The sequence below is a fragment of the Acinetobacter sp. ANC 3781 genome (genome assembly GCF_004331285.1).
GTDB lineage: Bacteria > Pseudomonadota > Gammaproteobacteria > Pseudomonadales > Moraxellaceae > Acinetobacter.
The window spans coordinates 115,344-173,014 of sequence record NZ_SJOH01000004.1 but is presented as its reverse complement, the minus strand read 5'-3'; the positions used below and the strand labels follow the sequence as shown (position 1 = coordinate 173,014).

The following is a 57,671-nucleotide window of genomic DNA, read 5'->3' as shown; positions in this document are numbered from 1 at the left end:
CAGATGTTGAATCAACCGATCTGCGTGAATATCTGGCACAAAAAGTTGAGCAGCAGCAACTGAGTTCCAGCAGTTTGCAACGTCTTTTGTCTTCTATTCGTCAATTCATGAAATGGGCGGAGCAAGGGCAATATCTGGCTTTTAATCCTGCCGATGATTTTCAGTTGAAACGTTTGCCTAGGCCGCTACCCGGTATGCTGGATATTGAAACCATCAATCAAATTTTAGATCAATCCAAACCTGAAAAACTAGTCGAACAACAAATGTGGTTACGCGATAAAGCGATCTTGGAATTGCTTTATTCTAGTGGTTTGCGACTGGCGGAAGTACAAGGCTTGCGTATTAAAGATATCGATTTTAATCGGCAGCTTTTACGCATCACCGGTAAAGGCAATAAAACCCGGGTGGTGCCTTTTGGTTCTAAAGCCAAAGATGCGGTAATGTTGTGGTTGCAAATTTATCCTTTATGGAATGGTGACTTTGTCCCTGACGCCAATGTGTTTATTACTCAAAAGGGCAATCCGCTTGGCGCAAGACAAATTGAAAACCGGGTTAAATTACAAGCGCAACGTGCCGGAGTAAATGTCGATTTGCATCCACATTTATTGCGTCATTGTTTTGCCAGTCATATGTTGTCAAATAGTCGAGATTTGCGCGCGGTTCAAGAAATGTTAGGGCATAGCAATTTAACCACAACGCAAATCTATACGCATGTTGATTTTGACCATTTGGCGCAAGTCTATGATCAGGCACATCCGCGGGCGCAACTCAAGAAAATGTAATAGATATTTAAAGATAGCTAAATTTTGTCTCAACGTGATTTTAAATTTTTTAAGTCTTAGCATATAAATTAATGAAACTTAAATACATCTATAGCTAGTATTGCGGAATATTATGGACATTTTAAACTATTGTAGAATAATAAAAAGCCAATTTATCAGGTATAAAAATCAAGTATAAATATGAACTAGATGGCATGACTAATGCAAAGTTATGACTAATGCCAAGTCATGAAATTATTTATTGTTTTAGTGGGTATTACACCAAGTTTGGAAGTTAAAAATGATAGGGAAAAAAATGATTTCAAATATTCAAGAAAAGTATGATCGACTGAGTACCGAGCAAAAAGAGATTTTTGCAGGCTATGGTCTGCGTCAGGTGAAGCATTTTGTGGAAATAAGTTTGCCTACTATTGAGCCATCTTTACCTGAAAACACCCATGTCCAAGGCATCAATGTAGAAGGTAAGGTGCAGGCGTTCAATGCAGAAACGCAACAAGGCTATATCTGGATTTCAGACTTGCAGTGGCAAGAGCGGCCGGTGGCTACAGTGGGTGTGGATTTAAAACAGGACTTTTTAGAGGTGTGGGAAATATTTAATCTTCAGGAATACGATTTAATTGATTTGAGCCATATTCACCGTGATTTTTTACAACATTATCATGTTTAATTTGATGTTTTAGCCTGCCTGAATAAAATAGTATTTATTTGATAAAGCACAGGTCTTTGCAAGAGGTTACTGTTCTCTAAAGCAGGGTAAGTGAAGTGGTTTTTAAGTTGCATGCTTAAACCTTGCATGACAGCGTGGACTTTGATGTTTTGTACTGCAGTGAATACACAACCACTGGGTTGAGCTTGAGTGAATCAAAAGCAAATTTTAAACAAGCGGTCGCAGCTTCGGTCGTAAAACTATTACTCTCCCAATATTTCTGCTCAAGTCGCTAAATACTTTCGATGCAGGGCGAAAAGGTAAATTGACTGGGCTGAGCAGGTAATGCTGTGAAGTCAATAAAATCCCCTACCTTTTTAATTCGACCGCACAGAACTTCCCACCTTGAGTTTCGATAATCCTTTAAAATTTATGCACTAGCGCATTACTTGGTTCCCGATTTAAACAATCGGAAAATAACGCATCATTTCAGTGCTAGAGTTCAGTACATAAAACGACTTGAGATCAGAATCTTGCCATATTTTTAAAATTAAATACGATGTCTCAAGCTGTTTTAAAGATCATCCAGGGGAAGCTGGAAACTCTGTTTAATAATCTGACTGGGTAAATCCGTTTTAACACTGGTAATGCCATTTTTTTTAGTTAGATGTGTCGACTGGAATTTACGGTAACTTTCCAGATCAGGCACTACGACTTTTAGCATGGCATCACTTTCCCCCAAAATAATGTAGCACTCCATCACCTGGGGCAACTCTTTCATCGCCTCAATAAAAGTGTCAATGGTTTCGGCGTCCTGACCGACCAGCCAGATGCGCGAAAATAAGATCAGCTGAAAGCCAATTTTTTGTTGATCGACAATTGTGGTGTAATTCTGAATCACGCCTGCATCTTCCAGTAATTTTACCCGGCGCAAACAGGATGAAGGTGATAGCCCAATTTCACGCGCAAGATCATTATTCTGAATACGGCCATTGGCTTGCAGATAACGAATGATATTTTTATCAATTCGATCAAGTTTTACCCGCACAGACTTAGTGGATATTTTCATAAATTAGAATAATATTCGAAAAATAATTAGAATTATAGAATAATTTGAAATCCTATTTTGTAGTATTTATTCGATACTAATTTTCACTTTCAAGACATGGAAAGGGAAAAGGAAATGTCTTTATTTGCACTGTTCGCCTTAACGGTTATCCCACTTATTTTTACACCTGGACCAGATATGCTATTTATCCTGTCACAAGTGATGGGAAAAGATGCAAAAGCAGGCATGATGGCAACTGTAGGGATATGTCTGGGGTATTTGGTGCATTCTGTTTTGGTGGCGCTCGGTATTGCAGCCATCATTGTTTCCTTCCCGCTGTTATTTGAAACCATTCGCTGGATCGGGATTGCTTATCTATTATTTTTGGCCTTTGGTTTACTCAAGTCGGTTTTCAGCAATAAAAAATTGGCGATTGAAAACACAAGCACATCGAACCCGATTCAAAAAGGTTTTTTTACCGCTTTACTGAATCCAAAGGGTATATTGATTTATTTTGCGATTTTACCGCAGTTTATTAATAAAAGCGGTGATACGGTAACTCAAGGTTTGATTCTATCGTTTATTTTTATCGGATTAATCTTTGTGGTGTATTGTAGTTTAAGCTTAATTTTTGCCAAAATTACCCAAAAGACCCAGATTGATGAACGTAAACAAAAATGGATTGATGGCGGTTCGGGTAGTTTGCTCATGCTTGCTGCAACCTGGTTAATCATTCAATAACACGCTGATGAAAAGCATGCCACCGTGGCATGCTTTTTAAGTAGCAGCAAATTTGTAGATTAAAAGTAATTTATTACAAGTTTATTCTAAAAAATGATCGTTTTTGCTACAGATATAGCAGGAAAAAGCTTCCTATCTGTCTTAAATGACAGTTTAAAACCTGGTCAGGTAGGCATCAAGGCCAAGCTCCTGTAGCTATAAAACAATTGAAAACAAGAATTAAATCAGAACTTTTGATGATGTTAATCAAATAAAAACACAATAAGAATCAATAATTAAAAAATAAATAAATATTGAGAGAATTCATCTTAATAAAAATACTTCAAAAAAATATGAACGCTTAGTTCAAGTAATTTTACGCATTTTTACAGCTCTTTCGATAATTGTGACTTGACCGAAATGCCATACGCATTGCAAGATAGGGCACCTAAAAATTTTAAGTGAAGAGTTATTATAACTTTTCTCAATATTTACTTTTGCTGAAACAGCCGAGGATTACATGAAGGCTCTTGTTGCTGTAAAACGTGTGGTTGATGCCAACGTTAAAGTTCGCGTTAAACCGGACAATAGTGGGGTAGACCTGACTAACGTTAAAATGTCGATCAACCCATTCTGTGAAATCGCAGTGGAAGAAGCGGTTCGTTTAAAAGAAAAAGGAACAGTTTCAGAAATCGTTGTGGTTTCTATCGGTCCTAAAGAAGCGCAAGAACAAATCCGTTCTGCCATGGCGCTGGGTGCGGATCGCGGTATCCTGGTAGAAACTGCTGATGAGATTGGTGCACTTGAAGTGGCTAAAATCCTGAAAGGCATTGTAGAACAAGAAAAACCGGAACTGATCCTTCTGGGTAAGCAAGCCATTGATGACGACTCGAATCAGGTCGGTCAGATGCTGGGTGCTTTACTGGGCGCGGGTCAAGGTACATTTGCTTCTGTCGTGAATGTTGCTGGCGATAAAGTTCAGGTTACCCGTGAAGTGGACGGTGGTTTACAAACGGTTGAACTGAACCTGCCTGCCATTATTACCACGGACTTGCGTTTGAACGAGCCACGTTATGCGGCACTTCCAAACATTATGAAAGCGCGTAAAAAACCGCTTGATGTGAAGTCTCCTGCGGATTATGGCGTTTCAGCGACCACCAAACTTAAAACAGTGAAAGTTGAGCCACCAGCAGAACGTAAAGCTGGCGTACAAGTGAAATCTGTGGACGAGCTTGTTGAAAAACTTAAAAACGAAGCGAAAGTGATCTAATACAGAAGGATAATATCATGAGTATTTTAGTTATCGCTGAGCACGACAATAAAGCACTAAACGGTGCAACTTTAAACGTTGTTGCTGCAGCTCAAAAAATCGGTGGTGATATCACTGTATTGGTTGCGGGTTCTGGCGCTCAGGCCGTTGCAGATCAGGCAGCTCAAGTGGCAGGCGTAAGCAAGGTATTGCTTGCTGACAACGCGGCTTATGCACACCAGTTGGCTGAAAACGTAGCGAAACTTGTTGCCGAGTTAGGCAAAGGTTATTCACATATCCTGGCTGCATCTACCTCAAATGGTAAAAACGTATTGCCACGTGCGGCTGCACTTCTTGATGTCAGCATGATCACGGATATCATTGCTGTTGAAAGCCCAACGACTTTCAAACGTCCGATCTATGCCGGTAACGCCATTGCAACGGTTGAATCTTCGGAATCTGTTGTGGTTGCCACGGTTCGTGGGACTGCATTTGATCCTGTTGCGACCACAGGCGGTTCTGCAGCAGTCGAAGCGGTTGCTGACGTTCAGGATGCGGGCATCTCTACGTTTATTTCTGAAGAGATTGTGAAATCTGAACGCCCAGAATTAACCGCTGCGCGTATTGTGGTGTCGGGTGGTCGTGGTGTGGGTTCGGGTGAGAACTATCACAAGATCCTTGATCCACTGGCGGACAAGCTCGGTGCTGCTCAAGGGGCATCACGTGCCGCAGTGGATGCAGGTTTTGTACCTAACGACATGCAAGTCGGTCAAACTGGTAAAATCGTTGCACCTGACCTGTACATCGCGGTTGGTATTTCTGGTGCGATCCAGCATTTGGCCGGGATGAAAGACTCTAAAGTGATCGTTGCGATCAACAAGGATGAAGAAGCGCCAATTAATGCTGTTGCGGATTACTGGTTAGTCGGTGACTTGAACGCGGTAATTCCTGAATTGGTTTCTAAAATCTAATTCCTGAGTTACGTTCAAAAAAACGCTCTTGGCTTCCAAGGGCGTTTTTTATTATTAAAATTTTCAACAAAATCATGAGTGATTAAGTCGACTGGGGGCTTAAACTAAATCATGAATGATTAAGCAAAAATTATTATTTTCAAAACTACCGAGCTCTTTCTTCAACCCATTTAATTTCTCTCATTAAGATAAAAATAAAGAAAGTAAAATATTTACGAAATAAGTCTACCTTTAAACTTATGCTATTCCAATGTAATGAAAGGGATGTATTGATAGGTGACTCATCATTAATTTTCCATGAGGATAGATGAGTAGAAAGAACCCTAAAAGAGCACAAAATAAGGGACTAATGGACTGTCTTGATTTAAATTAAACAGTACGAAAAAATGAACTAATTCACATAAAAATCAGACAAATAAAAAAGATTAAAAAATAAACGATAAATTCAAGAAAATTAACAAGATTAAGAGGCTTGATAAGAGACAAAAACAACAGAATTTATGCTATAATTTACGGCTGTATTTAGACTTTAACTCAGCTTGTTTTGAGTTAATTTTTTGCTAGATTGATTATATAAAACGAGCAGTCCCAAATACTGTTTGTAATAAGGAGTATGCATGAGCCTATCGGAAATCCGACCGATTGCCATTGAGGATGAACTCAAAAGCTCATATCTCGACTATGCCATGAGTGTTATTGTTTCTCGTGCATTACCAGACGTGCGAGATGGCTTAAAACCGGTGCATCGTCGTGTGCTTTTCGCTATGCACGAGTTAGGCAATGACTACAACAAAGCGTATAAAAAGTCTGCCCGTGTGGTGGGTGACGTAATCGGTAAATATCACCCGCATGGTGACTCCGCTGTTTACGAAACCATTGTTCGTATGGCACAAGAATTTAGCTTGCGTTATCAATTGGTCGATGGTCAGGGTAACTTTGGTTCTGTGGATGGCGATAGCGCTGCGGCAATGCGTTATACCGAAGTACGTATGCGTAAGTTGACCCATGAACTTTTGGCTGACTTGGAAAAAGATACAGTCGAATGGGAAGACAACTACGACGGTTCTGAGCGTATTCCTCAAGTTATGCCGACCCGTGTACCCAACTTATTGATTAACGGTGTTACCGGTATTGCGGTGGGTATGGCGACCAATATGGCGCCGCACAACATGACTGAAGTTGTGAATGCCTGCCTAGCTTATGCCAATGATCCTAATATCAGCATCGAAGGTTTGATGCAGCATATTTCTGGTCCGGATTTCCCTACAGGCGGTATTATTTACGGCAAATCGGGTATTGTGGATGCTTACCGTACCGGTAAAGGCCGTTTGCATATTCGTGGTAAATATCACTTCGAAGAAGATCCGAAGAATGGTCGTACCACCATCGTATTTACTGAAATTCCTTACCAGGTCAATAAAGCAAAAACCATCGAACGTATTGCTGAACTGGTTAAAGAGAAAAAACTTGAGGGAATCTCGGAACTTCGTGACGAGTCTGATAAAGACGGCATGCGTATTGCAATTGACCTGAAGCGTGGCGAAAACGCTGAAGTGATTGTAAATAACCTGTTCCAGAACACTCAACTTGAAAACTCTTTTAGCATCAACATGGTCTGCCTGGACAACGGTCAGCCGAAATTGATGAACTTAAAAGATATCATTGCAGCGTTTATCCGTCACCGTCAAGAAGTGGTCACACGTCGTACCATGTACGAGTTACGCAAAGCGCGTGAACGTGGTCATATCTTGGAAGGTTTGACGGTTGCTCTGGCAAATATTGATACCATTATCGAAACCATCAAAACTTCTGCCAATCCGGCTGAGGCGCGTGAGCGTTTACAAGCGGGTGAGTGGTCTGCTGGTGGTGTGGTTGCATTGCTTGAAAAAGCCGGTTCAGTTTCTGTACGTCCTGAAATTATTGAAGGCGAAGACCTGTCTAAGCCGTATGGGTTTGATGGTGGTATTTACCGTCTTTCACCAACGCAAGTCAATGCGATTATGGAATTACGTCTACATCGCTTAACCGGTCTTGAACAAGACAAGTTGCATGCTGAATATTCTGAAATTTTAGCGCAACTTGCTGAATATACTGCCATTTTGAATGACTTTAATTTGTTGATGAATGTGATTCGTGAAGAGTTGGCACTTATTATTCAGCAATATGGTGATGGACGTAAAACATCTATTGTTGAATCACGTATCGATTTCTCTCGTGAAGATTTAATTCCTGAAGAGCAAATGGTACTGACTGTTTCTAAAACAGGTTATGCGAAAACTCAACCATTGTCTGATTATACTGCTCAGCGTCGTGGTGGTCGTGGTAAGTCTGCAACTTCAATGAAAACTGATGATTACATTCAGCACCTGATTGTGACATCGAACCATGCGACAGTTCTATGCTTTACCAATGTCGGTAAAGTTTATCGTCTGAAAGTATACGAAGTGCCACAAGCGTCTCGTGGTGCAAAAGGTCGCCCAATGGTGAACTTGTTGCCGCTAGATGCCAATGAAACCATTACAGCAATTCTGCCTGTAATTGATGCACCGAAGAAATTTAAAGACCGTCTGGTCGATTTCCAGGCATTTGTAAAAGCCAATGCTGCGAAACTTCAAGAAAATGAAGTCATCAATTCGCATTTTGCTGAACTTGAAGCGGCCTTAGCCGAGCTTGAAGATGGTGCAGATGACTTGTCTGATGCATTACGTATTCAATTGAAACAATTGGGTCTTGAGCTTTCTACGACTGATCTGGACGATGAAATCATTATTGATTTTGCACAGCAAGCTGAAGCAGTTCGTAAAAACTTCTATGTGTTTATGGCGACCGAGTACGGTACGATTAAACGGGTAGAGCTTGAACAGTTCTCGAATGTTCGTTCAAATGGTTTACGTGCGATTGAGCTGAATGGCGACGATACCTTAATTGGTGTTGCGATTACCGATGGCGAACAGCAAATCATGTTGTTCTCGAATGAAGGTAAAGCAATTCGTTTCGCAGAAACTGATGTTCGTTCAATGGGTCGTTCTGCCAAAGGTGTACGCGGTATGCGCGTGACCATCGGTGCAGCAGCGCTGCTTGAAGATGCAGAAGCTGAGGTGGATTCAGATGATGAAGATAGTTCAGATTCGGCATTAATCAGCCGTATCGTATCACTGGTGGTTGTACCGGAAACTGGCGAAGTGTTGTGTGCATGTGCCAACGGTTACGGTAAACGTACCCCGGTGGGCGAATTCCCAACCAAAAAACGTGGTGGTAAAGGTGTGATTGCAATTAAAACATCTGAACGTAACGGTGAATTGGTCGGTGCAGTATCCATTGATGAAAGCAAAGAACTGATGTTGATTTCTGATGGTGGTACGATGGTTCGTACACGTGCTTCAGAAGTTGCTACCACAGGTCGTAATGCACAAGGCGTTCGTCTAATCCGTTTAGGCAATGAAGAAGTCTTGGTTGGTGTTGTTTCAGTTGAAGCTGTTGAAGAAGAAGAGTTTATTGAAGAAGTTGAAGGCGAAGAAGTGATTGCCACTGAAGCTTTGATTGATTCTGAAACTTTGGTTGATGATGAAACGATTGCTGATGAAGCTGAAACTGAATCGGATTTAAGAGATTCTGACGAAGAATAAGTTTTTGCAGTAATAAAAAAGGACGCTTCGGCGTCCTTTTTTAATGGTTATTAAAATCAAGAAACAGTATTTCTTTTAAAATTATCATCGTTACTACAATAATCTAAACAATCTTTGAGGATACCTACAGCACGATAGATGTGTTCAGGTTTATCTAAATAAACTTGTCCATTCGCTTGTACCTCTAGCCCTGCACGAGATAATTCAAGTTTTCGTTGATCATCAATAGGAACAACAAATTGAATCGTTGGTCGTTTACGATTTACATCGTATCTAAATAACCAGCGATTATTTTTATTTTGAAAGAGAATGGAATAATAACTTTCGGTATCTTTAGCTGCTAATTCTGTTTCGGGGAATAGCTCATTAACAATACGGTAAAGATCTTGCTCATCTTTAGTCGTCACAATTTTTTCATTATCAGGATGAATAATATCAGCAGATTCATTACTAGTTATTGGTTCTTCAATCTTTATAGGTGCGGGTTCTATAGATTTTGCAGTAATAATGGTAGGCGAGGATAACCCTTTAACCACCGTATCACTGATGGCTTGTTCAACTGCTTGCTTTACAAAGGGTTGAATCATTTCAAGAAATTTAGTATTTAATTGACGCTGAATATTTGCTTGCTGGGCGACATAACGAACAAAATCTAGATCAACCTCATTAATACTTTTCTTTATCACTGTTTTAAATTGTTGGATATATTGATTTTCTTCAGCAAAAAAACGCAATTTTTCAACATGAAAATTATCATGTTTAAATTCTGCTAGCTGTACCAATTCTTCAGCTTTATGTTTGGTAAAATCAACAGTAAGAAATGGTTTTTCATCCATGACATTGGTATTGATTAAATCAGTAAAGAAACGCCATTCTTTACCATTGGTAATTGCGCCGATTGTAACGCCCAAACTACTGTTGAAATAACGAGATAATTGTGGGGCATGGTTAGTTAGATTTGCCACATAGGATTTTGCTTCAATGAACATAACAGGTTGTCCATTACAATATAAAGCATAATCAACTCTTTCTGTGGATTTGACGCCTGGAAAGTCAGCAGCAAATTCTGCCAATACTTTGGTTGGGTCATAAGGGCTAAAGCCCAGAATATCTAAGAGCGGTAAAATTAACGCTTGTTTTGTTGTTTCCTCAGTAGAGCAGTGTTCCCCAACACGTTTAACATGGTCTATATGGTTTTGAAGCTTATTTATAAAATTTTCCATATATATCCTTCTATGAATTGTTATTGATTATGATTTAACCAGTATTCACTTTTTTACTTTAATTTTCAATTATTAAAATCAAAGAAAAGATTGTGTAAAAAATAGGCTGATTTTAAGTTTAAGCAACCTCTTACTAATTTCAGCGCATAAAAAAAGGAAGCCTAAACTTCCTTTTTTGATTTTTATGAATTAGGCAGCCTGTTTCATTTCAATTTGATAATCTTTTTGTTTTTCAGCATCAAATTGACCTTCCCATTTACTGATTACAAGAACAGCCAACGAGTTACCAATTACATTTAATACTGTACGTGCCATATCTAAAATACGGTCAATACCGGCAATAAATGCCAAACCTTCAAGCGGAATACCTACACTGCCCAAGGTTGCCAACAGCACCACAAAAGATACACCTGGAACACCTGCAATTCCTTTAGAGGTAATCATTAAGGTCAGCACCAAAATAATTTGCTGAGTCATACTCAAGTCAATACCGTAAAGTTGCGCAATGAAAATAGCCGCAATACTTTGATATAAGGTCGAACCATCCAGGTTAAATGAATAACCGATTGGAATCACGAAACTGGTAATCGACTTAGGTGCACCGTACGCTTCCATTTTTTCCATGATACGTGGTAAGACCGTTTCAGAACTGGCAGTGGAATAGGACAGAATCAGTTCATCTTTCAGAATTTTAATAATTTCCCAAATGCTGAAACCACAGAATTTAGCAACAAGTCCTAAAATGACAAAGATGAAGAAGAAAATAGCACCATAAACTAAAACAGCCAACTTCACTAATGGAAGAAGGGAGCTAAAACCAAAGTTCGCAACGGTTACCGCAATCAAGCCAAATACACCAAAAGGTGCAAACAGCATAATCATATGCGTCACTTTGAACATGGTTTCGGAAACTGCATGCAACACATCAATCAGTGGTTTTCTGGTCTCTTTAGCCAACGACCCCAAGCCAATACCGAAGATCACAGAGAAGAAAATGATTGGCAGCATATGCCCATCAGTCAGTGATCCAAAAATATTAGAAGGAATTAGAGACAAAATGGTATTAACCAGACCATGAGAATGGCTACTCACTTCTTGTGTGGTTTGCTGATATTGAGAAATGTCAGTTTGTGTCAAACTCGACATATCAATCCCGGCACCCGGCTGGAACACATTTGCTGCAACGAGACCAACAATAATTGCAACTGTGGTAATAATTTCAAAATAAACAATGGTTTTGAAACCGAGCTTACCTACATTTTGACCATGACTTGCATTGGCAATACCTAAAATCAGCATTGAAACTACAAGTGGAATGACAATCATTTTAATCAAATTAATAAAGATTGAACCCAAAGGACTCAGCAGATTATTAACCAGAGTTTCACGATATTCGGGAGAATAGTGTAGAAAAGAGCCTACAAGCGCACCTAAAATGAGCGCAATAACGATTTGCCAAGCAAGACTAATCTTAATCTTCTTCATGCTAAGCCCTTAAAATTAAATATTTAAAGAAAAAAATGCTGTAATAACGCTGTCAACATCCTAAAGACATGTTAGTAGAAGCATGGGAATGAATCATATAAAAAATATTCATGGAATATGAATAAAGGGCTATTTTGCATTGATTACCGTATGCAATCTAACATTTTTTCTTCACAATTCGCTCAATAGGCTAAAAAACTTTCAGTTTTAGTTGGAAATTCGATCTATTTGTTAAGTTTTATTTACTAATCTTATGCAATATAGCGCTAGATCATGATTTTTTATGGGCATAAGTCAGTCGGAAATATCCCCAAGCCAATAATATGGCTGCAACGGTCGCCAGATAAATCAGTTTAGGGATCACGATATTTAAAGGCACACCCATTTGGTTCAACTGAATAAACATTTGAATACCTTGGGTCGAGGGTAAAATGTTTCCGAGCCATTGCATCCACTCGGGCATGGCTGAATGTGGCCATGCTGTCCCTGAGAGTAAAAACAGCGGAATAGATGTAAATACAATCACATGGCCTGCGCGTTCAGGCATATCAAAATATGATGCAATCAGCATGGTTAGACCAATCACGCAACTGATAAAAATGGGTACGCCAATCAGCATACCGAAGAAATTTCCACCATGTGGATAATCATAAAACCAAAAAGTAAAACCAAATAAATAGAAGCAACCTAAGCAGCCAATGGTTAAAATGGCACTAAAGATCGCAAAAAATTCAGTCTTGCTGGGTCGCCAGTTTTGCAGTCGATAGCCTGCAATCAGCATACTTAAACCTAAAACAATGGTCTGATGAATAATTAAGGGGGCAATGGCGGGGAAAATATAACTGCCATAACCGGATATAGTGTTGAATAAAGGAATTTGATGTACGGAAAGCGCAGGGGTGAAATGCGAAATATTACCAAATTTTTGCATCTGTTCCGCAATCGCATTTTCAATGGAGGTCGCAAGCCCTAAACCAATCTGTTTGGTTCTTAAAAAATAGGCTGCGCTTAAATATAAACCAACGCCTCCGACTTCTCCACGACGAACACTGTTGGATAAATTTTCTGGCAAAAGCAAAATACCATCTGCTTGCTGGGTCTTCACCATCATTTCCGCTTCAGCAAAATTACCTGTGACGGCCTTGATTTTCACATTCGGGTTTTTCGAAACTTCGCCAATGATTTTTGATGTGATCAGACTTTGTTCCTCATCCACAATCACAATTGGTAAGGACTCGGCATGTTCGGCTTTATAGGCGGTGGGATAGAAGAAGCTATACAAAATGACCGATAAAACCAAGGTGGTAAAGATCGAGCTATTACGCACAATATCTTTAAAGGTTTTGAAATAAAAGTATAGAAAGTCTTTGGTGCTATTTTTCATGCTTTAACTCCCTTTAAATATTTACTGAGGAAGAAATAGGCAGTACCAAAATAGAACAGACAATAAATAGCTAATACCGCAAGCGGTAATAAAGAAATAGATACAGGACTGCTAATCACCCATTGTTGCGTTTGTAATTTTGCATAAGGAGTGTAAGGAATAATATTGGCCCAGAATTGAGTAAACAGTGGTGCATTGTTTAAAGGTAAAGTAACTCCGGCAAAACTTAGGGAAGAGCCACCATATACTGCAATGAAACCGAAAGATTTGGCTAAGTCACGCGTGGCTAAAACCACTGTACTACTCATAAATGCATAAGCACTATAAAAGAGAAACTGTCCGAGTAGAATGAGCCATAACTGACCTGCAACAAACCAGCCACGGATTTCAATCAGCCAGAACATCCATACCCATGTCCATGCGGTAAAAATCAGCACATAGGTTAAATTTTTGGATAACAATGCCTTGAAAATACTGGACTGGTTGAGCCATTGTCCGGTGGTGTTTAATTTCAGCTCTTGTCCAACTGCAAAAGCCACACAGCAACACAGCAATAAATGCAAAATTGCAGGAATCATAAATGGTTCAAGGTAAAACTCGTAACTTAACCCCGGATTATATAAAGGGGATATCTTGACATGGGGTGTTGGGGCAGCCAGATAAGGAATTTTATTTTCCAGATAATTGTGTCCGGTAAAATCGGTCATTGCCTGTACGGTACTAACCAGCATCGCAGAGGAAATTGAATTCCCAACACTAAAATAGCTTTGATTGAAGGCAATACTGATTTCGGCATCTTTGGCTTGAACCAGTCGTTGTTCAGCCCCAGCCGGAATAGAAATATAGCCCCAAATTTTAGTTTGATTGAGTAGCTTTTCGATGTCATCGGGGCTTTGCGAAACGACTGCAACTTCTAAAGCGGTATTATGACTGACATATTTTTCAATATTTCGGCTGAGTTCACTTTGATCTTGGTCAATGATTGCAATCGGTAAATGTTCTGGCTTTCCTTGAGAAAACATACTGCTAAACAACACGATCATACATAAAGGGGCCAGTGTGGCTAAGCACAAGTCCCATCTATTGTTCAGTAAATAGCGCAGTTCACGCAGCATGCCAGACCACATTATTTTGACTCTTTAATTTTAAACAGCACACTCATGCCCACTTTTAAATCTGCAATTGGTTGTACCGGAGTTAAATGAACTTTAAAGCTGCGAATGTCATATCCACCGGTTTGGCGCGTGGTTTTAATGGTGGCAAATTCACCTTCCGCATCTATGTTTTTAATTTTAAAAGTGGCAGTTTGATTTAAGGCCGGAATAAAACCGTCTATGGTTTTGCTTTTATAAATTTGGGCATATAGGTCTTCACGGACATTCACACTGATCCATAAATCATCATCCTGAATAATGCTGACGACAGGCACACCCATCGCCACCAATTCAGAGGCTTTGCCGTAGGTTTTAGATACGGTGCCATTAATTGGGGAAAGCAATTGGGTTTCAGCTTCCAAGGCATTGGCCTCGTTAACTGCCGCTTTGGCAATATCGACCTGGGCATTGGCTGAAGATTTTTGTTCAGGTGTGCTGCCACGTTTTGCACGTATGTATTGTTGATAGGCTGCTTCAGTCATTTGACTGGCTGAAACCGCTGCGGCCTGCATTTCATCACGACGCTGCCGGGAAATCACACCTTCTTTAAACAAAGTTGCTCCACGTTGATATGTGGTTTGAGCCAACGCCTGTTGCGCTTTCAGGCTTTGCCAGTTGGCATGCAATGTGTCAATATTTTCCTGTTGTGAACCACGGTCGGCTGTTGATTGCAGCGCTAAAGCAGATTGCAAAGAAGCCAGAGCTTGCTGTTTTTTTGCTTCAATTTCAGGGCTGAATAAACGTACCAGTTGCTGGCCCTTTTTAACTTTATCGCCATCATGCACATAAACCTCTTCAATACGGCTCGGCACTTTGGTACTGACATGAATGGTTTCCGCTTCAACCCGACCTTGCAGTTCAACTTGTTGCGGTTGATAGCTTTTCCATAAACCGAAAGCAATTAAGCCGAATAGTAGAATCAGAATGGTGATGCCGACAACTTTAATCACCGCTGACTTTTTTGTATTTAAGGTAGGATCTTCACTGGTCGGAGCTTGTTCTGAATAACTGAAAAATTCATGATCTACATGGCTTTGCTGTTCGACAGTTTTTTGCGTATCTGCGTTACTGCTTTGAGCTGAGGTATCTGTAGAGCTTCCGTCCGATGAGGTGTTTTCTACATCTTGATCAGACTTTTTTTGATCTTGATTCATATTTTTCCCCGGCAAAAATTAACGGATATAGTAAGTTTGAGCTTGATTGACATAGCTTTGGAATTGATTAATTGAGCCATGACTTTGTAATAAAGTTGCAAGTGACATCACATACTTATAAGCATTTAGCGCCATTTCACTTTTTAAACCGCTCAAAGTATTTTGTGCATCAATGACTTGGGTAGCCGTGCCCATATCTTCTTTAAAAGACAGGGTTTGAATACGCAGGCTTTCTTGAGCAGCTTTCATGTTTTGCTGTAGCAACTGATGACTTTGCTGTGCGGTAGTCACTTCGCTATACGATTTATAAATAATATTTTCAATTTCCTGCTTGCTGCGTTCCGTCATCAATTCAGAAGCATAGCGCTGTAATTCGGCAGCCTGAATATTTTTATTTTTATCGACCCCTGAAAACAGGTTGTAGCGTGCGACTACACCGACAATCCAGTTTTGCTTTTCATCCAGGCTGTATTCCCCAAAGGCAAAAAGATTGGGCTTTTTCGCTGCATTTTGGGCTTTGACATTGGCATTGGCCAGTTGGGTATCCATTTGCATTTTACGAATTAATGAAGATTGATCCTGATAAGTTTTCAGCAAGGTACTTAATGATTGGCTTTTTATAGAATTTACAAAGAGAGGGGTGCTGAGCTCCGTAATCTGGCTGCTTTGCAACAAATTATTCAGTTGAAAAAGACTCGATCTGAGACTGGCTTCTGCATTTTGATAGCTGCGTTCAGCATTGTTTTTTGCCACTTCAAACTGCATGCGCTGACCTTTGCTAATAAAACCTTGATTTTCCAGTTTTAGCGCATTGTTATAGTGGGTTTGCATGGCATCAAAATTGAAACGGCTTGAATCGAGTAATTGTTTTTGCAGTTGTGCATTGAAGTAAGCCTGAATCAGTTCAAAGCGTTGTATGTCTTGTTGTTGCTGAGTATTAAGCTGGCTGCGCTGTGCTTTAATACTGGCCACTTCCTTAGCGCTGGAAGTCATTCCACCGGTATAAAGCGGCATCAATACTGAAACTGTAGGGCGGATCACCTGATCTTCCAAAATCACATTGGCTGAATCGGGAAATAGACCCACGCCGCTATGAATGGTTTGATTAAGACCTTGTTTTAAAGGATCAGCTATTCCTGAAGGAAGGTTTTCTTGATTAATACGATCATTGATGCCTTGAGAGAGCGTTTGTTCCAGATTGTTTTTAAATGAATCGAGCGGAATATCCACTTCATTATGAAATGCATAAGCCCGTACATTTAAATCGACCCGTGGCAGCCCTAAACCTTTTACTGCTTCTGCTTCAAGTTTTGAAGCCTGTTGTAAGGCTAGATTGGCTTGAGTGCTATATGAATCCGTTAAAACCGATTGTTCAGCTTGTGCATAACTAATATTTTGAGCCAATACTGTTGTTGTATAAAAAGTCGAACTAGACAATAAAGTAATTTTAATCAGTATTTTGATGGTCTGGTCTATATTTTTTTGTGCCCATGTCAAATTCAGTAACATCGATTCAGCTCTCAACATTGTTGTAACAAATTATACATCGCTTGAAAATAAGATGTCTTTATCGTTAGTAACTGTATTGTTTAATATGCATTTGTATATTAAGCACTATTTATTTTTCAGATCAGAATGGTTTTTCACAATACTGCGATAAAAAATATAGTTATCGCATAAAAAGAAATCTAAATATAGACAAAATAGAGCGCTTTGAATTGATTTCTCGTCTTAGTGCTTTTAGTAAAGTCCTTCAAGTCCTCTATACATTATCAGTATCTTGAAATCTTAATAAAACATGCAAATCGACTTGGATTAATCAAGCATTTGTAAACTGGTCATGGGCAGCAGGTTGGATGAGCCAATTTGAAGATGATGCAATTGGGTTACATGCTCGACTGGTTAAGTGGTGACGCGTAAAGTTATCCTTTAGAAATCTTTAAATTGCCAAGAAGATTAATTTAATTTTTAGCTACATTTATTTATGTCGTGATTCTGAGTCCAGCTTTAATTGTTCCTAGAGTCAGGCATTTAATCGTGGGTGAAGTATTTATTAAGATCATTAAAACGAAAAGAACAACAGCTCTTTATTGAACTTTTGACTTTAAATGTCCGATAGCATTGAAATATTTTCAGGATAATTTACTGCAAGCACAGGCTATCTGTGGTTAAATGCCGTTATTTTATTGTGTTTCACTTTGAAAGGAAAAATCATGCGCGCGTACAATTTCTGTGCTGGTCCTGCTGCATTACCGACTGCCGTTTTAGAAAAAGCCCAAGCTGAAATGCTCGATTGGCATGGCAAAGGTCTTTCGATCATGGAAATGAGTCACCGTAGTAGCGACTATGTGGCTGTGGCAGAAAAAGCAGAAGCTGATTTACGCAAATTGATGAACATTCCGGAGAACTATAAAGTATTGTTCTTGCAGGGCGGTGCTTCACTTCAATTTTCTGCAATTCCTTTAAACCTTTTAGGCAAAAATAATAAAGCAGATTATATCCATACCGGAATCTGGTCTGAAAAAGCACTTAAAGAAGCACAACGCTATGGCGAGATCAATGTCGTTGAAGCGGGCACAACTATTAATGGTAAATTAGCGATTACGGATCAAAGCCAGTGGAACTTATCTGACGATGCGGCTTATGTGCATTATGCAGATAACGAAACCATCGGCGGTCTTCAGTTTTCAGGTATTCCTGAAGTAAAGGCACCATTGGTATCTGATTTATCTTCAAGCATTCTTTCTGCTCCGATTGATGTGTCTAAATTTGGTTTAATCTATGCAGGCGCGCAAAAGAATATTGGTCCTGCTGGCTTAACTCTAGTGATTATTCGTGAAGACTTGCTTGATCAAGCGAAAGCTGAAACCCCAAGTATCTTGAAGTATTCAGCGCAAGCGAAGAATGATTCTATGGTCAACACGCCATCAACCTATGCTTGGTATTTGTCTGGTTTGGTATTTGAATGGTTACTTGAAAATGGCGGAGTAGATGCCATGCATAAAGTAAATCTGGAGAAAGCTAAATTGCTTTATGGCTATATTGATTCAAGCGATTTTTATGCAAACCCTATTGCAGAACAAAACCGTTCCATCATGAATGTGCCATTCACTTTGGCAAATGCTGATCTAGATAAATTGTTTTTGAAAGAGGCTGAACAAAATCATCTTCTTAATTTGGCAGGTCACCGTTCAGTTGGGGGGATGCGGGCAAGTATTTATAACGCCGTACCTTTAGAAGGTGTACAAGCTTTAGTGAACTTTATGGATGACTTTGCAAAACGCAATGCTTAAGCCCTAAAGTTAAAAAAGCCCGTCACATGATGGGCTTTTTATTGATTAATTTTTTGTTGTTGAAACACGTCTGTTGAAAGTCAGATATTAAAATAAGCTTAAAGAATAAAGTGATGCAAAATATAGGCAGACATAAACATGCCTAACATAAAAAATAGACATGAAGTAGAGTCTAACTGGAAACGTTTTTCAAGTTGATGTTCAACTTGTTGTATATTTTCTTCTTGCACGATTTTCATGGAAAGCTCTATTCCGATTTATTTATCGTTAATTCCTATTTGTAATTTGCATTTTTAGCATAAAAATTTGATTAAATAAAGTACTAAATAAAAATATGTAATTAAAATATTTATTTTATCGACATAAATATCTCATTTATTTCTCACTTCTTATCAACCAAGACAAGAGGGGGATAAAAGTCTAGGAATTAATCACTAAAATATAATCGGGAGCGTATTTTTTCAAATATAAAAATTTGAATTTAAATTGTAGATAAGTATGCTTTAAATTGAATTCAAAAAGGTTAAATATAATATTGGACTGTGGGTAAACCTAAAATTAATTTGCAATGAAATAATAAGAAACTCATATAAAAACAGCAGCTAAATCGTAAGGGTAATCATCACAATATTAAGCTGCTGTTTAGAACTAATTATTTTTTAGAATAAATATTCACTTGAATCCACAGATTGCCTCGAATAAATTGACCAATCTGAAAATCTTTATCGGCCGCGTTCTTGGTTGCAATACGGATTAAAGTGGCTTCCTGATTTTCATCATGAATTAAGGCCACATCATAAAGAGTGTAGTCCTGATCCATAAAGGACATTGAGGTTTTACCGACAATATTACCTTGGAACCATGCTTCATCTTCCTGTCCCATATTTTCGCCATAAAGATAGGCGACCATTTTGGAAAAATCGACCGTCACAGGTTCTTTGTCATCTTCCGATTTAGGTTCCCAAGCATCAATCTGTTCTTGTAAATTTGGTGGTGCAATGCCGTCATTGGCTGCTAAAATATCGTTTAAAGCACGGTGATGCTTGATTGAAGCAGGATCATCGACTACCAATTGTTCATGGTCCGAAACCGCTTCCAGTTCATAAGCCCAAGCATTTAACTGGGCAAGATAAGTTTGACCTTTTTCATAGTGTGCATGGTTAACGCTATAGAGCGTATCAAAAGCATAAACAATGGTATTGTCACCCAAGTTTAAGCGTAAAACAGCCTGTGTATTTGATTTACAGCTAATGATTCGTTCAATTATGGCATCAACTTTATAGGGGCCTTCGAAACTTGGAAATGCAGTTTTCACAGCTTGTGGCTTGTTATTTTCAACTGCAATAACTTGATTTAATTGCACTGCTGCTTTTTTGGGTCCTTGAATTAGCCATACTGTTTCGTCCATGTCACATTCTTCGGCACATAAACCCATAGGCATAATTGGTGCATTTAACGCCAAACCAAGCCACTTCGGCACATCTGTAGTTGGATGGTCTGTCAGTAAATTCCAGTGTTCGACATGGCTGCCAAAGTTTTGATCTTCAATGGTGATAATTTCTGGTCTATTTTGATTTTTCATATTCACAATTGATGTTGGGTTATATTTGTATATTAAATCGAGGGTTATTTTGAAATTTCAAGTCATTTGACTAAATTTAACCATCAAATGATGAGAAATGGGTTAAATATCCAGTGAAAGAAAGCTCTGGAAATAGAAAAGAAGCTTAAAAATGAGTTTATCTTATTCAGCTTCACAGTGAGCAATTCACTAAATGGATTTATCCATCATTTTGTCACACGAATTTGTTAAACAATTTGTTAAACTAGATTTTAATATTTTTTTGCTATGGATGCTTTGTGCTGCCATTTAAACTTTGGGTCGATGCCGATGCATTACCTAAAATTCTACGTGAAGTCATTATTCGTGCTTCAGACCGTTATCAGTTAGAAGTCACTTTTGTCGCCAATCAAAATGTAGGCATCACGCCTTCAGTTCGAATCAATTCTATTCAGGTAATGAGTGGGGCAGATGCCGCTGATAAAGAAATCATAGATCGCATGAAAGAGCATGATATTGTGATGACTCAAGACATTCCACTTGCAGCGCTAGTGATTGAAAAGGGTGGTATTGCGATTCATCCACGCGGTGAGGTATATACCACGGCGAATGTCAAAGCGCGTCTGCATTTGCGCGATTTTATGGATTCATTACGCGGAGCAGGAGTCAACACAGGTGGGCCACCGCCAATTTCTGAACGTGATAAACGTGAATTTTCTAGCTCACTCGATCAAACCATCCAAAAACAAAAACGTAAAACTGCCCAATAAGCCGAGCTTGATATGCATTCTAAAGCCAATATTGTTTCAACCTATATTTTATTGGTGCTTATTTGGGCCACGACGCCATTAGCGATTGTCTGGAGTGTTTCAGATTTAAATAATCTGTGGGCATTAGCATTGAGGTTCCTGATTGCGTTACCCTTAGCATTCAGCTTGTTGCTATTACTCAAGGTGAAATTACCAACAGACAAAATTTCAGTCCACAGTTATATCGCCGGTGCCTGTAGTTTTATTGGATCGCAATTTTTTACCTATTTGGCAGCCGCATATTTAAGTTCAGGCATTATTGCTTTAATGTTCGGTTTGGCTCCCATCATGGCGGGCTTAATTGGACATTTTGGCTTTCAAATTCATTTGAACCGTTTGCAATGGGGAGGCATGTTCATTGCAGTAGCGGGATTAGCGATTATTTGCTTGGGTGGGAGTGATCATCATATCCAGCCGATAGGAATCGGGCTAATGTTGATCAGTGTATTTGTCTATTGCTCTTCAATTTATTGGGTCAAAAAAGTTAATGCACCGCTAGAACCTATGGCTCAAGCTACCGGTTCAATTTTGGTTTCTGCACTGTTTGCTCTGGGAATGTTGCCTTTTATCTGGCAGCATGCGCCTACACATATTCCAGATACCAAAGCCTTGGTGGGCCTGTTTTATGCAGTAATCATGGCCTCGGTAGTCGCCATGATCTGTTATTTTAAACTCATACAGAATATTAAGGCGACGACATTATCGCTGACGACTGTATTGACTCCAATGTTGGCACTGTTATTTGGTGCTTTATTAAATGATGAAAAATTATCAGTGATGATTTTTGTTGGGGCATTTGTCTTAATCTTTGGTTTATTTATCTACTTTTACCGTGACATTAAGGCGAGTCGAAACCTCGCCCATAAAATTAAATCTGATTCTTAAGTTATTAATCTTTATTTTTCAACGATACGCATTCAGACAGCTTCACCCGATCTTGTGGATGCAAGGTAATAAAATAGGCACCGGTACGGAATTTACCATTGTCTTCAGCTCGGCTGTAGGCAACTTGTGCTGTTGCCGCAATATGAAAGAAATTTTCAGGGTGGCTTAATGTCACATGAACATAGGTTCCTTCCTGAATAGGTTGCTCATTAAAGAAACTGAAACCGGTTTCTGAAAAATTGACATTTTCCGGAATGGGTAACATGGATTGTACAATTGCATCGTACAAAGAACCGGTAATAAGGTTTAATTTTTGATTGAATAAGGATAAGATTCGAGCAATTTGTTGATCTCTTTCATTTAATTGTTCTAATTCGTAGTTTATTGCGTGATCAAATTGATCTAATTCTGCGAGTAGTAGAAAATAGCGTGGCAAAACAAAGTTAGGATCGTAAGGGTCATTAAGTGCGACATCATCAGAAATAATCTGATAATTAATTCGCAAGGCAGCATCTATACGCGACATAACGCGACGTTCAATGTTGCCGCTTTGATGCTGTGAATTTTCCATAATTATTCCTCGGACTAAATGGTATGTTTAAACCAATCTCGCTGTACATAGGGTTGAGATATACTCGCGCACGGCGTAGTAACCACTTTATTTCTTTTATTGCTCTGGTTTCTATGATCGGCCTCACATTAGGTGTAGCTGTACTCATTACGGTGTTATCCGTGATGAATGGTTTTGACCGAGAACTAAAAAACCGCGTCTTAGGAATGATACCTCAAGCTACTGTTTCTTCAACGCAAATTTTAACAAATTGGCCTGAACTTGCAAAAAAAGTTGAACAACACGAGCATGTCAAAGGCGTAGCCCCCTTCACCCAATTACAAGGGATGCTGACAGCACAAGGGCAAGTAGCTGGCATCATGGTCACAGGGATCGAACCTGAGTATGAAAAGAAAGTTTCGATCATTCAGGATCACATGATTGCAGGCAGTATTGATAGCCTGAAAAAAGGTGAATTTGGCATTGTGTTAGGTAAACAAATGACGGATTCGCTCGGTCTAGGCTTAAATGACAATATCACCTTGGTATTGCCTGAAGCAACGCCTTCCCCTGCCGGCGTAGTGCCACGTTTCAAGCGTTTTAAAATTGTCGGGATTTTTAGTATTGGGGCAGAAGTTGATTCAATGATGGGCTATATTGCCCTCAATGATGCTTCAACCTTGTTACGCTTACCCGATGGTGCGCAAGGTGTTCGTCTAAAACTGGATGATATCTTCCTTGCGCCAGAAGTTGCGGATGATATTGTCAAAGACTTGCCAAGCAATTTCTATGCATCGAACTGGACATTTACCCACGGTAATCTGTTTAGTGCCATTCAGATGGAAAAAGCCATGGTGAGCTTGCTTTTATTCCTGATTGTTTTGGTTGCTGCATTTAACATCGTGTCGTCACTGGTCATGGTAGTCACAGATAAGAAATCTGATATCGCGATTCTGCGTACCTTAGGTGCTTCACCTGCTACCATCACTCGAATTTTTATGGTGCAAGGAACCATCATTGGGGTAATTGGTACCGTATCTGGTGCCATTCTCGGAATTATCTTTGCCTCAAGTATTAGTAATGTGATTGGCTGGCTGAATACCACATTTGGTTTGAACTTGTTTGATGCCTATTTCATTAATTACTTGCCGTCTTATTTACGTTGGCAAGATGTGGTGGTGATTGTGTGTCTATCCTTGCTTTTAAGCTTCCTTGCAACGATTTATCCAGCTTTCCGTGCTGCGAAAACACAACCTGCAGAGGCCTTACGTTATGAGTAATATTGTCCTCGAAGCGAAAAATATATCGAAAAGTTTTACTGATGGAAAAACTACGGTTGAAGTGATTAAAGACTTGTCTTTACAAGTTAAAGCGGGTGAATTTGTTTCGATTGTGGGTTCGAGCGGGTCAGGTAAAAGTACATTGTTACATGTGTTAGGTGGCCTAGACTGCCCAACACAAGGACAGGTGTTTTTAAATGACAAGCGCTTTGATACTTTAGGCGAAGCTGAACGTGGTTATTTACGTAATCAGCATTTGGGCTTTGTTTATCAATTCCATCACCTATTGCCTGAATTTACCGCATTGGAAAATGTTGCAATGCCGCTGATGCTGCGCGCAGGAACGACCTACAAACAATCTAAAGAGCAGGCAGAATACTTGCTGAATCGTGTAGGATTGTCGCATCGGATGACGCATAAACCGGGCGAGTTGTCTGGTGGTGAACGTCAACGTGTGGCTTTGGCGCGTGCTTTGGTGGCGAAGCCTGAACTGATGTTGGCCGATGAACCAACCGGTAACTTGGACCGTAAAACCGCAGTGAAAATTTTTGAACTGCTCAGTGAATTACGTAGCGAGTTTAATATGGCAATGCTGATTGTGACCCATGATGAACAACTGGCTCAAGCCGGTGATTCCATTTTGCATATGCAAGATGGAGTGTGGATTGATGGCTAGACGCTGATCGAGAAGTTTAAAAAATGATTGAAGCTCACTGCGGTGGGCTTTATTATTGCGCAAAATAAAAAATATTATAAAAATAATGATTCAACTAATCTGTTTGGGATGGGTAATCGGTATTGCGATAATGGGAAAAACTTTCCCGATTTTACAGTCGTTGCTGAGTCCATGTATTGCACTTTTTATTCTATCTTGGTTTTTAAAACTGAATGTTTTAAAGCAGGTTTATTCTTTGTGGTTCAAATTTTTACAGCTCTGTATAGGCTTCAGCCTAGGTATTACAATGGGCTATAACTATGCTGATTATCAATTGACTGACAGGTTACAGTTTCGAGAAAAGCGGCCTGAACAAATTGAAGTGGTTGTTCATGTTAAAAAACTGAATGAATGGGGGGCACAATCCATTCAGCAAAAAATACAGGTACTGAATCGACATGCTGAAGTGGTGCAGTGGCAGGGGTTTTTAAAAAATGAAATAAATTCTGATCCGCGATCTGGACTTGAACTGGGTCAATATTATCGCTTGCAAGGAAAAATTCTGCCCGCGCATAGTTATGCAGCTCACGGTGTCTTTGATCAAGAACAATGGTATCTCCAGCAAAATATTATGTCTGGTTTTAAAGTCACATCGATACACAAACTGACAGAACAAGACATTTCTGCTTTGGGTTATGGCCGATATGTAAGGCAACAACATTCTTTTTCAAATCAAATCCAGCTGTCGATGGAACAGCAACGTTTAGCGCTACGTAATTTTATTCAGAAACAACCGCTGCAACATAAAGGGCTACTTCTAGCATTGTTAACAGGGGATAAAAGTTTGCTCCTGCCGGAAACTGAACACTTATTTCAGCGTTTTGGCATGAGTCATTTACTGGCCATATCAGGGCCGCATGTGTTGATTTTTGCTTTACTCTTCTGCTGGACTTTACATCAACTCATTTGTCGCTATGGTCCGCAAGTTTATTTAAAGTGGCCGAAACAATACTTCTTGATTATGCCGTTTTGTATTTGCGTCCTGCTGTATTGCGCTTTTGTCGGTTTTGAAATTCCTGCATTAAGAACCTTGCTCACCTGTTTATTGATGAGTGGATTTATCCTTTTAAAACAAAAAATTCAACCCTTAAGTATTTTGCTGTTTAGTGCCTCTATTTTATTAATCTTTGATCCCTTTAGTATTTTATCTGCTGCTTTCTGGTTGTCCTATGGCGCATGTTTTGTGCTTTTACGTATTTATCAAACCGTGCAGCAGAAAAGTCATGTAGAGGAAGTCAAAACCAAGACTGAAATAATCAAAATCCAACTTAAAATTCTAATTGAATCACAATGGAAAATATTTTTGGCATTATTTCCATTAATGCTGATTTTCTTTAAACAGGTGGCATGGATTACTCCACTCAGTAATTTATTGGCCATTCCCTGGATTGGTATTGTGATTGTTCCCTTAGATGTGATCGCGGCGTTGTGTTATTTCATTTTTGAGCCTTTGGGAAGTCTGATTTTTCAAATCAATAATGGGTGTCTCTCAGTTTTGCTTATCTTTATGCAAGGACTAGATCAAATTTTTTCACCTGTATTACAACCGATTGCCATGAGTTTTTGGATGTTGCTGAGCTTATGTCTGGGTTTGTTGATTCTGTTTTTACCCCGCGGGACGGTGCCAAAAACTTGGTTAGTATTATGCTTTGTGCCTTTAATAATGATCGATTCCAATAAGAATGAATTTGAATTAACGGTATTGGATGTTGGTCAAGGTCAAGCGATTTTTGTCCGCGATCAGGATCAGACAATGATGGTAGATATGGGGGGAAGTTTTGATGAGGAGAAATTCAGTGTGGGTAAGCAAATCATTTTGCCATTTTTATCGGTCAATGGAGTTAGTGAGTTGAATCAACTGATTTTGACCCATTTAGATCAGGATCATAAAGGTGGTTATGAATCGGTCAAATATGATTTGCCTATCAACCAGGTCTATTCAAATGAACAGGTTGAAGTCGCAGATTCCAGTCAGTTTGATTATTGTCATCAAGGTCAAAAGTGGCAATGGAGTGATCGAGTGAAAATAACCATTTTGTCACCCAAAACAGAGCAGTTGAACAATGCCAAAGATGAAAGAAATGAGATGTCCTGTGTCGTTTATTTACAGGTAGCAAATGCACAACCTTATCAAAATTTTCTACTAATGGGAGATGCCGGTTGGCCAACGGAATATCAGATTTTACAGCAGTATCCTGATTTAAAAGTCGATGTCTTGGTTTTGGGACACCATGGTAGCCGGCATAGTTCAGCCTATCACTTTTTAAAGCAATTAAATCCAAAATTGGTGATTGCATCGGCAGGTTTTAATAACCGGTATGGACATCCCAGTTCAGTGGTTGAGTCGCGTTTAAAAGAATTAAAAATTCCGTTATTAACTACTGTAGACCAAGGCAGTATTCGATTTTCAACACATAAAAATATTATGGCTACTGAGGTTGAACGTGATTCACGGCGATGGTTAAAGCGTTAAACTATTTCAGCTTGAATTGCTTTCGCTCGAACTTCAGCAACCACTTCTAATGCTTCATCTGTTTTCAAATGATAAACCTTGTCTAGTTCTGGGTTGGCTTTAAAGCGCTTATAACTCCAATGATAATGTTCTGGGTAACGACGAATTAAATTTTCGATGGCTTCGAAAATAACACCGGTACCCTCATTGGCATTGCCTTGATAAATACGTTCATCGATAGGCTCAATATGCATATCAAAACCGAGATCGTTATTACGAAGGGCATAGAGAAATAAAGTTTTAGCTTTGGTTTTTTGAATCAGTTTGGCACTTAAATTACTGGTCGTCAGAGGAATCCCAAAATAAGGAATCATATCTCCACCCACATTCGGAGTGTGATCTGGCAGAATCACCGTAGTACCGCCTTGTTTTAACGCTTTAAAAATTTGTCTTACCCCCGATTCATCGGTAGGCACCAAATTGGCTTGTTCACGACTGCGGGCTTCACGGACAAACTGGTCGGCAGATTCATTTTTGACCGGTTTATACAGAATGGTCATTTGTGTGAATTGAGCCAAGTAGGCATTCATGATTTCCCATGTGCCAAAATGCGGAACAATCAGTACCAGGCCTTCAGGTGCTTTAAGCGCCTCTTGAAGTATCTGCTCACCGTTAATTGAATGAATACGTGCAATATTTTTATGGTTGTCTGCACCCCAAATACTAAAAAATTCGAAATATGAAGTCAGTTCATTATGAATTGCTTTTGGAATGATTTCTTCATGTTGCGCGGCGGTCAATTCCGGTAAAGCAATTTGAAGATTAAGACGAATCGTATCTGAGGTTTTTGACATTTTTAAAAAATTGACGAGCCCAGCTAACATTCGAGCGATAAATCTAGAAATTTGAATCGGTTGTCGACTGAGGAATTTCAGTAGGCGGTATGTTGTATCCGTTGGAGTATGATCAGTCATTGCCTATCGTCAATGTATATAAAGAGTCAAAAAGAGCAAATATTATAGGCGAAAATGGATGGTTTAGGCAGATTTCTCTGATGCAGTGTATATAATGAGTTTAATTTAACTGATCCTTGGATTATTTTGTATGTCCGATTGGCCACCAAAACCAGAAAATGAAATTCAGAATACGCCACATAATTTTCAAAACATAACTGGCAAAGAATGGCATATTTTAGAAAAAGCCGTTTTAGCTTCTGTAGAAGAGCAGCGCCGTGCACGTCGCTGGAGCATCTTTTTTAAATTGTTAACTTTCGCTTATATCCTTTTTGTTTTAGTGGTCATGGCAAAAAGTTGTAGTACCTCATCTAGCGATCCAACTGCAACGACAAGTTCGCATATTGCGGTAGTGGATATTATCGGCACCATTGCTGCAGACAAGCAGAGTGTCAATAGCACAGATACGGTTAAAGCACTAAAGAAAGCCTTTGAAAACAAACAAAGTAAAGCTGTGGTTTTAAATATTAACTCGCCTGGCGGATCCCCGGTTCAGTCCGATGAAATCTGGCAAGAAATCCAGTATTTGAAAAAATCGCATGCTGATAAAAAGCTCTATGCCGTAATTGGTGATACGGGTGCTTCAGGTGCATATTACATCGCCTCAGCTGCTGATGAAATTATTGTCAATCCCTCTAGTCTGGTCGGGTCTATTGGCGTGATTATGCCAAACTATGGTGTAAATGGCTTAATGCAGAAGCTGGGTGTAGAAGACCGCACCATGACTTCAGGTGAAAACAAAGCTTTGCTTTCTATGACTCAGCCGGTTGATGCTGCACAAAAAGCACATGTGCAAGGTGTACTTGATAATGTCCATGATCATTTTATCAATGCAGTGAAACAGGGGCGCGGTAAGAAACTGAAATCTCAAGATCCGGCAATATTCTCTGGTTTATTCTGGACTGGTGAACAAGCGGTAAAATTGGGGATTGCAGACCGTATCGGCAGTCTTAATACGCTGAAGCGCGAATTGAAACTGGAAAAAGCCGTGAATTACACCATTGAATATAGTCCTTTTGATTCTGTACTTGGACGGATGGGAAGTTCTATTGGGCAGGGATTCGCAAGCTCACTTTCACAACAAGTGCAATCTGAACAAGCGACGAAGTTACAATGAAACCATTGATCCATTTTGCGCACGCCAATGGCGTGCCATCAAAAGTTTATCAAAAGCTGTTTGATTTGCTGAAAGATGAATACGAGGTTATTTATGTACCTTTGCTGGGGCCAGACAAGCGTTATCCAATTGATAACCATTGGAAAAGTCTGACTCAGCAAGTGATTGACAGTATTGTCCGTCAAGCTAAAGGCCGTCCCGTAATCGGTTTGGGACATTCTTTGGGTTCTGTACTGACCTTTCAGGCAGCATTAAAACGCCCTGAGCTGTTTAGTCAGGTGATTATGCTTGATCCACCAATGATCATGGGCAAAGAGGCTTTTGCATTACATATTGCGAAGCTGTTTAAGCTCAAAGCATTGGACAAAATGTCTCCTGCAGGTTTGTCCAAGCGCCGTCGCGATCATTGGCCATCTCGTGAACAGGCCGCAGAACTATTAAGGCCAAAAGGGTTTTATCAGGACTTTGAAGCAGCCTGTTTTCAGGCTTATATTGATCATGCCTTGCAGGATGATCCATTGCGTGGTGGTGTAGAGCTGACTATTCCGAAAATGGATGAGGTAGAGATTTTTAGAACCAATCCCTCTCTTTGGTGGTTGCCACAAGTTAAGCCACAGGTGCCTGTGCATTTAGTGGTAGCTGAGGAAGGGCCTTTTTTAGCACGTAAGTTCCCACAACAAGTTCAGAAGAAATTCGATATTCCTTTTGAAGTATTTAAAGGTGGACATATGTTCCCGTTGGAGCATCCGGTTGAAGTGGTTAAATCGGTTAAAGAGCTCATTAAGTCACAACAGGCTAATTAAAAGACTTTTAGTTGAGTTACCAGTGCCTTAAATTTCTTCCTAGGAAGGAATGAGTAAGTAGCAATCACAGTTTTGCAGGAAATAAAAAACGCATCCGAGGATGCGTTTTTTATTGCATAAAATTCAGTTTAAAATTTACAAAACTGAACAGGTTCCTGCATTACTTGACCACGGTACAACACACCTTGTTCAGTATGTTGAATTGTATCTGTGCAAATCCATTCCACCACTTGGGGGTAGATTAAATGTTCAAGCACATGAATGCGATGCGCTAAAGAATTTACATCATCATGCAAATTGACTTTAAGCACAGCTTGAGCCAAAGCCTGACCAGCATCCAATTCAGCAGTAACATAATGTACGGTACAACCATGCAAAACATCACCTGTGTTTAAAACACGTTGATGGGTATGCATGCCTTTGTAATTCGGCAAGAGAGAAGGGTGAATGTTGAGCATTTTCCCTTCCCATGCTTTGACAAACTTGGTACTCAAGATGCGCATAAAGCCTGCAAGAACAACCAAATCAACATTCCAATCGAGTAATTGCTGATGCATGACATCATCGAAAGCTTCACGATTCGGATATTGCTTGTGTTCAATCACAGCAGTTTGAATTCCTGCTTTTTCAGCACGCTGTAAAGCATATGCTTCAGGTTTATTGGAAATGACCCCAACAATTTGACCTGACAGATTGGCATCTATCAGGGCTTGTAAGTTACTTCCACTGCCTGAAACGAGGACAGCAATTTTGATCATGTGCTGTTCTTTATGCAAAAATTACGCGAACTTTTTCATCAGCGCCGGCAACAGATTCAGCATTTTCAACAATGTGACCCATGTTCCAAGCTTTTTCGCCCAGGCTTGTAAGCAATTCTAAAGTTTTATCAGCATCTGCTGCATCAACAACAATGACCATACCTACGCCACAGTTGAATGTGCGGTACATCTCGAACTGTTCCACACCACCTTCACGTTGAAGAAGTTTGAACAATTCTGGCCATTCCCAAGAAGACTCATTCACCACTGCTTGAGCACCATTTGGCAATACGCGAGGTAAGTTACCAGGTAAGCCACCACCAGTGATATGTGCCATTGCATGAACATCAACTTGTTTGCAAAGTTCAAGCAATGGTTTTACGTAAATGCGTGTAGGTTCCATTGCAACATCTGCAAGTGGGCGACCGTCTACGATTTGGGTAAGATCGACATTTTTCACGTCTAAAATTTTACGAAGCAAAGAGTAACCGTTTGAGTGTGCACCTGAAGACGCCACACCAATCAATACGTCACCAGCTTTAACTTTGGTTCCATCAATAATTTTGCTTTGCTCAACTACACCTACACAGAAACCTGCAAGGTCGTAATCTTCACCTTCATACATGCCAGGCATCTCAGCAGTTTCACCGCCTACCAATGCACAGCCTGCAAGCTCACACCCTGCACCAATACCGGTTACGACATTTGCAGCGACGTCCACATTTAAGTGTCCAGTTGCATAATAATCGAGGAAGAATAATGGTTCAGCACCACATACAAGAAGATCGTTTACACACATTGCAACCAAGTCTTGACCAATCGTGTCATGACGGTTCAAATTGAGTGCTAAACGTAATTTTGTACCAACACCATCTGTGCCAGATACGAGAACAGGTTCTTCATAACCTTTAGGGATTTTACAAAGAGCGCCGAAGCCGCCTAATCCGCCCATAACTTCAGGACGTGAGGTACGCTTAGCCACAGATTTGATTCGATCGACAAGTGCGTCGCCCGCTTCAATGTCGACACCCGCATCTTTATAGCTTAAACCAGTGTTTGGGGAAGTTGAGTTGCTCATAATGAAGTCTCCGCATTCGCGCCGCGATTATACCCGAATATACGAAACTCTTATGTTATTTATGCACTAAAATGCTATCTTTATTAAAATATTTTACTTTCTATAACGAATAAACCAAGAAAAGGCGAATTTGCATGGTGGATCGTACCTTACGTCGCATTTTTATACTCTCAGGAATTGCATTAATCCTTTGGGTTTTGTATTTGCTTAAACCTGTGGTATTGCCTTTTATAGCAGCATTTTTGGTGGCTTATTTATTTAGCCCGTTGGTAGAGAAGCTTCATAAGATCGGCTTGCCGCGTTGGTTGGCTATTAGTCTTGTGTTTATTGGTATTGGTGTGGTTCTCACCTTGGCGATGTGGTATTTGGTTCCCCTGGTTTGGCAACAGCTGATGTATGCGCGAGACAGTATTCCAGCAGGAATTCATTGGCTAAATTACACCTTTTTACCTTGGGTGTCGCAAACTTTTAGCGTCGAGCAGATGGAAATCGATACGCAGCAAATGTCGACTGTGGTCATGGAGTATATTCAGACCAATTATAGTGCCGATAGTATTCAGGCAATGGTATTGAAAGTCGCGCAATCGGGTTTGAATTTCATACAAATTGGCGGAACGGTGGTTCTGATTCCAATTATTGCATTCTATTTCCTGTTGGATTGGGATCGTATGCTCGACAGTTTCCGCCGTTTAATCCCTCGTCCTTATGAGAAAAGTACTTTACACATTGTCGGTGAATGTCACCAAGTCTTAGGTGCCTTTGTTAAAGGTCAGTTTTTGGTGATGTTCTTGCTGGGTACGGTCTATGCAGTCGGCTTACAAGTCATTGGTCTTGAGGTCGGTCTGATTATTGGAATGGTTGCGGGTCTGGCCAGTATTATTCCCTATTTGGGCTTTGCAGTGGGAATTATTGCAGCTGTGATTGCAACACTATTCCAGTTTGGTATTGATTGGATGCATTTAGCATTGGTGCTGGTTGTATTTATGATTGGCCAAGCCGTTGAGGGTTATATTCTTCAACCTTTCTTGCTCGGAGATAAAATTGGCTTATCTCCTGTAGCCGTGGTATTTGCTGTATTGGCCGGCGCTCAACTTGCCGGTTTTCTGGGAATGCTGATTGCTTTACCGGTTGCGGCAGTTATTGTAGTGCTGCTACGGCATGCGCGAGATTGTTACGAGAAGAGCCGTATATATAGGCACTCCTCTGTAATCATACAAGAGCCGGGAGCAGGATCAATTTCAATTGAATCGGATCAAGTAGATGTAGATATCGAATTGAGAAATACAGAATCAAAAATTCTGCAAGATGCTGAAAAATCGAGTAAGATTGAATTGATAGACAATAAAGAACCCTAAGGGCAAAACACATATATGCGTCAACTGCAATTAGATATAGAACCTCAACTGGATGCCCGAATTAGTGATTTTTCGGGTCCAAGTTGGGGGCATGTCATTGATGCAGTGCGGCAGCTTCATGCTGGTTTAATAAATCGCTTTTATATATATGGTGGAGCTGGTTCAGGTAAAAGCCATTTACTTTCTGCTATTTGCGATTCTTATTTAGAAGTCGGTAAATCTGCAATTCAAGTTTCATTACTGGAGTTGCTCGATGCACCAACTGAAGCGATTACATCATTAGATCAATATGACCTTGTGGCATTAGATGATATCGAAGCCATTAGCGGTGTTCCACATTGGCAAAAAGCAGTATTTCATTTAATTAATTATAATAATGAAGGTGGAGGACAGTTAGTTTTCTCTTCTCGTGTTGCCCCCATTGAATTGAAACTTGAACTTCCCGATTTACAGTCACGTTTGACTCAGGCGGTGAGCGTTAAAGTGCCGACAGGAAGTTTATATGCGGATCGTTATGCGCTAGTAACATCGGTATTAACACGTCGGGGAATTCATATGGATCAGCAAATCATAGATTATTTGTTGCTGCATGGACCGCATCAAACCTCTATTTTATTACAAACTTTAGAACAGTTGATTCAGCTGTTAAAAGGTGAAAAAACAAAAATCAGTCATGCCAATTTAAGACAAATTTATGCATTAATTGATGAATATCGGTAAATAATAAAAAATCTTGAGAAATTATTAAAGCTGTGACAAAGTACAGCAAAATAGTTCAATGTTGCAGGGAATGTGCAACGATAGAATAAAAATATTAGAAGAATACAAGGAGAAAGGTATGCTCAAACGGAGCATAGGTATAGGGGTGTTATGCTTTGCAGGACATGCTTATAGTGCGGATATTATCGTAAATACGACTGAAGATGCTAAAAAAGATGACAAGGAATGCTCATTACGTGAAGCAATAGAATACGTTAATTTAGGATTGCCTGAAGAAGGGCATTTGGGCTGTGGAGGTAAAGGTTCAAGTTCAATCATTACGCTTGAAAAAAAAACCACCTATAAGTTAGATAGCCAAATTAAAATCACGGCAGCGCTTACTTTAAAAACGGTCTACGATAACAGCTTTTCAAATGACCTTAAGCCTGGTTTAAATAATGCCATTATTAAAATGATGGGTAAGGATAATATCTTTTATATTGATGATGCAAAAAAAGCCCTAGTTCAAGTTAATATCAGTGAAGTGAATTTGCAGGGATGTGGTCAAAGTGTTTGTGCTACTCAAGGCGGTTTAATTTTCAACAATGAATATTTAGTTTTAGATCATGTGAAATTGACAGATGGTATCGCGACGCAAGGGGGTGCCATTTACAATGTAGGTGTACCGACTGAACCAGAATCAATATTACGTAGTCTGGTGGAAATTAAATATAGCCTAATTGAAAACAATAAAGCTGATGAAGGCGCCATTATTTACAGTCAGGTTCCACAATTTAGAGTATCAAACTCAGTTTTTCGAGAAAATGAGACAAATTTAGCAAACGCTGCAAATATTTATTCGTCTGCCGATTTAGACAGTACATTATTAGCCGCCTTTCCCTATATGTCCTATAAAATTGCCAATAGTACCTTTTACAAAAATAAAGGCTGGGTAATTAATGTCCGAGACGGTATAGGCTTAAATAATCTGACAGTTATAGGTAATACTTCTGGAATTAAATTTAATGCGCCTGCCCAAAAAGCTTATCTTGCCAATAGTATTATTATGAGCAATCCCTATCCTATCACTCAGGATGATAACTGTTCCTTTGTAAATACTGATAAGACTTATAACCAAAACAATATTGTAGCAAGTAGTTGTACGACAGGTGACAGTTTATATCCGAATGATATCTGGCCAGGCCAGCAGCTTATTGCAGGTGATACATTAGATGGAAAATGTAAAACCTTGAGTGAAGATTCGAATTCGCTCTTGTGCCCATATTTCCAGTCAGAGAAGGATTTTTTAGGATATTTTCGGCCGCGTATTTTGATGAGCTATAAAAAACTGGCTGAATCATTAATTGTAAACAAAGGCAAGTTTCAGGTAGATTCAGCATCAAAAGTAATGGGATGTGAACGTATAGATCAACGTGACAATGTACGTGATGATGATAATGATTTATGTGATCGTGGTGCAGTTGAGATTGTTGTGCCAAGCACAACTGGACTTGTTGGGGAAGATTTGCTTATAGGTCAAACTGCTCAAATTTCTGTAGTTGAGCATCTAAGTGATAGTGATTTAGTGCCAAAAGAGGAATGCGAGGCCATACTGGGTAAAAAGCCTGCAAGTGAAGCATGGCAGGCAGGTTGTTTGCAAGTGGTTCAGACCCAAACACCTTCCAAAGGTAAGCTGACTATTAATGAAGATGGAACCTTGATTTATACACCTCAAGGAGACTGGCATGGTGCAGATATTTTTAAAATTCGTTTAGTCACGTCATCTACGCGTTTTAACAAAACCCAGCCCTATATGGAAGTGAATGTAAACGTTGTACAGGCACCTCAAAATACTATGGAAAGTAAGAGCGTGAACACTTCCGGTGGCTCTGTTGGATTCTTCAGTCTATTTGGCATATTGGGTCTTGTTGGATTACGCCGATATAAAAAATAATTAAGGACGATCTATGAAAAATTATAAAAAGGGATTGCTCACGGCCATGGTATTGTCTGCCATGTCACTCATGGCAGCAGAACACAAAACAATTTATGTTAATACCTTCGATGATGAAGATAATTCCAATAATAAATGTTCATTGCGTGAAGCAATTAAAGCAGCCAGTTTAAATAAGGCTTATGGTGGTTGTGCTGCAGGTAATCCTGAGAGGGGGCAGAAAGATTATATTCAGCTTGAGGAAGGGGAATATATCCTTAATAGTGAATTAACGCCTGAATCGGAAATTTATATTTATGGGAAATTGCCAGTTGATTATTCAACCAAGGATGTCTTAACCAATGAATATCCGGCACGCCAAAACTTAAAGACTAAAATTACCACAAAAGGTGCATCACGAATTTTTAATACCGTTGACCAATCGCCGACACTGTCTTTATACAATGTTACCTTAGATGGCGGGGCTTCAAGCGAAGTGGGTGGAGCATTGTTGATTGGCGGTTCTTTAAATATGGTCAACAGTGCTATTTTAAACTCAGTCTCAGCTAAAGATGGTGGGGCAATTTATTTCGTAGCACACAAGTCAGAAAATCAAATTACTTTAAGCAATACCCTAATACAAGGCAATAACGCAAATGAAGGTAGTGTTATTGCGATGGACTGTATGGTAAATCTGGGTAAAACAAATGCGCTTATTAGTATTAATAACAGCAGTATTGTGGAAAATGGTTCAGCAACTAGCCAGAGTGCAATAGATTTATGTGGTAGCTCAAAGGTACAGATCACTGCAAGCACAATTGCAAAAAATACAGCGAATAGCAGTAATGGCAGCATTTTCCGGATGATAAATACTGGCGATCATCGTTTAAGTCCAGGTTCCGAATTGTCTCTGCTCAGTAATACTATTGTTGAAAATAATGCGCATAGTACTTTGTATTATGATGATACTGGAAGTATTTCTTTAAATTTCAATGTATTGGCTTATAACAGCGGTAAGTCTTGCCGTTATGCTTTAAAAAATGGCGATTTGACAGACACTAAACGTGTTATTGGTGCCTATCAAAATGCTTTACAGCTTAATTCTGGAATAGGGCAGTGTGATTTACCAGCAACGTCTACGGCTGGGAATACTACTTTAAATACCAATATCAATTTAAGTTCAACCGATATGTTGACCGTTTTGTCACCCTATCAACCTCCATCTAAATATAATTTATTTTTACCAATGTATTATCCAATCGATAATCAGAATGCTACTGACTTGGTAAATGCGGGTGAGTCGGAATGTAGTCGCACCGATCAACGTAATCTGGCGCGCATTACAGATACCACCCATATATTAGATCCAGATCTGAACAACACCTGTGATATTGGCTCGATTGAACGTATGCGTTTAACTGCAGCGGATACAACGACATTAACAAATCGTTCTTACACTACTCTTATTGCCGAGTATCAAGCGCAAATTGACAAATTTAAAGGATATCTTGCAGATCCTGAAGCAGATAAAGAGCTTAAAACAAAAGATCAAGAAGATTTAAAAAAATATGAAGCCTTAAAACAATTTACTGAACAATATGTGCAGTATCGTGCCATATATTTTGATCCTTTCTTAAATACTTTACCAAGCGAAGAGCCTGCTTCGGATGTGAGTGGTGCAATTCAACTTAAAGCGCTAAATACCGATAACTATACGATAACGACCTATAACTATGGTATAGGTAATTTTGTTGAAAAAAATGGGGGGTACGAGTTTGTAGGAGCTGCTGATCCTAACTTTAAGTGTGAATGGAAGGAAGATCTAAAACAAATCATCATTTATCGTACAGATGGTAAAGTGGTAGATGGTCAATCTTACTGTTCATATAGTATTGCTTCTAAACTAGGCAGTTCAATCACATCTACTGGACTTATAACCGCAAATTTTATCAATATTGCTCCTATTGCAAAAGATGATACCTATTCCATTACTCCAAGCTCAAATTCGGCGCTAAGTGTTAATCCGTTAGTTAATGATAGTGATGATGGGGATGGACCGACAACACATTTAACAACTAATAAAAGTGTATTTTACAAGGATGCACAGGGGGTGGAGCTGCCGATAAGGATAGAAACCATTCCTGCTGGTTTAATTATAAATGCGGATCGGAAAGGCCCATGTCCAGGTAACGATATCAAAGATACCTGTTATGGCGGGCAGCTTTATTTTGAAGTGAAAAATAATTTTAGTCAGTTTGACTATGAGCTTAAATATAAGATTTATGATGCAGAGGGTATACCATCAAATAATGCGGAAATTAACTTACTCAATACTGAGAAAAATACAAATAATCAAGCATCAGGCGGTGGTGGAAGTCTTGGAATATATAGTGTTATAGGCTTACTAGGACTTGGCTTGTATAGAGGTCGTAGAAAGAAATAGTGAACTTGAAATTTAAAAAATGCCTTATTTAGTAAGGCATTTTTTATAAGGCATTCAAAATCTTATGAACATAAAAATATTATTTATTTAATTTGATTAAGCATGAACCCTCATAAATCATCTTTTGCTCAGTTCCAAGTTATGGATTCCAGCAATTAAATTGAATCTCAAACCAAGTCTTTTGCCTCTATTTCAATAATGTTGTGCAAAGGATTTTGAAGGTTTTTAAACTACCAAATAATTGCTCAATCTGTATTCTTGTTTTATTGATGTTCTGATTATAGTGTTTTAGTACAGGATTCAATATACAACGTTTCTTGGCTTTGAACGGCAACTGGTTATTGGAATAAAAATTATAAATTTCCTGATAGCCTTTATCTGCAAGAATAAAATCTCCGAAAAGAATCTGCTGTAAATTACGTTTGAATAGCTCGAAATCATGCACCACACCACAACTGCTACATAAACTCAGTATTTGCTGAGTTTTATACTGAATTATTGTCTGCCCTTAAAAGATACCTGTCTTTTTTACCGCTATAGCTTTTTTTCTATTTTTTAGGCTGTTAGATATGAATTTCTATGGCATCCACGATCACAATATTCCAAGCAACACCTTAGCACTCATTTTCTAGTTGAAAGTGTATAACAGACAAACTCTTCGGTAAATTAAAAGAGATTCAAATGAATCAAATTATCTTCTACATGACGTAAAAGTCTTAAGGCGGTTGGCTCTGAAATCCCCTAACTCATAACCTCATGAAAAAATTCTTTCCCCCCCCACTAGCGCGGACAAAGCAGAACTTGATCTTATAAACTTAAGTTAGGTGATCTGTCTTTGGCAGGGGTATGCATTTTCAGTTGCTCAAGTATTAAATAGAAGTTATCCATGAGATGTGAGTGTATTGCTTGAACTGGGTTTCAAAAAGTTTTTTTGAATTAATGTATTTTGTCCAGAGATTATGCAGGATAGTGCTGAAATGTAGGATGTAAATATCAATCAAAAAAGATCATTTTTTGATTTATGAAAGAATTCTAATATTGTTATTCGTACAAAGTTTATCGTAATGATCAAAGTGGGGGATGTCGCTATTAAGCAAAACTCAAAATAATGACTATCTTTTTGGATAGCCACTATTATTAATTTAGTGACTTGCAGATTGAGGTTGTAAATATTTACTGATGTATTCATCTCGAATAGCAGGTCTTTCTTCAGGGGTTGCCTTTTGCATGCGTGTGCCTAAATCTCTACGCTCTTGGCTACTCATTTTTTGCCAGGTTTCTCGCATTTTTTGCTTTTCTTGCTCTGGCAGCTGGGTAAACCAATCCATACGTTGGTGTAAAGCGGTGCCTTGTGAGTCAGGTAGTTCTTTCAGCGATTGATAGCGCTGGATAAGTGCACGCTGTTCAGCATCTGACAGGGTTTCCCAGGTTTCTGCCAATTGAGTGTCTGCATCTTTAGAAAAAATCCAAAAACGTTCAAAACCAGCGAAACTGGTTTGTAGAAATCCGAGTGCACAAAAAGCAAATGCTAATCTTTTAGCTGCCATGGGGAACTTTATCCTCGCCTAAAACCATTAACATCTCTAAATCTTCAACCATTTGTGGTGATAATTTTGGAGTAACTACAACTTGATTCTGAGGCTTTTCAGCTATATCAATAGAATTTGGAAATACTACAAAACCTGCAATTGCAGCAGCAAGTGCAAATCCTGACATTTTCCAAAGTCCGTAACGGGAGGTTTCCCGTTCTTGAATTTCTTCAATAACATGGTTCATCACAACAGCTTTATCTTTATGGTGTTGTGCGAGTCCATCGAGTTTGGAAGTAACTTTTTTTAAGTAATCATCTTGTTTCATTCGGATGACCCTCCAGAGTATGGATTCAAATGTGCCAACGAGTTCCGAAGACCTTGAATAGCACGGTGATAATGCGTTTTTACACTGCCTTCACTGCATTCCATGATTTGCGCAGTAGTGTGTGTATCAAAGCCCTCCCAAGCACGCAGCATAAAAGCCTGTTGCTGTCGAACGGGAAGCTGAGAAATAGCTTGCTGTATTTCTTCGGCCGTTACGGCTTGATCAAGAAAATCGAATGGGCTGGGAGTATTTTCATCAACAATATCATTCAGTTCAATATCATCGTCATCGAGACTCACCTTTTTAAAAAATGAAAAAGGTTGTGCTCGCCGAACTTCTTTTCTACGCCAGTCTTGTAATTTATGGTTCAAAATGGTGTAAAACAGGGGATACCATTCATCAGTCGGCTTTTCGGCATATGCTTTGTGCAAGGAAATAAAAGCTTCTTGCACCAAATCCATCGCAATACCTTGTTGACCTTGAGTCGCACTTTCCATCATCACCAAGGCACGCCCTGTCACATCCTGCATAAAAATTTTTAGGCGCTGTTCAGCCGTACTCTTCAGAATACTCAAATTTTCCGCTTGAGACTGTTTTGGTGCTGAATCCATAGAGATGGAAAATCCTGTCATTGGACACCCACCATTATTCCTATTTTCATACATATATAACGTTAGGAATAATGGTTTGGTTGACAACAAATTTATTATTTTTCTAGTGTAGTCTATTTTTAAACATTAACAGGTGATGTTTAAAATAAAGTAACGAAACGACAGGCTTATAAACGTTGGCGAACCATCTCAAAGAAACAAATCGAACCTGCAACAGCAACATTCAATGATTCTTGTCCACCCGGCTGTGGAATAGAAACAGCTTCAGCATGCTTAAGTGCATAATCAGAGACACCTTGACCTTCATTACCCAGAATCCAAACGCACTGTTTTCTTAAGTTCTTTGAGTAAAGGCTTTCAGATTGGTGCGAGCTGGTAACATAGACTGGTATGGTAAATTTCTCTAAAAGATCTTCTAAAGCAATATTTTCATAGGTTTGTAGAGAAAAATGTGCACCCATACCTGCACGTAAAACGCGCGGTGACCAGATCGAGGCTGAACCTTTGGTGCATACAACTTGCTCAATGCCGGCAGCGGCAGCTGAACGTAGCAAAGTTCCCACATTACCCGGATCCTGGATATTATCTAGGATTAGAGTGTCTTCTTTAAAATTTAAGGCTTGATTTGAACTCGGTAAATCAACAATTGCCAAACATGCCAAAGAAGTGCCTAAGGTACTTAGGTCGTTGTATAAAGCTTCACTGAGTATAAAAACATTACCGTCGTACAAGGATACAATTTTTTCTAAATCAGGATGACTATAGGCAGCTTCAGTGGTGAATATAGAATTAATGCTTCGATTCTGTTCTAACCAGGCAAGGCTTAAATGGGTACCTTCAAGTACCGTTTGACGATTCTTTTTACGGAATGAACTTTGCTCAATCAATCCACGTAGGTGTTTGATTTTTGGATTGTCTTTTGATTCAAGAAAAAAAGCTGGCATGGGAGAGTTATCCGTGGAAGTAAGCGACAAATACGCTTACTTCCATTTTTTAAATTAATGGTGGTAGTGAGTAACTAAGTCAACTTCATTTTTAGAGCCAATCACAACAGGAACACGCTGATGCAATTCGGTCGGTTGAATTTCTAAAATACGAACACGGCCAGTGGTAGATGCGCCACCCGCTTGTTCCATCAACATACTCATTGGGTTTGCTTCATACATTAAGCGAAGACGACCGGCTTTTTGAGGATCTTTCGTGTCGTATGGATATAAGAAAATACCGCTACGGCAAAGAATACGGTGAATATCACCCACCATACAAGCCACCCAGCGCATGTTGAAGTCTTTACCACGCACTGACGTTTGACCGTCTTGAAGTTCACCAATATAGCGTTTTACCGGTTCTTCCCAATGACGTTGATTGGATGCATTGATAGCATATTCTTTGGTATCGGCAGCGACCTGAATATTTTCAGAAGTTAATAAAAATTCTTGAGTTTCAGGATCGAAAGTGAAGAATGCAACACCTGCACCTACGGTAAGCGCCATCATAGTAGAAGGGCCATATAATACATAACCCGCAGCAGCCTGATTTGTACCGGGTTGCATGAAATCCTCAGCTTTCGTCACGGCATTTTTAGCCGGCAAAATAGAGAAAATTGTGCCGACACACATATTGATGTCGATGTTGCTTGAACCATCAAGTGGATCGAACAATACCAGGAACTCACCATTTTCTTGAGCCGGAGTGAAATCATCGAGCTCTTCTGAAGCCAACCCGCCTACATGTGGATGAACTTTTAAAGCGTCGATCAAGTAATCATTCGAAATAACGTCAAGTTTCTTTTGTTCTTCACCTTGTACGTTTTCGTGTTGTGCGCTACCCAAGACACCTGCCAAAGCTCCTTTTTGTAATAACTGATCGATGGCTTTACATGTATTACCAATTGTTTCAATTACTTGAGCAAGTTCAGGTGTTAAGTTCCCTGATTTTTGTTCTAGAAATTGGGAAAGGGTGAGGTATGACATGTCAGGAAAACTCCAATTAGAAAATGATAAAAAATTATCAAAAGAATATAGGCAGTCATTTTAGATGAGAACGCGGCAAAAGAACAATTAAACTCGACTATTTGTCGTGATTTTACTCTTGTAAGTTCTGTGGAAAATGCTATGTTGAGGAACAACGGGTATTAAAAATCGTGATAGGAGCCCAGTTATGACAACGCAAAAGTTTGATGCGACTCCAACGCCAAATGAAGCTATGAATTTAGATGATATTTCTGACGAAAAAGTGAAAGAAGCCTGGAAGGCTTATGAAGCAAAACCAGAATATAAAAAATTCAATAAGCATGATCTAATCGAATCCATGCAAAGCTCAAATGATGAAGTTGAAAATTCTGAACAAGCTTAAAATACAAAAAAAGCGCTTAATCAAAAGATTAAGCGCTTTTTTATTCATGCCATTATTTTAATAAAGGTGGAACAGCTTCGTAGTTCAGTTCTACACGGCGGTTTTCTTTCCATGCATTTTCATCATGGCCAGCATTAATTGGCATTTCTTTACCATAGCTTACGGCTTCTAATTGTGTAGCAGCAACGCCATTGGTAATGAGGAAGCTTTCTACTGCTTTCGCACGACGCTCACCCAAAGCCATGTTGTATTCACGTGTACCACGTTCATCGGTATGACCAGTTAAAGCCACTTTTGAATTTGCATTGGCAACAAGAAATTGTGCATGGGCCTGAAGGGTTTGATAGTCTTCGTTAGAAAGATCACTACTGTCATAGTTAAAGTGAACTACACGTTTTGCCAAGAATGCTTTATTTGCTGCAGTCACACCTTTAGAAGAAGCACCTGCCAGGTTTTGCGCACTTAGGGCAGCATCTTCACTTAAGCCTTCAGTGCTTACTGTGCCTGCTCCAGATGGATTTTGTCCTGCTTGAATTTCAGCTGCAGGTTTACGGCTGGCACAACCGGTCATCACTAACGCTGTTGCAAGAACAGGAAGGACTAATAATTTAACTGCTTTCATCTTTATCTCCATGATCATCATTGCTTTAAATTAAATTGTTATTTAGGGGCCCAAGCAGGTTCACGAACCTCACCTTGTTCACTTGGTAAATTCATGCGGAAACGGCCATCAAGCGACATAATGGACAATAAACCGCGATTCCCTTCACGCGTTGCATAGACCACCATTTGTCCATTCGGTGAAAAGCTTGGTGATTCATCCAAACTGGTTGGGGTTAGAATGTTGGTAATGCCGGTATTAATATCCTGAATAGCAACTTTGTAATTGCTGCCACTTGGACGATGGACTAAAGCAACTTTTTTACCATCCGCACTTAATGTGCCGCGTGCATTAAATGCACCACGGAAAGTCAGGCGCTTAGTTGAAGCATCGGCAAAGTTATAGGTATAAATTTGTGGTGAACCGCCTCTGTCAGAGGTAAAAATAAATGATTTACCATCTGGGGCATAACGTGCTTCTGTATCAATGGCACTGTCATTGGTCATACGTTGTAACTGACGTGTTTCCAAGTTCATTTGATAAACTTCAGGGTTGCCATGTAACGATGCAGTAAACAGCATGCTTTTACCATCTGGCGAGAAACTTGGTGCACCATTTAAACCACGGAAACTCGCCAGTTTTTCACGCTGACCTGTGGCTAAGTCTTGTACATAAATCGCAGGACGTTTAGTTTCAAATGAAACGTAGGCAATTTTTTTCGCATCGGGTGTCCAGGCCGGTGACAAAATTGGATCACGAGAGTTCAGAATAGTTTTTGGCTGTTCGCCATCTGTATCTGCAATTTGTAGAGTGTAGCGCTGTTCAGGAGTAGCCGGGTTACGTAGCACATAAGCAATACGTCCACTAAAGTCACCTGCAATACCGGTCAATGCCTGATAAATTGCGTCACTAATCATGTGGCCGGCTTGGCGAATACGTGAAGCAGGAACAGTCAGCAATTCATTTAATAAATACTGCTGTTTTTCGATATCGTAGAGTTGATAATGAACCTCAAAACTACCATTTTCTGTTGTTTTTACTGTACCGGTGACCACATAAGGAACACCTGCAGATTTCCACGCCTCTGTATTTGGGGTGTTCATACTCGCTGTTGCAGGCAGGTTTTTTGAAGCACTTGAAAATTTGCCTGAACGGTTTAAGTCATTTTCCACAATAGGATAAATGCTTTGATCATTATTAAATGGAATAATGGCAATTTTCGGTGCTTCTTCTGGTGTCTTAGTAATTTCTAAATGCAGTTGTGCATAAGAGTGGGTTGCTAAAACAGGACTTAAAGCTGTCAAAATGGTTAGGCAAAGTAGATGTTTACGTGTCATTTCCATCATCCGCTACGTACTCTAAAAAATGTAAATTATTGTGAATTCGGCTGTGTCACATAATGGCATGATTTCGAATGATTGAAAGCCCATCATAATGACTAAACTGTTATAAGACTGTGAAAAATGAATAAAATTTTACCATTTTTAGCAACAGTTAAGTTCAACTGTCAAAAAGCCACATCAATCAAGTTTGATGTGGCTTTTTATTTTATTTCGCAGTAAAGCTTGAAGTAAAGGTTCTTGCTTCACGTCGTGCATCTGGATCGGAAGGCATCGGGTAAGGAGCGGCTGCACGTACAGCGGCTTCTACACTGGCTTTCATGTCCGGATCACTTGAGTTCACAATCACCGATTGAACAGCACCACTATCACTTAAAGTCACACGAGCAGTGGCTTTTTGACCAGATGAGCCGCTTGGAATATCCCAAGCACGTCTAACTTTATTTTCAAAGTCACGTTTTGCAGTTGAGGCAATTTTCTTTGCTTCAGCTTTTTTGGTCGCGGCTTCTTCAGCGGCTTGTTTGGCAGCGGATGCTTTCGCTTCTTCAGCTGCATGTTCACGCGCTTCTGCATCCGCTTTAGCTTTATTGGCTGCATCCGCTTTGGCTTTGTTAGCCGCATCCGCTTTAGCTTTTTCAGCAGCTTCAGCTTTGGCTTTATTCGCAGCATCTGCTTTAGCTTTATTGGCTGCATCCGCTTTGGCTTTTGCAGCTGCGTCCGCTTTGGCCTTATTTGAAGCATCGGCTTTGGCTTTATTTGCAGCATCAGCTTTAGCTTTATTGGCTGCATCCGCTTTGGCTTTTGCAGCTGCGTCCGCTTTGGCCTTATTTGAAGCATCGGCTTTGGCTTTATTTGCAGCATCCGCTTTGGCTTTTGCAGCTGCGTCCGCTTTGTCCTTATTTGAAGCATCGGCTTTAGCTTTATTTGCAGCATCAGCTTTAGCTTTGTTAGTCGCATCAGCTTTGGCTTTTTCAGCGGCATCTGCCTTGGCTTTTGCAGCGGCATCTGCCTTGGCTTTTGCAGCGGCATCTGCCTTGGCTTTTGCAGCGGCATCTGCCTTGGCTTTTGCAGCTGCGTCCGCTTTAGCTTTTTCAGCAGCGTCCGCTTGGGCTTTATTGGCTGCATCTGCCTTAGCTTTGTTACCCGCATCCGCTTGAGCTTTTAATTTATTGGCTTCAGCTGCTTTTGCCTGTTCAGCAGCTTTCTGTTGCGCTTTTTTCAGAGCCTCAGCTGCAGCCTTGGTTTCCTGTGCAGCTTTATTTACATCAGGCTTTGCTGGTGGTGTAGGAGGAGTAGGTTGCGTAACGGGAATAACAGGGGCATCTTCAACACTTGGTTTTGCAGTTTGTTGTATCTGTTCTGCCACCTTTTCATGTGCTGTTTCAGCAGAGTCGGTCTGTTCTAAAGGCATAGGTTCGGGTGGTAATAAATCTTCGGGTGTGACCAAAACCATTTTAATCTGTTTAGGTGGCTCGACCGGTTTACTCATGCCCAAAAAAAGTAAGCCAGTCATTGCCACTACATGGACTCCAAGGGTAAATCCAAGCGCAATTGTTTTTTCTTTAGATTGTGGCTTTTTGAAATCTTTCATACTTTATTCTAGAGGCTTGGTTAGTAAACTAACTTGTGTTAAACCAGCATCTTGAAGACCTGACATTAAAGCCATGACCTCTCCATAAGGACGTGTGGTAGCACCATTAATAACAACATTCATTTCCTTGTTATCATTTTTGGCTTGGGTTTGTGCCTCAATTAAAACACTTGTTAACTGAGCCAAATCAACAGGACCGTTTTTCTGGTTTTTATATTCCAGATAATACAGACCGTCTTTATCCAGGGTCACGATTGTTGGTGCATCTTTAGATTCGATGGGATTGCCATTGGCTTGAGGTAAATCGACTTTAATCCCACTGGTGATCATGGGTGCAGTGACCATAAAAATCACCAAAAGTACTAGCATGACGTCGATATAAGGGACGACATTCATCTCACTTTTTAAAGGCTTTTTGACACGCTCAAAGCGTCCAGAACGCTGAATTGCCATTAGTCATTTTCCTGTGTAGAACTCACAGTTTGACGTTGTAATAGCGCCACCATTTCTTCAGCAAATAATGCGCGGTCAGAATAGACAGTTTCACCTTTAGCAGTGTAATGGTTAAAGGCCAATACAGCAGGAATTGCAGCAAAAAGACCAATCGCTGTTGCAATGAGGGCTTCGGCAATACCGGGAGCTACCGTTGCCAAAGTAACTTGATCAACATCTGCCAGACCAATAAAGGCATTCATGATGCCCCAAACCGTACCGAACAGACCGATATAAGGTGCAACAGAACCAATACTGGCAAGTGCGCCCAAGCCTTGTTCAAGCAAACCTTGGTCACGGCTTAAACCGACACGTAAAATACGTTCTGTACCTTCAATCGTTTGTGTAGCAGGAGCTCGGAATTTTTTAAGTTTAAAAAACTCGCCAATGCCTTGATAGAAGATATCTTCCAGACCGGTACGTTTGGAATTGAGTTGGGCGTTGTTGTATAGGGTATTAAGTTCAGCGCCAGACCAGAAGATTTTTTGAAAATGCTCATCTTCAGCCTGGGCCTTTTTATAACTCATATGTAACTTGGCAATCAGATACCAACTGTATAAAGATGCTAGCAGGAGCACCAACATGACCAGTTGAACGATGGGACTTGCTTGTAAAATAAGATCTGATATGTGTAAAGATGATTCTAGTTGTGTTGCCATAGTTACAATGTGCCAATAAATTTTTTAGTCTTGTCCTAACTCTTTTAGAATTAGATTACGGATTTCCTCAGGAAGCCGTGTTGGACGCATGCCGTCTACACTAATACATGCCAATTCGACTTCTCCAGATGCAAGCATGATTTCACCACGATAAATATTTTGTTGCAATACAAAAGATGTTGCTTTACATGAAACAACACTCGCAGTCACCGTAATCAGATCATCCATGAGGATTGGACGTGAATATTTCACATTTATTTTATGTACCACAAAGTGATAATCTTTTTGATGCCAGTAATGCTCAACGCCTGCCGCACGTAACCATTCGGTGCGGGTGCGTTCCATAAAACGAATATGGTTTGCATGATAGACAATGCCACCTGCGTCAGTGTCTTCAATATATACACGAATGTTAAATTCGAATTTATTCGTCATGATTGGGTCCCATTTTTCAATTCAGTTTTATGGATTTAGCTGCACTTTTAGCGGATTGAAAAAACTGTGGAAATGACGGTTTTTGCGCTAAGAGTCAAGCTATGTAACGCATTGCAGTTTATCATCATGAGAGTTGAGTCCAATGGCACAAGGTTTCAAATGAGATCTATTCTGTATTGAATTAGCAAAACCTTTAGAGCTAAAAAAGTGAGCAAAGGATGCTCACTTTTTTGAAAAAATGTATTTTATTTTTTTGCAGCGTGCATCTTTTTCCAGTCTGCCTGTACCTGTTCGGCAACTTTTGGATAATCCAGGACGAAGCGCACATGGCTTTCTACTCCGGTTTTTAAAGTTGCATTATCGACGATAAATAACGGGTTATGGTTAGGTGCAGCTTTCGCCATGTCTTGATCGGCAGGGGTTGCGCCGACAAAGACGAACAAAGATGGCATCAGCTGACCATAATAAGCAAAATCTTCACTGGCACTGGCATTGTTGTCCAGCACATGCAGTTTATCTTCGCCATTCACTTGCGCAAGTGTAGGTTGCATCAGCTTGGTTAAGGTTTTGTCATTGGTCGTCACAGGCGCGTATGGGGCAATTTCTACTTTTGCAGTCACATTATTGGCTGCGGCATTATGTTCAACCATTTTTGGTAAGTCTTTTAAAATACCTTGGCGAACATTTTCACTGTTGGAACGAATAGTGCCGACCATATTCACCTGATCGGGGATGACATTACCGGTTGTACCGCCGTGAATACTGCCAATACTGACTACGCCCATGCCTTGGGTCAAATCAGCATTACGACTGATTAAACTTTGCATGTTGCTGATCATTTGTGAAGACGCATAGATTGGGTCACGTCCGAGCCAAGGCATAGAGCCATGTACCTGTTTACCATTGACTTGAATACGTAAATGGTCGGCACTGTTCAGAATCGCGCCATCTTTATACAGGATATTGCCGCTTGGCATGCCTGCCATTACATGCATACCGAAAATGACTTCCGGTTTAGGATTATTCAATGCACCATCGGCAATCATTTTACGTGAACCAATTAAATGACCTTGAGTAAAGTTATCAATATCGGCACCGCCTTCTTCAGCCGGCTGGAATACAAAGACTACAGTACCTGCAATTTTATCTTTATTGGCTGCTAAAGCTTTGGCTGCGCCCAATAACATTGCGGTATGCGCATCATGACCACAGCCGTGCATGACATGAGTTTCTGCACCTTGATAAATGGCTTTGGCTTTACTGGCATAAGGAAGACCAGTTTTTTCTTCAATCGGCAGGGCATCCATATCCGCACGTAATGCCATCACTGGACCCGGTTTCGCCCCTTTAAGTACACCAATCACACCTGTTTTGGCATAGCCTTTACGCACTTCAATGCCATAAGATTTTAACTCTTTTTGTACCAGCTCAGAAGTTTTGAATTCCATATTTCCAAGTTCAGGATGTTGATGAATGTGTTGGCGAAGCTTAATAGTATGTGCTTCAACATTTTTAACGGAATCATCAATCCAGTCTGCAAAGCTCAGTTGGCTGCAAAGGATAAGGGGAAGACAAAGGGAGATCTGCTTGTACATGTTCATATCTTGGGAGAACCTTAAGAGTTTGAAATAGTTAAAGTGACTCTATAGAATTGCATATTGTTTTAAATTTAACCAAAACCCTGTAGGTATCTTAAATATACCTTTAAGGTATGCTTTATTTTAGTGATTGGAATAAAAGGTTTTTATTTATACTTTTACTTTGTAAATTTATGTATTTTACTTTGAAATTAGCATCTAATGAGTTGCGGTTGTTGCAAGAGTTAGTTTTTGGATCTGTGTCCCAGAGATTTAATTCGATTCAATTTATTAAGTTGTTACAGCCTAGCTAAACATTCGAGATTTAAATGAGTCGCTTTTTTAAATATATAGTTATTTTCGCATTGGGGTTCGCACTGTGGAATTATTGGCTGAAACCGGATAAAGGCATTTCAGATGCGGCTGATTATCAAAGCATAGAGGGAGTGCAGCAGTTCAACGGTTACAGCATGACGAGTTTACAGCCTTATACGGGAGAGTTTCGGGTTTTATCGAGAGAAAATTATAACTTTGGACGTGAATCGGAAATTAGCCCGGTCGATTTTGCTTTGGGATGGGGAGCCATGGCAAATCCTGCCGTTTATAAGCAGTTGTCTATCCGGCAAAGTAATCGTTGGTATTACTGGCGTTATGAAAATGCTCCACCTATTCCAGTCAATGAAATTTCAACCCATAGTGCCAATACGCATTTAATTCCTGCAACAAAAGCAATCGCCAAACAACTGGCTCAAATTGATCAAGACAATTTGATTTATTTGAAAGGGCATTTGGTGGAAGTAAAAGCACAAGATGGATGGACATGGCGGAGCTCTTTAAGTCGTGAAGATACAGGCGGCGGTTCATGTGAGTTAATGTTGGTGGAAGAAGTACGCGTTATTTCTAAGTTATAAGTATCCAATTGCTTAAAATAAATAGAAAAAATTTAAGATGATTTCAATAGAAATTTTAAATATTAAGGTAGGGGAAAGTGGTAGAACAAGAAAATAGTCAGGCTTTAATTTTACAGCAGCCGAATGGGCAGAAAGTGTACTTGGATTTAAATCATTCTACAGATACAACTGCAATTTGGTCTTTTGTTATTGCGATGATGATCGCTTTTATATTGGGAATATCAGCCACGATTATTGCGATTTGGTATGGAAGGAAAAGTTTTGATTTAACAAAACAATCTTTTGAGGCTGTCATAAAACAAATTAGAAGCTCAGAGGATTTAATGGCTTCATCAAATCGTGAACTTATTGAAAGCCAAGAAAACTTAAAAAGAATAGATATAGCTAACGAAAGATGTAATTCAATTCGTTCGGTAGCTGCTGAATTTATTTCGTTATGCGAACACTTAATGTATGAAGCTAAAAATTTACAGAATAATCTAATTGGAACATTACCAATTGACTATTTAGCAGAGCTAACCCAAAAAAGAGATCTAATGGAAATCAATGGGACAAGATTGGAATTGTACTTAGGGAAATCAGATTTAAGCGCTAGTATTCTTATACTTAAGCGAGGATTGATTAGAGAAATTACTCCTGGTTTAAAGAGAGAAAAACACGATGTTGAGGTAAGTTATTGGCAGGATGAAATTAGAAATTTCAAACTAAATCTTACAGACTACTTTGAATAAGAATTGCCTAATAAAAGAAAGGGAGAATAAATCTCCCTTATATATCACTTCTCTTTCGGTTCAGGCGGTGTCATCCCAAACTGTAAATACGCCATATTGGTGGCAATACGGCCTCGTGCAGTACGCATTGCATAACCTTGCTGAATCAAATATGGTTCAATCACATCTTCCAAAGTACCTGAATCTTCCGCCATTGCTGCGGCCAAAGCTTCCACACCGGCAGGCCCACCATCAAAACGTTCTAACAACATGCTTAAATAACGACGGTCTAAAGTGTCCAAACCATCTTTATCGACTTTCAACATATCCAGTGCACGTTGCGCCATATCCTGATTAACTTCACCAGTGCCTTTGACTTGTGCATAGTCACGAACACGACGCAGCAAACGGTTGGCAATACGCGGCGTACCACGCGCACGACGGGCAATTTCTTTTGCACCATCACCGGTCATTGGAACTTCCATTAACAATGCTGAACGCGACACAATATGGGTTAAATCTTCAACCGAATAAAATTCTAAACGCTGCACAATACCAAAACGGTCACGTAGTGGAGAGGTGAGTAGACCTGCACGTGTCGTTGCTGCAACTAAAGTAAATGGTGGTAAATCCAGTTTAATCGAACGTGCGCCCGGGCCTTCACCAATCATGATGTCGAGTTGGTAATCTTCCATGGCTGGGTACAGGATTTCTTCAATAACGGGAGAAAGACGGTGGATTTCATCAATAAATAAAACATCACCTTCCTCTAAATTGGTCAACATAGCGGCCAAATCACCAGCACGTTCAAGTACAGGACCAGAAGTCGATTTTAAATTACCGCCCATTTCTCGCGCGATAATGTTGGCCAGCGTGGTTTTGCCTAAACCTGGCGGACCAAAAATGAGGGTATGGTCGAGTGCTTCACCACGACCACGAGCTGCGCCAATAAAAATCTCCATTTGCTCACGTACCACCGGCTGACCAATATAGTCATCGAGGGAAGTGGGACGGATGGCACGATCAAAATGATCTTCGGGTTTTTCAGAACCACTGATAAGACGGTCTTGCATAATGATTTAGATTTACCTTTAGGGGCATCAATTGAGTCCGTAAGGATTCATACAGCCTCAAATATTTATCTGAGTTTAGATGCAATTGCGTAGGCATAACTTTACTTTTGCCAGATGAGCAGTATACCGCGCAAGGTAACAAAACCCTTTATAGAAATAATGGCATGTCCATATTCCATATTTCTGCGGCAGCATTCAGGCTGCTTTTCATTGCATCTATTTACATCTATAACATTAAATAATGAATTATTTATTCATCGACTTTAATGCTGCACGAATAATATCACCCGCTTCGATATAATCACCTTTCACGGCATTAATCAGTTTTTGTGCTTCAGCAGGTTTGTAGCCTAAAGATTGTAAAGCCGCTTCCGCTTCTGCCACAGCAGAATTGCCGGTAAACTGAATTTGTGGCGCTGTTGAGTTGGTTGGGACATTGCCTGCAGACATGGCTTTAAAACGGTCACGAAGTTCGATCATCAAACGTTCAGCAGTTTTCTTACCCACACCCGGAACTTTTACCAAGGTATTCAGATCTTCATTTTCAACGGTATGAATCAATAAATCGATACTTAAAGTTGATAAAATACCAAGCGCCATTTTTGGACCAACGCCGTTTACTTTAAGTAAGGTACGGAAAATGGTTTTCTCTTGCGCATCTAAAAAGCCGTAAAGCAATTGTGCATCTTCACGAACCGTTAAATGTGTCCATAAAGTCACTTTTTGCCCTTTGTGTAATTGGCAAAATGTAGAAAGTGGGGTATCCACTTCATAGCCCACGCCATTTACATTTAAAAGTACTGTCGGTGCTTCTAAAGCAAACACTTCACCAATGAGACATCCAATCATTTTAATTTGTCACTTATCTGTCGTGGGTTGCATAGTAGTGAGCATTCGCAGGAAAGGCAAAATGCTCACGCATAATTTATTAAAAATAATTCGTTAAAATTTGCAGAAGTATTACCCCGCATATCTTCAAAAACTTAGATCAAACCGGCTTTGTTGCCTTGTAACTCTTGTGACAGGTTATAAGCCTGATGGTCTGAAAACTTCGAAATAATGTCCAGCACCTGCATAATATTTTCATAATGATTACTTTCAAAATTCACACCAGCACGCTGCAGCATAGACATTAGACGCTGTTCCTTAAAACTTAAAGTTTTATGCGGTGTGGTCAGGGGAATAAAGGCATTCAAAATATTTTGCAGACTTTGATGCGCGATAATTTCCAGACCGGCTTTTTGCGGATGTTCAAAAATTTTGTCACGCGCCAAATTCTTCGCTCGGTCAATGCCACGTTCAATATCTTCAGCGCAATACTGCAATAAGCTGCCCTTGAGTTGTCCCGACAAAATTTCATAGTGATGTTTGGCAAATGCCGTGGTCACTTCATCAACCAGTCGTTTCATGACTCGGCCACGTAAAGCGGCAATTTTTTGCTGCCATGTTGTCGTTGGTATAGACAATTCTTCCGGTCTGCCATAATCCGCAATCAGGTCAAGGAAAATCGGTTCCACTTCTTCATAAGAAAGCATATTTAAAATAATGCCATCTTCCAAATCAATCAGGGCATAACAAATGTCATCTGCTGCTTCTAATAAATAGGTTAGTGGATGACGGCAATAGTGATATTCCCCCAACTGAATTAAACCCAGCTGTTCTGCAATTTGCTTTAGAATTTCTTTTTCAGACTGATAACAACCAAACTTTGCCCGTTGACTGGCAGGGCGGTCGCCCTGAGATGCAATCGTTTTAGACAACCATGGATACTTTAAGTAAGCGCCTAATGTTGCGTAAGTCAGGCGCATGCCACCATCATTCGGATGATAGTCAATTTTAGTCAGTAAGCGTAAACCTTGAGCATTACCTTCAAATTGACGTACATCGGCTTGTTCTTCAGGTGTGAGTTCTGCTAAAAAGTTACCATGTGAAGCATCATCAAACCATTCGCGAATGGCATATTCACCGGCATGTCCAAAAGGTGGATTGCCAATATCATGTGCCAGACAGGCGGCCTGAATAATGGCGCCGACATCGGCAGGGGAAATCCAGACGGGCAGTTGATCTTTAATTTTTTCAGCTGCGAGCATGCCAAGGGAGCGACCAATACAGGACACTTCTAAAGAATGGGTTAAACGGGTATGAATGCCATCATGCTGGGTCAGCGGATGGACTTGAGTTTTACGGTTTAATTGTCGAAAACTTTGCGAAAAAATAATACGGTCATAATCTTTATGGAAGGGGCTACGTGCCTGTTCTGTACTCTGTTTTTTGCTACCAATGCGAACTGTCGAAAGCAGTTCTAACCAACGCATTTGTTCCATTTATCATTATTCAGTGACGACCTGAATTCATCATGCCAAAAAAAAATCCAATAGACTAGAGTAGTGCGACATGAATTGTCGGGAAAATATTTTTGAGTGAAAGTACTTATTCTTGAGTTATAGAAAAAAACAGATCAATAGATCTGTTTTTTTAAGTGAGACCAATAATTATACCAAATCTTCACCATTCGCTTTTGCTTCTTGTGTATCGCGATAGACTGCTGTGCACAAGGTAAAAAGAATACAAGTTGCAACGAGTGGCCAAAATAAAACATACAAGGTAAGAAATTGGGTAGTCATATAAAACTCCTTATTTGTTTTTGTTAGGTAATTGATGAAATTCAATCACCATCTGATTGATTGTTTTAAAATCAAAATGATCTTTTCGATTTAACAACGTGATGCCAGTACACACCAAAGCGCTCGTGCCATAAGCAGTGAGAGAGCTTAATAAAGTGGTGTAGTCACGTAAAAATCCGATGGTCCAAGGCAATAAAGCGAGAGTGGCAAAAATACCGACCCATAAACCGACTTTTTTGCCAAAAAAACCAAAACTCATCAGGCCAAGAACTACGCCGGCGCCTAAAGTTGCAATAAACTCAAAAGCATAAGCAGTCAGACCTTGAATCGTAATCCATTCAAAACGTACAGTCAGGAAACTGATAAAGGCCAGTAGGACTGCCCAGTTAAAGGCACGCGCTGTGACTTTACCCCAATACAGACTGACAATGACCGGGAAAACAATTGCTCCCCATAGCGCGCCGACAAAAATTAACATTGATAAAATATCGAATTTTAATGTCGCAATCAGAATACCGAGCATGGTGGCTACAATCATGGTCATACGGCCAATAAACAGCATCTTTTTGGGATCAGGACGGTTTTTGGCGATTTGTTTGCCATAAATATCGGTCATGACCAGAGCCGCCAGTGCAGATAAGTCAGAATCTGCTGTAGATGACAATGCCCCAATTACCATGATAAACAGCAATACCACCATAAAGGGTGGAAGATAGGTTGCAGCCATTTGTGGAATCAGGTTATTTAAATTGCCGTCAATAGGTTGTATGCCAGCAAACAAGGCCAATAATCCGAGCATTCCTAATCCAATCACAATCGCTGCGTAACCAATCGTTGCAGTAATGAAACTCGGTTTGATCAAATCTTCGCGAACGGCAAATAATCGCTGGGCAATGGTTTGGTTACCAATCGCATAGGCCAGAACGGCGACAAAAAAAGGTGCACCTTGTTCTAGAAAGGCAGCTTTAGAAAAGAAATTCAGTTGATCGGCGCTTAAGTTGTGTACCCCAGTTTGGAATAAAGCCGGCCCACCTAAAGTATAAAAAATGACAGGAATAATAATCACAGCAGCCACAATCATCGCCACCAACTGACCAAAATCTGTAAACACGGAAGAGCGGAAACCTGACCAGAGCGTATAGGATAAAACCCCAATACCCGTAATGAGAACACCGTGAGTAAAGCTTAAAGGGGAAAGAATCTCAACCAAGGCGCCCGCAGCAGTAAAGTTCACCATCAAACTAATAATACTACCGACAATATTTGAACCCGCTAAAATGAGCTGGCTTTGAGTGCCATGACGGGCATGCATAATTTCGGCTAGCGTATGGGCATTAGGTGCAAGTTCCCGAAAACGCTTACCAAAAGGATAAATAAATAGAATCATCAGCGCACCCCAGAAACCATAGTGCAGTGCGCCTGAAACGCCGTATTTATAGCCCGAGGAAGCCGCTGCATAGAATGAAGCGGCCCATATCCAAGTGGCGGTCATGCTTGCCGCTGACATACCAAATCCCATGGAACCATTGGATACCATGTAACCATCGACATTTTCATTTTTTCGTTTAATCCGCAACGAAAGTAAAAAAGTTATGCCGTAAAAAAGCACCATCAATAGTACAGTGGTTGTACTAGTGAATTGAAACATAATAACTCCTTAAGCGCGTCACAGTCTTGTTTAAACAAGCTAACAACTGAGTGACAGATTAAGGCTCTAATTCAGAAAGAGCAGAAATATTGAGATAAATATAAGCTTGTAAGTCTATGAATATAATATTGATATATTCCTGCTTACAATAAAGGTGAACATCCGTAAATTGTTCTAACGATAAGAACAACTGTATATATCGGGAAGGCGAGTGTAACATAAGTTCATCAAATTAACTGATGAACCCCATCATTGTAAAAATTTTTTACTTATATAGATGTTTTGCATGATTTAGCTCTACTGATTAAAATATTCCTGCAGCCAAAAATTTTTAATTAAATACATAAGCTTATTCGTAATCTTTTGCTAAATAATATTTTTTTTTCATAAACAATTAAAATGTAACATTTTTTTAAATTATAGTTGATCTACATCATTCAACTGTAATTTTAAAGTGCTAATGGTCAGCTTTAACAGGTTAAAGCATAAGAATATTAAGGATTTGAAATTATTTAGAAATAACATAAATATGAATTATTCAAAGATATATGGCATCTTTTGACTGATAATTAAGATGTTTTTGTCAAAAATTATCCGCTATACTTCACAGATTCGTAAATTTCTATCTAGCTGATTTGGTCAATACCAAGTAGAATATGCGCTCTCTCTAAGTCACATTGGCGGTATGGTCCCAAAGACCTGCCCGTGGAGCCAAAATCAGCATGTTTATCGTGGCCGGTGCACCAGCACACTCTTCTTTTAAGAAAACTCAACTCTTAAACCGTTTAGCGTCAATGAGTTCTGTTCAATCAATTGAAAGTCAATGGATTTATCTGTTTGATCAAACGCTCAACGAGCAGCAGCATCAATCTGCATTACAACTATTAAATGACGGTGCGTCTTTTGAAGTTCGCCAACCGGCAAGTGATGAAATTCAAGTTCTTGTAACACCGCGTTTGGGGACTATCTCTCCATGGTCGTCTAAAGCGACTGATATTTTT

At 39.8% G+C, this 57,671-nt stretch carries 53 protein-coding genes (2 of these 53 cut by a window edge); 22 read left to right on the top strand and 31 right to left on the bottom strand.

Annotated elements, in window-relative coordinates; genetic code table 11:
* Positions 1–782: the 3' portion of a site-specific tyrosine recombinase/integron integrase gene (gene xerA / locus E0H89_RS04780; protein ID WP_165494023.1), read on the top strand. It extends 112 nt beyond the left edge of the window; 782 of the gene's 894 nt are visible here — the last part of the coding sequence; the start codon falls outside the window, past its left edge; the stop codon is at positions 780–782.
* Positions 783–1,077: 295 nt separating this feature from the next.
* Complete coding sequence (locus E0H89_RS04775) at positions 1,078–1,449, top strand: hypothetical protein (protein ID WP_131214958.1); 372 nt, start codon at positions 1,078–1,080, stop codon at positions 1,447–1,449.
* A gap of 553 nt (positions 1,450–2,002) precedes the next feature.
* On the opposite strand, the gene E0H89_RS04770 is transcribed toward E0H89_RS04775, so the two are convergent.
* A complete protein-coding gene (locus E0H89_RS04770) occupies positions 2,003–2,497 on the bottom strand; it encodes an Lrp/AsnC family transcriptional regulator (protein ID WP_131214956.1) in 495 nt (164 codons plus the stop codon).
* 114 nt (positions 2,498–2,611) lie between these two features.
* Between E0H89_RS04770 and E0H89_RS04765 the strand changes: the two genes are divergently transcribed.
* The 4 genes from E0H89_RS04765 (at position 2,612) to gyrA (ending at position 9,042) form a co-directional block, all read left to right on the top strand.
* The gene (locus E0H89_RS04765; RefSeq protein ID WP_131214954.1) at positions 2,612–3,217 is read left to right on the top strand and encodes a LysE family translocator; all 606 of its coding nucleotides are present in this window, start codon (positions 2,612–2,614) and stop codon (positions 3,215–3,217) included.
* 499 nt (positions 3,218–3,716) lie between these two features.
* A complete protein-coding gene (locus tag E0H89_RS04760) occupies positions 3,717–4,466 on the top strand; it encodes an electron transfer flavoprotein subunit beta/FixA family protein (RefSeq protein ID WP_131214952.1) in 750 nt (249 codons plus the stop codon).
* A gap of 17 nt (positions 4,467–4,483) precedes the next feature.
* Entirely contained in the window at positions 4,484–5,416 is a 933-nt protein-coding gene (locus E0H89_RS04755) for an FAD-binding protein (protein WP_131214950.1), read from the top strand.
* 617 nt (positions 5,417–6,033) lie between these two features.
* Positions 6,034–9,042, top strand: coding sequence for a DNA gyrase subunit A (gene gyrA / locus E0H89_RS04750; RefSeq protein WP_131214949.1), 3,009 nt, complete (start codon positions 6,034–6,036; stop codon positions 9,040–9,042).
* 56 nt (positions 9,043–9,098) lie between these two features.
* On the opposite strand, the gene E0H89_RS04745 is transcribed toward gyrA, so the two are convergent.
* From E0H89_RS04745 to E0H89_RS04720, 6 genes are all read right to left on the bottom strand, one after another.
* Positions 9,099–10,265: a type I restriction endonuclease gene (locus E0H89_RS04745; RefSeq protein WP_131214947.1), complete on the bottom strand. Its 1,167-nt coding sequence runs from the start codon at positions 10,263–10,265 to the stop codon at positions 9,099–9,101.
* Positions 10,266–10,454: 189 nt separating this feature from the next.
* Positions 10,455–11,750, bottom strand: a complete 1,296-nt coding sequence (gltP, locus tag E0H89_RS04740) for a glutamate/aspartate:proton symporter GltP (RefSeq protein ID WP_131214945.1) — start codon at positions 11,748–11,750, stop codon at positions 10,455–10,457.
* Positions 11,751–12,021: 271 nt separating this feature from the next.
* Complete coding sequence (locus E0H89_RS04735; protein WP_131214944.1) at positions 12,022–13,134, bottom strand: ABC transporter permease; 1,113 nt, start codon at positions 13,132–13,134, stop codon at positions 12,022–12,024.
* Positions 13,131–14,261 carry an ABC transporter permease gene (locus tag E0H89_RS04730; protein WP_131214942.1) on the bottom strand — a complete coding sequence of 377 codons (1,131 nt, stop codon included), beginning with the start codon at positions 14,259–14,261 and terminating at the stop codon, positions 13,131–13,133. Before E0H89_RS04730 ends, E0H89_RS04735 begins: the two co-directional genes overlap by 4 nt.
* Positions 14,261–15,442, bottom strand: coding sequence for an HlyD family secretion protein (locus E0H89_RS04725; RefSeq protein WP_131214940.1), 1,182 nt, complete (start codon positions 15,440–15,442; stop codon positions 14,261–14,263). The genes E0H89_RS04730 and E0H89_RS04725 overlap by 1 nt, the downstream gene beginning before the upstream one ends.
* An 18-nt stretch (positions 15,443–15,460) precedes the next feature.
* A complete protein-coding gene (locus tag E0H89_RS04720) occupies positions 15,461–16,951 on the bottom strand; it encodes a TolC family protein (RefSeq protein ID WP_131214938.1) in 1,491 nt (496 codons plus the stop codon).
* A 704-nt stretch (positions 16,952–17,655) separates the two neighbouring features.
* Here E0H89_RS04720 and serC point away from each other — a divergent pair.
* Positions 17,656–18,735: a 3-phosphoserine/phosphohydroxythreonine transaminase gene (serC, locus tag E0H89_RS04715; protein ID WP_131214936.1), complete on the top strand. Its 1,080-nt coding sequence runs from the start codon at positions 17,656–17,658 to the stop codon at positions 18,733–18,735.
* Between the two features lie 98 nt (positions 18,736–18,833).
* Here serC and E0H89_RS16430 read toward each other — a convergent pair whose 3' ends face one another.
* Both E0H89_RS16430 and E0H89_RS04710 read right to left on the bottom strand, forming a co-directional pair.
* Positions 18,834–18,974 (bottom strand): hypothetical protein, encoded by a 141-nt coding sequence (locus E0H89_RS16430; protein ID WP_165494019.1) that lies wholly within the window; start codon positions 18,972–18,974, stop codon positions 18,834–18,836.
* Positions 18,975–19,387: 413 nt separating this feature from the next.
* Positions 19,388–20,317 carry a hypothetical protein gene (locus tag E0H89_RS04710; RefSeq protein ID WP_131214933.1) on the bottom strand — a complete coding sequence of 310 codons (930 nt, stop codon included), beginning with the start codon at positions 20,315–20,317 and terminating at the stop codon, positions 19,388–19,390.
* Positions 20,318–20,595: 278 nt separating this feature from the next.
* On the opposite strand from E0H89_RS04710, the gene E0H89_RS04705 reads away from it, so the two are divergent.
* Positions 20,596–21,066 (top strand): YaiI/YqxD family protein, encoded by a 471-nt coding sequence (locus E0H89_RS04705; protein ID WP_067863637.1) that lies wholly within the window; start codon positions 20,596–20,598, stop codon positions 21,064–21,066.
* A 12-nt stretch (positions 21,067–21,078) separates the two neighbouring features.
* The gene (locus tag E0H89_RS04700; RefSeq protein WP_131214931.1) at positions 21,079–21,990 is read left to right on the top strand and encodes a DMT family transporter; all 912 of its coding nucleotides are present in this window, start codon (positions 21,079–21,081) and stop codon (positions 21,988–21,990) included.
* 4 nt (positions 21,991–21,994) lie between these two features.
* Here the strand turns inward: E0H89_RS04700 and E0H89_RS04695 are convergent, their stop codons facing one another.
* Complete coding sequence (locus E0H89_RS04695) at positions 21,995–22,561, bottom strand: PilZ domain-containing protein (protein ID WP_131214930.1); 567 nt, start codon at positions 22,559–22,561, stop codon at positions 21,995–21,997.
* A 23-nt stretch (positions 22,562–22,584) separates the two neighbouring features.
* On the opposite strand from E0H89_RS04695, the gene E0H89_RS04690 reads away from it, so the two are divergent.
* From E0H89_RS04690 to E0H89_RS04680, 3 genes are all read left to right on the top strand, one after another.
* A complete protein-coding gene (locus E0H89_RS04690; RefSeq protein ID WP_131214928.1) occupies positions 22,585–23,820 on the top strand; it encodes a lipoprotein-releasing ABC transporter permease subunit in 1,236 nt (411 codons plus the stop codon).
* Positions 23,813–24,496, top strand: coding sequence for a lipoprotein-releasing ABC transporter ATP-binding protein LolD (gene lolD / locus E0H89_RS04685; protein ID WP_131214926.1), 684 nt, complete (start codon positions 23,813–23,815; stop codon positions 24,494–24,496). Before E0H89_RS04690 ends, lolD begins: the two co-directional genes overlap by 8 nt.
* 85 nt (positions 24,497–24,581) lie before the next feature.
* A complete protein-coding gene (locus tag E0H89_RS04680; protein ID WP_250697838.1) occupies positions 24,582–27,008 on the top strand; it encodes a DNA internalization-related competence protein ComEC/Rec2 in 2,427 nt (808 codons plus the stop codon).
* On the opposite strand, the gene E0H89_RS04675 is transcribed toward E0H89_RS04680, so the two are convergent.
* Complete coding sequence (locus E0H89_RS04675) at positions 27,005–27,961, bottom strand: lysophospholipid acyltransferase family protein (RefSeq protein WP_131214924.1); 957 nt, start codon at positions 27,959–27,961, stop codon at positions 27,005–27,007. The two genes, E0H89_RS04680 and E0H89_RS04675, sit on opposite strands and share 4 nt — an antisense overlap.
* 130 nt (positions 27,962–28,091) lie before the next feature.
* Between E0H89_RS04675 and sppA the strand changes: the two genes are divergently transcribed.
* On the top strand, positions 28,092–29,117 hold the full coding sequence (gene sppA / locus E0H89_RS04670; RefSeq protein WP_131214922.1) for a signal peptide peptidase SppA: 1,026 nt from the start codon (positions 28,092–28,094) through the stop codon (positions 29,115–29,117).
* Positions 29,114–29,920, top strand: a complete 807-nt coding sequence (locus E0H89_RS04665) for an alpha/beta fold hydrolase (RefSeq protein ID WP_131214920.1) — start codon at positions 29,114–29,116, stop codon at positions 29,918–29,920. Before sppA ends, E0H89_RS04665 begins: the two co-directional genes overlap by 4 nt.
* Before the next feature lie 128 nt (positions 29,921–30,048).
* On the opposite strand, the gene purN is transcribed toward E0H89_RS04665, so the two are convergent.
* Positions 30,049–30,678, bottom strand: coding sequence for a phosphoribosylglycinamide formyltransferase (gene purN, locus E0H89_RS04660; protein ID WP_131214918.1), 630 nt, complete (start codon positions 30,676–30,678; stop codon positions 30,049–30,051).
* Positions 30,679–30,688: 10 nt separating this feature from the next.
* Complete coding sequence (gene purM / locus E0H89_RS04655; RefSeq protein ID WP_131214916.1) at positions 30,689–31,756, bottom strand: phosphoribosylformylglycinamidine cyclo-ligase; 1,068 nt, start codon at positions 31,754–31,756, stop codon at positions 30,689–30,691.
* A gap of 134 nt (positions 31,757–31,890) precedes the next feature.
* Here purM and cxpE point away from each other — a divergent pair, with 134 nt between their 5' ends.
* From cxpE to E0H89_RS04635, 4 genes are all read left to right on the top strand, one after another.
* Positions 31,891–33,111 carry a chloramphenicol efflux transporter CxpE gene (gene cxpE, locus E0H89_RS04650; protein WP_131214914.1) on the top strand — a complete coding sequence of 407 codons (1,221 nt, stop codon included), beginning with the start codon at positions 31,891–31,893 and terminating at the stop codon, positions 33,109–33,111.
* A gap of 15 nt (positions 33,112–33,126) precedes the next feature.
* Positions 33,127–33,831 (top strand): DnaA regulatory inactivator Hda, encoded by a 705-nt coding sequence (gene hda, locus E0H89_RS04645; RefSeq protein ID WP_131214912.1) that lies wholly within the window; start codon positions 33,127–33,129, stop codon positions 33,829–33,831.
* 118 nt (positions 33,832–33,949) lie between these two features.
* On the top strand, positions 33,950–35,764 hold the full coding sequence (gene rbtA / locus E0H89_RS04640; protein ID WP_131214910.1) for a rhombotarget A: 1,815 nt from the start codon (positions 33,950–33,952) through the stop codon (positions 35,762–35,764).
* A 13-nt stretch (positions 35,765–35,777) separates the two neighbouring features.
* Positions 35,778–38,186, top strand: a complete 2,409-nt coding sequence (locus E0H89_RS04635) for a CSLREA domain-containing protein (RefSeq protein WP_131214908.1) — start codon at positions 35,778–35,780, stop codon at positions 38,184–38,186.
* A 187-nt stretch (positions 38,187–38,373) separates the two neighbouring features.
* Here E0H89_RS04635 and E0H89_RS04630 read toward each other — a convergent pair whose 3' ends face one another.
* The 6 genes from E0H89_RS04630 to E0H89_RS04605 form a co-directional block, all read right to left on the bottom strand.
* Positions 38,374–38,682 carry a transposase family protein gene (locus E0H89_RS04630; RefSeq protein WP_214609801.1) on the bottom strand — a complete coding sequence of 103 codons (309 nt, stop codon included), beginning with the start codon at positions 38,680–38,682 and terminating at the stop codon, positions 38,374–38,376.
* Positions 38,683–39,328: 646 nt separating this feature from the next.
* Entirely contained in the window at positions 39,329–39,733 is a 405-nt protein-coding gene (locus E0H89_RS04625; RefSeq protein ID WP_131214906.1) for a DUF3106 domain-containing protein, read from the bottom strand.
* Positions 39,723–40,043: a hypothetical protein gene (locus E0H89_RS04620; RefSeq protein WP_131214904.1), complete on the bottom strand. Its 321-nt coding sequence runs from the start codon at positions 40,041–40,043 to the stop codon at positions 39,723–39,725. The genes E0H89_RS04625 and E0H89_RS04620 overlap by 11 nt, the downstream gene beginning before the upstream one ends.
* Positions 40,040–40,654 carry an RNA polymerase sigma factor gene (locus E0H89_RS04615; RefSeq protein ID WP_131214902.1) on the bottom strand — a complete coding sequence of 205 codons (615 nt, stop codon included), beginning with the start codon at positions 40,652–40,654 and terminating at the stop codon, positions 40,040–40,042. The genes E0H89_RS04620 and E0H89_RS04615 overlap by 4 nt, the downstream gene beginning before the upstream one ends.
* A 167-nt stretch (positions 40,655–40,821) precedes the next feature.
* Complete coding sequence (locus E0H89_RS04610) at positions 40,822–41,598, bottom strand: TrmH family RNA methyltransferase (RefSeq protein ID WP_067724910.1); 777 nt, start codon at positions 41,596–41,598, stop codon at positions 40,822–40,824.
* Positions 41,599–41,652: 54 nt separating this feature from the next.
* Positions 41,653–42,627, bottom strand: a complete 975-nt coding sequence (locus E0H89_RS04605; RefSeq protein WP_131214900.1) for a class 1 fructose-bisphosphatase — start codon at positions 42,625–42,627, stop codon at positions 41,653–41,655.
* Between the two features lie 187 nt (positions 42,628–42,814).
* Here E0H89_RS04605 and E0H89_RS04600 point away from each other — a divergent pair, with 187 nt between their 5' ends.
* Positions 42,815–43,009, top strand: a complete 195-nt coding sequence (locus tag E0H89_RS04600; protein ID WP_131214898.1) for an NF038105 family protein — start codon at positions 42,815–42,817, stop codon at positions 43,007–43,009.
* Positions 43,010–43,061: 52 nt separating this feature from the next.
* Here the strand turns inward: E0H89_RS04600 and pal are convergent, their stop codons facing one another.
* From pal to E0H89_RS04565, 7 genes are all read right to left on the bottom strand, one after another.
* A complete protein-coding gene (gene pal, locus E0H89_RS04595) occupies positions 43,062–43,631 on the bottom strand; it encodes a peptidoglycan-associated lipoprotein Pal (RefSeq protein ID WP_131214896.1) in 570 nt (189 codons plus the stop codon).
* Between the two features lie 38 nt (positions 43,632–43,669).
* Positions 43,670–44,953, bottom strand: coding sequence for a Tol-Pal system beta propeller repeat protein TolB (gene tolB / locus E0H89_RS04590; protein ID WP_165494022.1), 1,284 nt, complete (start codon positions 44,951–44,953; stop codon positions 43,670–43,672).
* A 205-nt stretch (positions 44,954–45,158) separates the two neighbouring features.
* Positions 45,159–46,541, bottom strand: coding sequence for a cell envelope integrity protein TolA (tolA, locus tag E0H89_RS04585; protein ID WP_131214891.1), 1,383 nt, complete (start codon positions 46,539–46,541; stop codon positions 45,159–45,161).
* Between the two features lie 3 nt (positions 46,542–46,544).
* Positions 46,545–46,994: a protein TolR gene (gene tolR / locus E0H89_RS04580; protein WP_131214889.1), complete on the bottom strand. Its 450-nt coding sequence runs from the start codon at positions 46,992–46,994 to the stop codon at positions 46,545–46,547.
* Complete coding sequence (gene tolQ, locus E0H89_RS04575) at positions 46,994–47,692, bottom strand: protein TolQ (RefSeq protein ID WP_131214887.1); 699 nt, start codon at positions 47,690–47,692, stop codon at positions 46,994–46,996. The genes tolR and tolQ overlap by 1 nt, the downstream gene beginning before the upstream one ends.
* Before the next feature lie 24 nt (positions 47,693–47,716).
* Positions 47,717–48,127, bottom strand: a complete 411-nt coding sequence (ybgC, locus tag E0H89_RS04570; RefSeq protein ID WP_131214885.1) for a tol-pal system-associated acyl-CoA thioesterase — start codon at positions 48,125–48,127, stop codon at positions 47,717–47,719.
* A 245-nt stretch (positions 48,128–48,372) separates the two neighbouring features.
* Positions 48,373–49,722, bottom strand: coding sequence for an amidohydrolase (locus E0H89_RS04565; protein ID WP_165494021.1), 1,350 nt, complete (start codon positions 49,720–49,722; stop codon positions 48,373–48,375).
* Between the two features lie 311 nt (positions 49,723–50,033).
* Here E0H89_RS04565 and E0H89_RS04560 point away from each other — a divergent pair, with 311 nt between their 5' ends.
* Positions 50,034–50,615 (top strand): hypothetical protein, encoded by a 582-nt coding sequence (locus tag E0H89_RS04560; protein ID WP_131214882.1) that lies wholly within the window; start codon positions 50,034–50,036, stop codon positions 50,613–50,615.
* A gap of 77 nt (positions 50,616–50,692) precedes the next feature.
* Positions 50,693–51,346, top strand: coding sequence for a hypothetical protein (locus tag E0H89_RS04555; protein WP_131214880.1), 654 nt, complete (start codon positions 50,693–50,695; stop codon positions 51,344–51,346).
* 44 nt (positions 51,347–51,390) lie between these two features.
* Here the strand turns inward: E0H89_RS04555 and ruvB are convergent, their stop codons facing one another.
* The 5 genes from ruvB to E0H89_RS04535 form a co-directional block, all read right to left on the bottom strand.
* A complete protein-coding gene (gene ruvB / locus E0H89_RS04550; RefSeq protein WP_131214878.1) occupies positions 51,391–52,398 on the bottom strand; it encodes a Holliday junction branch migration DNA helicase RuvB in 1,008 nt (335 codons plus the stop codon).
* A 246-nt stretch (positions 52,399–52,644) separates the two neighbouring features.
* Positions 52,645–53,247 (bottom strand): Holliday junction branch migration protein RuvA, encoded by a 603-nt coding sequence (gene ruvA / locus E0H89_RS04545; protein ID WP_131214876.1) that lies wholly within the window; start codon positions 53,245–53,247, stop codon positions 52,645–52,647.
* 134 nt (positions 53,248–53,381) lie between these two features.
* A complete protein-coding gene (locus E0H89_RS04540; RefSeq protein ID WP_131214874.1) occupies positions 53,382–54,722 on the bottom strand; it encodes a deoxyguanosinetriphosphate triphosphohydrolase in 1,341 nt (446 codons plus the stop codon).
* Between the two features lie 168 nt (positions 54,723–54,890).
* On the bottom strand, positions 54,891–55,022 hold the full coding sequence (locus tag E0H89_RS16590) for a putative transporter small subunit (protein WP_214609800.1): 132 nt from the start codon (positions 55,020–55,022) through the stop codon (positions 54,891–54,893).
* A 10-nt stretch (positions 55,023–55,032) separates the two neighbouring features.
* Complete coding sequence (locus tag E0H89_RS04535) at positions 55,033–56,670, bottom strand: sodium:solute symporter family transporter (RefSeq protein WP_131214872.1); 1,638 nt, start codon at positions 56,668–56,670, stop codon at positions 55,033–55,035.
* Positions 56,671–57,392: 722 nt separating this feature from the next.
* Here E0H89_RS04535 and purL point away from each other — a divergent pair.
* Positions 57,393–57,671, top strand: partial view of a phosphoribosylformylglycinamidine synthase gene (purL, locus tag E0H89_RS04530; RefSeq protein WP_131214870.1) — the start only. It continues 3,552 nt past the right edge of the window; the window shows 279 of its 3,831 coding nt (coding positions 1–279); its start codon is at positions 57,393–57,395; the stop codon falls past the right edge of the window.

Coding starts and splice junctions, on each gene's coding strand:
- E0H89_RS04775 (WP_131214958.1), top strand. CDS start 1,078: ATGATTTCAAATATTCAAGAAAAGTATGATCGACTGAGTACCGAGCAA.
- E0H89_RS04770 (WP_131214956.1), bottom strand. CDS start 2,497: ATGAAAATATCCACTAAGTCTGTGCGGGTAAAACTTGATCGAATTGAT.
- E0H89_RS04765 (WP_131214954.1), top strand. CDS start 2,612: ATGTCTTTATTTGCACTGTTCGCCTTAACGGTTATCCCACTTATTTTT.
- E0H89_RS04760 (WP_131214952.1), top strand. CDS start 3,717: ATGAAGGCTCTTGTTGCTGTAAAACGTGTGGTTGATGCCAACGTTAAA.
- E0H89_RS04755 (WP_131214950.1), top strand. CDS start 4,484: ATGAGTATTTTAGTTATCGCTGAGCACGACAATAAAGCACTAAACGGT.
- gyrA (WP_131214949.1), top strand. CDS start 6,034: ATGAGCCTATCGGAAATCCGACCGATTGCCATTGAGGATGAACTCAAA.
- E0H89_RS04745 (WP_131214947.1), bottom strand. CDS start 10,265: ATGGAAAATTTTATAAATAAGCTTCAAAACCATATAGACCATGTTAAA.
- gltP (WP_131214945.1), bottom strand. CDS start 11,750: ATGAAGAAGATTAAGATTAGTCTTGCTTGGCAAATCGTTATTGCGCTC.
- E0H89_RS04735 (WP_131214944.1), bottom strand. CDS start 13,134: ATGAAAAATAGCACCAAAGACTTTCTATACTTTTATTTCAAAACCTTT.
- E0H89_RS04730 (WP_131214942.1), bottom strand. CDS start 14,261: ATGTGGTCTGGCATGCTGCGTGAACTGCGCTATTTACTGAACAATAGA.
- E0H89_RS04725 (WP_131214940.1), bottom strand. CDS start 15,442: ATGAATCAAGATCAAAAAAAGTCTGATCAAGATGTAGAAAACACCTCA.
- E0H89_RS04720 (WP_131214938.1), bottom strand. CDS start 16,951: ATGTTACTGAATTTGACATGGGCACAAAAAAATATAGACCAGACCATC.
- serC (WP_131214936.1), top strand. CDS start 17,656: ATGCGCGCGTACAATTTCTGTGCTGGTCCTGCTGCATTACCGACTGCC.
- E0H89_RS16430 (WP_165494019.1), bottom strand. CDS start 18,974: ATGAAAATCGTGCAAGAAGAAAATATACAACAAGTTGAACATCAACTT.
- E0H89_RS04710 (WP_131214933.1), bottom strand. CDS start 20,317: ATGAAAAATCAAAATAGACCAGAAATTATCACCATTGAAGATCAAAAC.
- E0H89_RS04700 (WP_131214931.1), top strand. CDS start 21,079: ATGCATTCTAAAGCCAATATTGTTTCAACCTATATTTTATTGGTGCTT.
- E0H89_RS04695 (WP_131214930.1), bottom strand. CDS start 22,561: ATGGAAAATTCACAGCATCAAAGCGGCAACATTGAACGTCGCGTTATG.
- E0H89_RS04690 (WP_131214928.1), top strand. CDS start 22,585: ATGTTTAAACCAATCTCGCTGTACATAGGGTTGAGATATACTCGCGCA.
- lolD (WP_131214926.1), top strand. CDS start 23,813: ATGAGTAATATTGTCCTCGAAGCGAAAAATATATCGAAAAGTTTTACT.
- E0H89_RS04680 (WP_250697838.1), top strand. CDS start 24,582: ATGATTCAACTAATCTGTTTGGGATGGGTAATCGGTATTGCGATAATG.
- E0H89_RS04675 (WP_131214924.1), bottom strand. CDS start 27,961: ATGACTGATCATACTCCAACGGATACAACATACCGCCTACTGAAATTC.
- sppA (WP_131214922.1), top strand. CDS start 28,092: ATGTCCGATTGGCCACCAAAACCAGAAAATGAAATTCAGAATACGCCA.
- E0H89_RS04665 (WP_131214920.1), top strand. CDS start 29,114: ATGAAACCATTGATCCATTTTGCGCACGCCAATGGCGTGCCATCAAAA.
- purN (WP_131214918.1), bottom strand. CDS start 30,678: ATGATCAAAATTGCTGTCCTCGTTTCAGGCAGTGGAAGTAACTTACAA.
- purM (WP_131214916.1), bottom strand. CDS start 31,756: ATGAGCAACTCAACTTCCCCAAACACTGGTTTAAGCTATAAAGATGCG.
- cxpE (WP_131214914.1), top strand. CDS start 31,891: ATGGTGGATCGTACCTTACGTCGCATTTTTATACTCTCAGGAATTGCA.
- hda (WP_131214912.1), top strand. CDS start 33,127: ATGCGTCAACTGCAATTAGATATAGAACCTCAACTGGATGCCCGAATT.
- rbtA (WP_131214910.1), top strand. CDS start 33,950: ATGCTCAAACGGAGCATAGGTATAGGGGTGTTATGCTTTGCAGGACAT.
- E0H89_RS04635 (WP_131214908.1), top strand. CDS start 35,778: ATGAAAAATTATAAAAAGGGATTGCTCACGGCCATGGTATTGTCTGCC.
- E0H89_RS04625 (WP_131214906.1), bottom strand. CDS start 39,733: ATGGCAGCTAAAAGATTAGCATTTGCTTTTTGTGCACTCGGATTTCTA.
- E0H89_RS04620 (WP_131214904.1), bottom strand. CDS start 40,043: ATGAAACAAGATGATTACTTAAAAAAAGTTACTTCCAAACTCGATGGA.
- E0H89_RS04615 (WP_131214902.1), bottom strand. CDS start 40,654: ATGGATTCAGCACCAAAACAGTCTCAAGCGGAAAATTTGAGTATTCTG.
- E0H89_RS04610 (WP_067724910.1), bottom strand. CDS start 41,598: ATGCCAGCTTTTTTTCTTGAATCAAAAGACAATCCAAAAATCAAACAC.
- E0H89_RS04605 (WP_131214900.1), bottom strand. CDS start 42,627: ATGTCATACCTCACCCTTTCCCAATTTCTAGAACAAAAATCAGGGAAC.
- E0H89_RS04600 (WP_131214898.1), top strand. CDS start 42,815: ATGACAACGCAAAAGTTTGATGCGACTCCAACGCCAAATGAAGCTATG.
- pal (WP_131214896.1), bottom strand. CDS start 43,631: ATGAAAGCAGTTAAATTATTAGTCCTTCCTGTTCTTGCAACAGCGTTA.
- tolB (WP_165494022.1), bottom strand. CDS start 44,953: ATGGAAATGACACGTAAACATCTACTTTGCCTAACCATTTTGACAGCT.
- tolA (WP_131214891.1), bottom strand. CDS start 46,541: ATGAAAGATTTCAAAAAGCCACAATCTAAAGAAAAAACAATTGCGCTT.
- tolR (WP_131214889.1), bottom strand. CDS start 46,994: ATGGCAATTCAGCGTTCTGGACGCTTTGAGCGTGTCAAAAAGCCTTTA.
- tolQ (WP_131214887.1), bottom strand. CDS start 47,692: ATGGCAACACAACTAGAATCATCTTTACACATATCAGATCTTATTTTA.
- ybgC (WP_131214885.1), bottom strand. CDS start 48,127: ATGACGAATAAATTCGAATTTAACATTCGTGTATATATTGAAGACACT.
- E0H89_RS04565 (WP_165494021.1), bottom strand. CDS start 49,722: ATGTACAAGCAGATCTCCCTTTGTCTTCCCCTTATCCTTTGCAGCCAA.
- E0H89_RS04560 (WP_131214882.1), top strand. CDS start 50,034: ATGAGTCGCTTTTTTAAATATATAGTTATTTTCGCATTGGGGTTCGCA.
- ruvB (WP_131214878.1), bottom strand. CDS start 52,398: ATGCAAGACCGTCTTATCAGTGGTTCTGAAAAACCCGAAGATCATTTT.
- ruvA (WP_131214876.1), bottom strand. CDS start 53,247: ATGATTGGATGTCTCATTGGTGAAGTGTTTGCTTTAGAAGCACCGACA.
- E0H89_RS04540 (WP_131214874.1), bottom strand. CDS start 54,722: ATGGAACAAATGCGTTGGTTAGAACTGCTTTCGACAGTTCGCATTGGT.
- E0H89_RS16590 (WP_214609800.1), bottom strand. CDS start 55,022: ATGACTACCCAATTTCTTACCTTGTATGTTTTATTTTGGCCACTCGTT.
- E0H89_RS04535 (WP_131214872.1), bottom strand. CDS start 56,670: ATGTTTCAATTCACTAGTACAACCACTGTACTATTGATGGTGCTTTTT.